Raw genomic sequence first — 55,556 nt, forward strand, 5'->3', positions numbered from 1 at the left:
GGGTTCGAGGAGGGCGAAGTCGGTGTCGAGCACCTCCCCCGCGCGGGTGCTCCGCACGCGCAGCGAATCGCGGCCCCAGGCCTGCACGACGAGCGTCTCGCCGTCGCCGCGCCAGGTGATGGCGTCCTTCGCCGTCTCGAACAGCTGCATAGGGGGTCTCTTTCCTTAGGGAGTAGGCGACTCGCGCCGCGAACCGGTTCGCGGGGAATCATGCCAAGAGTTCCGGCCGACGTCAAGCAGGGGTTCAGTCGGCGGGAGCGACGCTCGACCGCCCGGAGCCGATCGGGGCTCCGGGCGGTCGCGGGGGTCAGGTCAGGCGGAACGTGGCGTCCGTCCGGTCCTGCGCCGTGGCGGTCGTTTGGAGGTTGGCCAATCCTCCCGAGGCGCGGATGTACCGGCCCGGGAAGTTGAACGATTCGAAGGAGACGGCACCCGCATCGGCAAGCCCGCCCCGCTGGAAGAAGCTCGCGTCCGAGTCGAACACCGAAGAGCCGTCGTCGGCCTCGATCCACAGCTCATAGTTCTTGTGCCGCACATAGCGGCCCGGGAAGTTCGCCGACTCGAGCGAGACCGTCCCCGAACCGGCCAGGCCCGGCACGATCCGGAACTGCGAATCGGCCAGCATGGCGACGGCGGTGCCCGCCCGGACCCGGTAGTCGTAGTGGTTCAGGTAGGCGCCGGCCTGCCCGTACAGGGCGAACCGGTACGGCGTGGCGCCTGCGGCGACCGGGATGCCGAAGTCCGGCGTGCCGTCCGCGCGCCAGTAGACCTTCTGAATCCTGGTGTGCCGGTTGGGGTCGTAGAGCGGATCGCCGCTGATGGCCTTGTAGGGCCGGGCGTGGTAGACGAGGATGTCGCTCTGCCCGTCCTCGGAGACCGTCCAGGAGTTGTGGCCCGGACCGTACTGGCCCGTCGCGTCGCTGCTGCGCAGCACCGGCTGCGCGCTCTTCGTCCACGAAGCGGCGTTGAGGAGGTTCGCGCCCGACGAGGCGGTCAGGAGTCCGACCGCGTAGTTCGCGTCGGTGGCGCTGGCGGAGAAGGTCATGAAGATCCGGCCGTTTCGCGTCACGACCGACGGGCCCTCGTTCACCTTGACTCCGACGGTCTCCCACGCGTGGGTCGGCTTGCTGATGCGCACCGGCGTGCCGGTGATGGTCCACGGGCTCGTCATCGCGGCCAGGTAGAGGCTGGTGCCCGAGCCGAGTTCGGGGTCGCTCTGGGCCCAGCAGAGGTAGCGGGTCGAGCCCTGGGTGAACGTGGTCGCGTCGAGCGAGAACGAGTCGCGCGGCGTGACGATGCGGCCCTTCTCGGTCCAGGTGCCGCTCATCGGGTTCGCGCTGGCGTTCTCGAGCACGTACATGCGGATGGCCCACTTGTCCTCGGCGCGCCCGGCCGCGAAGTAGATGTACCACTTGCCGTTCACGTGGTGGATCTCCGGCGCCCAGATGTGCGCGCCCATCTCTCCGGTAGCGTGCTTGGTCCAGATCGTGGCCTCGGCGGCGGTCGCGAGCCCTTGCAGGGTGGTCGCGCGCCGCAGGATGATGCGGTCGTAGGCGGGGACGCTCGCGGTGAAGTAGTAGTACCCGTCGGTGTGCCGCCAGATGTGCGGGTCGGCGCGCTGCTGGATGAGCGGGTTGACGTACCGGACGGCGGGGGTGTCGGCGGCCTGGGCGGCGCCGGGCGCGAAGGCGATGCCGGCGGTGGAGGCGGCGGCCACTCCGGCGGCCTGGAAGAGCCGGCGGCGACTGAGCGGCGGGTGCTGCATGAGGGACTCCAGAGGGATCTCGAATTGTGATCGGTAACAATATTGCGGTCAGATTAACCGGGCACCCCTCAAAAGTCAACGATATCGATCCGTCGATATCAACGGCCGCGGAGGCCTGGCGCCTCCGGGGAGGCGCCAGGGGCGGCTACCAGCGGTGGTGGACCTGGGCGCGGATCTTCGCGTCGTACAGGTCGCGCACGGCTTCGAGCGTCGATTCGGGCAGCGGCGCGAGGTCGGCCGCGGCGGCGTTCGCCAGCGCCTGCTCGGGGTTGCGGGCGCCGGGGATCACCGTGGAGACGCCGGGCTGCTGGATGAGCCAGCGCAGCGCGGTCTGCGCCGGGGTCGCGCCTTCCGGTGCGAGCGAGGCGAACTCGACGGCGGCTTCCACGCCGGTGGCGTAGTCGACGCCGGAGAAGGTCTCGCCTTGGTCGAAGGCCTCGCCGTGGCGGTTGTAGGTGCGGTGGTCGTTGGCGGCGAACTCGGTGTCCTTGGTGTACTTGCCCGAGAGCAGGCCCGAGGCGAGCGGCACGCGCGCGATGATCCCGACGCCGGCCGCCTCGGCGGCGGGCAGGACGGCCTCGAGCGGCTTGAGCCGGAACGGGTTGAGGATGATCTGGACACTGGCGGTCCCGGACCGCGCGATCGCGGTCAGGGCCTCGTCGCAGGTCTCGACGCTGACGCCGTATGCGGCGATGCGGCCCTCGTCCACGAGGGTGTCGAGCGCGTCGAAGACGGCGTCGGAGCTGTAGACCGGCGTGGGCGGGCAGTGGAGCTGGACCAGGTCGAGGCGGTCGACGCCGAGGTTGGCGCGGGACCGGTCGGTCCAGGCCCGGAAGTTGTCGAGCGTGTAGAGGGCCGGGTCGAGGGCGACGCGGCGGCCCATCTTGGTGGCGACCAGGACCTCGGCGTCGGGGCGCTCCTTGAGGAAGCGGCCGATCAGCTGCTCGGAGCGGCCGTCGCCGTAGACGTCGGCGGTGTCGAAGAAGGTGACGCCGGCCGCGACGGCCGCCTCCAGGACGGCGAGCGCGTCCGCTTCCCGCACCTCGCCCCAGTCGGCGCCGAGCTGCCAGGTGCCGAGGCCGACCACTGACACCGTCTGGCCGCTCCGGCCGAATGCGCGCTGCTCCATTGTTCCCCCAAGTCGTCGTGCGTGCGGGGGCCAGTCTAGGGCTCGGTGCGCGGGGCCGGTGAGGGTCCGGGCGACGTCGTCGTGAGCGCCGGTTCGCGGGCGCGGCGGCGTATAGTCGCCGTCGTGCGCTACTACGTTCAGTTTCCTGCGGGAACAGGCGAATTGGTCGCGGCGTCGATCGGCTCGCACGTGGACCGGCCGGAGATCGTCTACGCCGACGACAGCTCGCTGATCTTCGAGTCGGACAGCGGCTACGGGCAGGTGGTGCGGATCCCGTTCGTGAAGAACTCGTTCTCGGTGATCGCGGACGTGGAGCGGCGCGACGTCGACCGGGGCGTCATGGAGCTGGCGGAGAGCCTGCGCTACGACGGGCTCGACGCCCGGGCCGACACGTTCCGGGTGATGTTCCATGTGGACGGCGAGCTGATCGCCGTGGGCTCCAGGGCGAAGCGCGCGCTCGAGACCGAGATCGCGTACGCCTCGGGGCAGCGCATGGTCGGGCGCGGCTCGGGCGAGGAGTACTGGGTGGTGGGCCGGACGGACTTCGACCACCTGATGCTGTGCCGCCGCCACATCCGGCCGAAGCGCTCGGCGAAGGCGGCGGGGGCGATCTCGCACGAGCTGTCGTCGCTGCTCGTGGCCGCGTCGAAGCCGCGGGCCGACGACGTGTTCCTCGACCCGTTCGCGGGTTCGGGCTCGTTCCCGCTCGCCCGGATGTCGTTCCCTGCGCGGCGGATCGTGTATTCGGACGCGAACCTCGAACGGCTGCAGGGGGATTTCCCGGCGGGTATCCGCGACGGGATCGAGTTCCTGGACGAGGACGCCCTAGCACTGCCGTCCTTTCAGGATGATGAAGTGGACGTGATCGTCACCGATCCGCCGTGGGGCGAGTACGAGGACCTGCCGCTGGCGCTGCCGGAGTTCCTGGGCGCGATGGCGCGCTCCTTCGACCGGGTGCTCGACGCGCGCACCGGGCGGTTCGTGCTGCTGATCGCCCGGATGGCGGCAGAGGAGGCCGAGCGGGCGCTGCGGGCGAACCGCCTCGCGATCGCGTCCGAGCACGAGGTGCTGGTGAACGGCCACCCGGCGACGGTCTTCGTGGGCGGCCGCGGAGCGGCGTGAGGACCGTGGTCCTCACGCCGCCAAGGGTGTCCGCTCAAGCGGCCGAGCCGGTGGGCGGCTCACTCGTGGGCGGGGTGGTGGGCTCGCCGACGCTGCCGTCGCAGACCCTCCCGTTGAGCCGGAACTCGGTCGGGTTGGTGTTGACCCCCGCCCAGTACCCGTTGAACCCGAACGAGGCCGAGGCGCCGGTGGCGATCTCGGCGTTGTAGCCCAGGTCCTCGGCGACCACGGTCTCGCCCGTGGTCGTGTACTCCGCGTTCCACATCTGCGTCACGTGCTGGCCTTCGAGCCAGACCCACTCGAGGTCCCAGCCGTCGATCGGCTCGCCGAGGTTGATCACCTTCACGTCGGCGGTGAAGCCGCCCGGCCACTGGCCGGTGACGTTGTACTCGACCTCGCAGCCTTGGGCCGCTTGGGCACTGGCGGCCACGAGGAGGCCGGCGGTCAGGACGGCGGCGGCCGACGCCGCGATCGCGCCGAGGCGCAGCCGTCGTCGATGCACAGTGGTCGGACTCATGTGGAGTCTCCTTGCCGGAAAAGGGATTTTCGAAGGGCGCAGCGCCGTCGCCGGGGGAATCGGGGTCGAGCGCTGCCACCTCAGACTAGGTTTGCCGTCCAAACCTCGTCAATAGATCGATCTACACTCTTCACTATCGCCAGGAGTCGAGGCGTTCGCGGACGGCGTGCGGCGAGGCCGCGTGGGCGTCCATGCCGGACCAGGGGTCGGACTTGCGGGCGAGTCGGCGGCGGATGGAGGCGATCGTGAACGTGTCCGGGTCGGTGCGGCTCAGCTCGCTCCAGTTGAGGGGCGTGGCGACGGTCGCGCCGGGGCGGGCGCGCAGGGAGTAGGGCGCGATGAAGGTCTGCGAGCGGCCGTTGCGGTTGACGTCGAGGAAGATCCGGTCGCCGCGGCGGTTCTTGCGCTGGGCGGTGGTGAGCCGGTCGGGGTCGTCGGCGGCGAGCCGGTCGGCGAGGTCCCCGGCGAGGTCGCGCACGAACCGGTAGTCGCCGCCGCGGTCGAGCGGTGCGACGACGTGGAAGCCGCGCCCGCCCGTGGCCTGCAAGTACGGGGTGAGGCCGGCGTCGGTGAAGAGGTCGCGGGCGCGTCGGGCGACCGACCGCAGCTCGGCCACCGTGACGCCGTCGGGCGGGTCGAGGTCCATGACGAGCCGGTCGGGTCGGTCGAGGTCGGCGGTGGTCGCGGTCCAGATGTGGTACTCGATCGTGCCCAGGTTCGCCAGGTAGAGCAGGGACGCCGCGTCGTCGCAGACGACGTACTGGATGCTGCCTTCGCTGCGGCGGTGCGGGACGTCGACGGTCTCGATCCACTCCGGGAAGTGGCCGGAGGTGTCCTTCTGGAAGAACCCCTCGGTCGAGATCCCGTGCGGGTAGCGGCGCATCGTCAGCGGCCGCCCGTGCAGGTGCGGGAGCATCGCCTCGGCGACCGCGAGGTAGTGGACGAGCATGTCCCCCTTGGTCACACCGTTGTCCGGATAGAGCACCTTATCGAGAGTGGACACCTTGATGTCCTGCCCGGCCACGTGGATCTGCGCCATCAGACGGTCTCCTTGACGACGTCCTCGGCGGGCTTGTCCGTCCGCTCGCCCTGATAGCGCGGGTGGCGCAGCATGCCGTCGGTCGTCCACTCGGTGAAACCCACCTGCACCACCAGCTCCGGCTCGATCCAGTGCGCCCCCTTCTCGCGCACCCGGTCCTGGAACGGGCTCGAGTCCCGCTCCAGACTGTCCATCCGGGCCCGGAGCGCCCGCAAGGTGCGCTCGTCGTAGCCGGTGCCGACCTTGCCCGCGTAGCGGAGCGGGCCAGGGCCGTCGTGGTAGCCCACGAGCAGCGCCCCGAACCCGGCCCGCGAGCCCTGCGGCTCGGTGAAGCCGCCGACCACGAACTCCTGGTCGCGCACGCACTTGAACTTGAGCCAGTCCTTCGAGCGGCCCCCGCGGTAGCGCGAGGCCGCGCGCTTGGCGATCACGCCCTCCCAGCCGCGCCCGCACGCGTCCTCGAAGTACTCCCGCCCGACCGTGTTGCGGTGCACCGAGTACCGCAGCGGGTCGCGGAAGTCGAACGCGCGCTTGAGGAGCCGTTTGCGGTCCCGCAGCGGGAAGCGCGTCAGGTCCTCGCCGCCGAGGGAGAGCAGGTCGAACACGTAGTAGTAGACGTCGACGCCCGTCGCGGCGATCCGCGCGGCGCCGGTGAGGTGCATGCGCGCCTGGAGGCGGGCGAAACTCGTCTGCCTGCCGTCGAAGGCGACGATCTCGCCGTCCACCGCGAACTCCGGCCCGCCCAGCTCCGCGAGCGCCTCCACCAGCTCGGGGAAGCTCGCGTCGGCCCGCCGCTCGTTGCGCGACCACAGCTGCACCGCGCCGCCGCCCTCGCGCACGGCCAACGCGCGCATCCCGTCGAACTTCCGCTCGAAGATCCAGTCGCCGCTGGAGAAGCGGCGCTCGGTGAGCGTCGCGAGCATGAGCGGTTGGAAGCCGGTCACGCGAGGTCCCGGTTGGTGCGGCCGGTGAGCACCGATTCGAGCTGGGTCTTGGCGGGCTTTCGGCGGCGGTCGACGCCTTCGTCGTCGACCTTGACGAGCAGCCAGTTGTCCTCGTCGTCGCCCATGCGGGACAAGGCGAAACCGCCCATGATCTTCTCGCCGGCGAGCCAGACCTTGATGTGGCCGTGCTCGAGGGCCTCCTCGATCGGGACCTCCTTGCCGCGCTTCTCGGTGATGTTCACGTACCGGCCGGTGTCCCAGACGATCACGGTCCCGGCGCCGTACTCGCCATCGGGGATGCGGCCCTCGTAGTCGGCGTATTCGAGGGGGTGGTCCTCGGTGCGGACGGCGAGGCGCTTGTCGGCGGGGTCGAGGGACGGACCCTTGGGGACGGCCCAGGAGACGAGCACGTCGTCGATCTGGAGGCGGAAGTCGAAGTGCAGGCGGGTGGCGTCATGGCGCTGGATGACGAAGAGCTCGCCCACGTCGCTGGCGGCGCGGCGCGCCGCGCGGCCGCCGGCGGGTTCGCTGGACTTGGCGAAGTCGCGTTTCCGGCGGTAGTCGGCGAGCTTGCCACCTCGTGCCATGAGCGCAAGATACCCGAGAGGCGGGCGCGACAAACGAGGAATCATCACGTATCGCACGCGACCCACCACTCACAGTGGCATGCTGTTCTCATGCCAGGGGCTATCTGGGACGGCGTCATCGCATTCGGGTTGGTCAGCATCCCGATCCGGCTCCGCGCGGCCACGGGCAGCCACGACCTCTCACTGCACCAGTACCACGCGGCCGACGGCGGCCGCATCCGCTACCAGAAGGTCTGCGAGCTCGACGGCGAGGTGGTCGAGCCCGACGACATCGCGAAGGGCACCGAGACCGACGATGGCGACATCGTGCTCCTCGACGACGACGACTTCGCCGACCTGCCCGTCAGCACCTCCAAGACCATCGAGGTCATCGGGTTCATCCCCGCCGAGAAGATCGACCCGATCTTCTACGAGCGGTCCTACTACGCCGAGCCCGGCAAGGCCGCCGCGCGGCCGTACGCGCTCCTGCGCGAGTCGCTCGTCGACTCCGGCCGCATCGCGGTCGTCCGGGTCACCCTGCGGCGGCGCGAGAGCCTGGCCGCGCTCCTCCCCCGCGAGGACGTGCTGGTCCTGCACACGATGGTCTGGCCCGACGAGATCCGCGAGCCCGAGGCCTCCGGCCTCGGCGGCGAGGCCAAGGCCGCCGAGCTGAAGATGGCCGCCATGCTCATCGACTCGATGGCCATGGACGAGTTCCACCCCGAGGACTACACCGACGACTACCAGGAGGCCCTGTACGAACTCATCGAGGCCAAGGCCCACGGCCGCACCCTCAAGGCGAAGGTCAAGGCGGAGCCGAAGGCGAAGGTCATCGACCTGATGGAGGCGCTGGCCAAGAGCGTCGACCAGGCCAAGTCCGGGTCGGGACGGCGGCGGCCGGCCAAGCAGGCGGTGAAGCAGACCGCGAAGAAGGCGGCCAAGAAGGCGACCGCCAAGAAGACGGCCAAGAAGTCCGCCGCGCGCAAGACGACCGCGAAGAAGGCCCCCGCGGCCAAGCGCAAGAGCGCGTGACCGGCGATGGCCCGCGCCGCTTCGCTCGACGCCCGCTACCCGCTGCCGGACTGGACGGTCGACACGGGTTTCAAGCGCGACCTGACGCTCGCGGTCGCCGCGGCCGTCGGCAACGCGGTGGAGGAGTGGCCGGACCTCGAAGGGCCGCAGGCGCAGTCGGACCACGCCGAGCGCGTCACGGCGGCCGCGCGGGCCGCGATCGCGCCGCTGCTGACCTGGCTCGAGGAGTGCCCGGGCGTCGGCTACCCCGGCGACCCGCTCGTCTCCTACATCGGGCAGCTGGCCCTGACCCGGCCCGGCGAGGCTCCCGATCCCCCGCACTACCGCGAACTGCTCCGCGCCTACAGCCGCCACCTGGCCCGGTTGGCAGACAGCTACCGCACTCGCATACAACCCTGATTAATCGGATCTTATTGTCAGTCTTTTGCACCATTTCAGCATTATCACGCGGTTTCGAGGCTAGTTCTCATAGTGGATGAGTAGATACATCTGACCTTAATTTGTTTATCTACTCGATCAAACATTGACTTCCGGACGGTTCGCATCGCAACATGTCTATATGCATATTTCGATCCGAGGGAGGGATTCGATGACCGTCAGCAGCATGTCGGCCCGCTTGGGCCGCTTGGCCCTGATCGTCGCCGTGATCGCCGGGTTCCTGAGCTTCGCGTCTCCGGCGCAGGCGCAGGTGTACTCCACGTGCGACCGGTGGGGCAGCTGGAGCCAGGGCACCTGGACGATCCACAACAACATCTGGGGCGAGAACGGCGGCCGGCAGTGCCAGACCGTCAACAGCATCAAGTCCTGGTACGTCGACGCGAACCACTCCGGCGGCGGGATCAAGTCCTACCCCAACACCTCGGTCCGGCCCCAGACCCCGCTCAACCAGCTGCAGTCGGCGGGCTTCTGGTTCGACACGAGCTCGGCTCCCGTCACCGGCGGCGACAACTGGGGCTGGACCGCCGACCTCTGGTCGACCAACAACCAAGACGAGATCATGGTCTTCACCAGCTGGACCCCCGGACCGCTCGGCGGCTGGGGCAGGCAAGTCGCGACCAACGTGACCGTCGGCGGCATCCTCTACTCCTCGGTCTGGCAGGCCGACCCGGGCTGGAACGTCCTCCAGTTCGTCCCCGCCCAGCAGCGCAACACCGGCACCATCGACGCCGCGGCGATCTGGCGCTGGTCCGCCTCCCAGAACCTCCTGCGCAACACCACCTTCGACACCATGCAGTTCGGCTTCGAGTGCTCCTCGACCGGCGGCGTGTCCAAGCGTTACTCGCTGAACGCCTACAGCGCCTGGTGGAGCAACACCTCCGGCGGCGGCTCGAGCATCTGATCCTGCAGCAGACGCGCAAAGGCCGGCGGCCCCACCCGGGCCGCCGGCCGTTTCCCTTGCGTCAGTTCACTTTGAACCCTTGCGAGTCGCCGTACGAGACCAGCTGCTCCTGCCAGGCCTGCAGGCCCGCGTTGAGGTCGCTCTGATCGGTGTAGGCGACGCCCACGGTGTCCGGGAAGACGCTGTCGGCGTACACCTGGAACGGCAGGTACTGGGAGTCGGGCACCACGTTCTGCGAGGCCGCGACCGAGACCTGGTTGATCCGCTGGCCGCCGAAGTGCTCGGGGGCCTCGGCCAGGAACTCCTCGGAGTTGAGGTAGGGGTGGTGGACGGGAAGCCGCCGCTCTCCAGGAACACGTCGATGCTCTGCTCGGAGCTGTTGAGCCAGCGCAGGAACGCGGCCGCGAGCGCCGGGTCTCGGACTGCTTCAGGACCGCCTGGGAGCTGCCGCCGTTCTCGGCCGTGACGGGCGTGCCGTCGTAGCTGGGGACAGGGGCCACGCGCCAGTCGCCGGCGCCGTCGGGCACGGAGCCCTCGAGGATGCCCGGCATCCAGGCGCCGATGATGAGGCTGGCGACAATGCCGTCGGACAGGGCCTGCCACCAGTCGTCGCTCCAGGTCGGGATGGGCGCGAGGTAGCCGGGTTCGAGCATGATCATCGGCCCGGAGTCCTGCGACAGGCCGTAGATGCCGTCCGCGAGGTTCTCGGCGTCCCAAGTGGACACATACTGGGACTCGAGGTCGGCGAAGCCGTATTGGGTCAGGTCGACCAGGGAGTCAGCGAGCGCGAACTGCCGCACGGCGCGTACTCGATCTGCGCGACGTCGGGCGCGCCGGAGCCGGCGGCCGCGGCGGCGGCCGCCTCAGAGCGGCCAAGCGTCGACCTAACAGAAATGTTATCGAAAACATAGATGCCCGTCGACCCATCTCCCCGCGGCGACCAGGCCGGACGACCACTCCCGGCCGGGCCCGGATTCCCGGCAGAGGTGCTGTACCCTTGCTACGGCCGTCCTCCAGGGACGGCCATCGGGACGTGGCGCAGCTTGGTAGCGCACCCGCTTTGGGAGCGGGGGGTCGCAGGTTCAAATCCTGTCGTCCCGACTCAAGACCAGTGATCAGACGGGGATTCGGGGAATCAGGAGCCCCGTCCGCCGGTCATTCGCCGGTGAACCAGGATCTCTCGGCGCGCCGGCTCGGCAGTGCCGAGGCACCGCCGCATCCTCCCGCCTCAAGCGCGTTAGGCGACCTCGACGACGAACTTCCCCCGATGGTCGCCGGCCGCGAGCTTCGCGAACGCCGCCGGCGCCTCCTCCAGCGGGAACACCCGGTCGATCACCGGCGCGGCCGATCCCTCGACGACCAGTGCCGTCACCGCTTCCAGGTCCTCGCGCGACTGCGGTACTGCGAGCACCCGCACCCGCTTTCGCACCGCCCAGCCGATCGGCGCGCCCGCGACGAGCGTCGCCAGGAGGATCCGGGCGTGCCCGCCGACCATCAAATACGACCCGTGCGGGCGCAGCGCCCGATGCACGCGGTGCGGCGGGCGCTGCGCCACCAGGTCGATCACCAGGTCGTAGGCGTCTCGCCGGTCGGCCCAGTCCTCCGACTCGTACCCGATCACCGCGTCGGCCCCGATACTGAGCAGGTAGCTCCCCTTCGCCGCCGCGTCGACCGCGGTCACCTCCGCGCCGCAGTGCTTCGCCAGCGCGACCACGAACGCGCCCCCGGCCCCGCCCGCGCCATTCACCAGGACCTTGTCTCCCGGGCGCACCCCGCGGGTCGCCCTGTACGCGATGCACCCCGCCTGCGGGATCGCCGCCGCCTCCGCGAACGACAGCCCGGACGGCTTGCGCGACAGCAGCTTCGGCGGCGTCGCCACGTACTCCGCGAGGCCCCCGCGATACCCCGCGAGCTCCCCGAACACCTCATCGCCGGGCCGGAACTCGCTCACCCCGGCCCCGACCGCCGCCACGACTCCGGCTATGTCCGAGCCCGGCACCGGGTGCCGCGGCCGCCGGAGCCCGCCGATCCGCGAGTACGCCGGACTCCCCGCCAGATTCTCCCGGTCCGACCCGTTGAGCGACACCGCCTTGACCCTGACCAGCACCTCGCCATCGGCCGGCACCGGGTCGGGGAGCTCCCCGATGCGCAGATCGGCGGCGCTTCCGTACCGTTCCTGGATCACGGCTCGCATGAGGGCTCCCGGGGCGGAGAAGGAATTTGCTCCAGAGTAGACCGCGATGCGGTGCCGCGCGGACCGCATGGCACGGAAACGATCGCCCCGCACAGACCCGAACGGACAGGATCGGCGCCGCTGGTCGGACTGGGCGGGCGGCGGCTTCTCAGACTATGTATTGACATGTAACAATCTCTTGGGTCATCATGAACGCCTCAAACCGGCTCAGGTTCGTGCAAACGGACCCGAGACCGGTCCCCTCCCCACCGTCTAGAGGAGTCGAGATGTCCTCAAGGATGAGCGTCTCTCTCACGCGCCATCGCCGCGTTCTGCATCGCCCTGGCTTCGACGCTGGTCGCGGCCTCACCTGCGCAGGCCGCCTCGACCTGTACCTCGGGCGGCACCGTCGCCATGGGCAAGTACTAAGTCGCCAACAACCTCTGGGGTGCCGGTTCCGGTTCCGGTTGGCAGTGCGCCTGGGACTCATGGCAGTCCGGCGACACGATCGGTTGGGGCACGAACTGGAACTGGAGCGGGCAGTCGAACGCCGTCAAGGGCTATAGCAGCGTCGTCCTCGGCTGGCACTGGGGATGGCAGCGTCCGGGCACCGAACTGCCCGTGCGGATCTGGGACAACCGAAGCATCCCGACCACCTGGAACTACTCGGTGAGCGGGTCTGGCACGATGAACGTCGCCTACGACCTGTGGCTGCACACGCAGTCGAATCCCGACTCTTCGAGCACTCCGACCGACGAGATCATGATCTGGCCCTATCGGTTCGGCGGGGCGGGCCCGGCGGGCACGTACCAGACGACGGTCAACATCGGCGGCGCCAACTGGGACCTCTACCGCGGCTGGATCAACGCGGGGAACGGGAACGGCTGGAACGTCTTCTCGTTCGTGCGGACCTCGAACACCACTTCGGTGAGCCTCAATCTGCGGGACTTCGTCAACGACCTGGTCTACAACCGGCAGTGGCTGAGCAACGCCAAGTACCTGACGAGCATCCAGGCGGGCACCGAGGTCTTCATCGGCAGCGGCCAGCTCGACACCAACTCGTACTGGGTCGACGTCCAGTAGCAGCGAATCACCGGGGCGGGTCCGCGATCGCGGGCCCGCCCTTTTTCCGTTCATCGACTATGTCTCGACATGAAACGAACCCGGCTGGACGCGCGGAAGGCGGTGCGGGCCGGTTCGCCGGGCTTGACGTGTCGAGGCGGCACTCCCGGGTACTCCTGGACGAAAGCGACTTCGACGACTCGAGGGGAATAGCATGACCAGCGGCGACACCGGCCACATCACCGGTACACCCGACAAGGACTACAACCTCATCTGGTTCGTGGAAGCGTGCTTGAGCAACGCCCTGCGGCTGGAGACCTACATCGCCGACGCCGAGCGCGCGGGCGACAGCGAGTTGGCGGCGTTCTTCCAGCGCGCCCAGGGGGCGAGCCGCAAGGGCGCCGAGGAAGGCAAGGCGCTGCTGGCGAAGCGGCTCAACGGCTGACCGCTCACGGGATGATCGCCGACCCGATGGCGGTCGATGACACCTGTGCGGAACCGTCGGCAATCTTGTATCGGCCGGGTCGGCGGTTCCTCGGGGCTATGCGCACGGACGTGTGAGGGTCAGGACTCTGGTGGTCGTGCCGTCGTCCTCGGCGATGTCGCGGACGTGCTCGAAGCCGATCCGCTTCATGACCGCGAGCGAGGCGGTGTTGGGGTCGGCGACGGTGGCGTGGACTTCGTCGAGGCCGAGCACGTCGAAGCCGTAGTCGATGATCGCCTGCGCGAGTTCGGTGCCGAGGCCGCGGCCCCACGCATGGTGTGCGAGCGCGTAGATGAGCTCATGCCCGCCGGACTCTTCGGTGGGCTTGATCTCGGCGTGGCCGACGAAGACGCCGTTCTCGCGCACGGCCCAGACGTCGAACTTGTGCTCCGCGTACACCTTAGTGAAGATGCGGCCGAACAGCGCACGGTCCTCCTCCTTGGACTGGGGGCCGTTTCCCATCCACTGCGAGACGCGGGTGTCCTGGAACAGGGCGACGAAGTCCGCTTCGTCCGCGGTCGCATACGGCTCGAGGAGCAGGCGTTCGGTCTGCAGGACTGGAGTCATGGCCGGGATGCTGCCATAGGTCGGGTGATAGGGCAACCAGGTTTCGGACGGCGATCGAGGTAACTGCGCGCGTCCGTCGAGGCGGGCGCGGAGGCTTTCGGTCGCCGGGTGGGCTAGGTCTTCGCAGATGGCGAGGGCCGCTTCCCAGGCGCGGCGGGCTTCACGCGGGGCGCCGGCGGCGTGGTGGGTCTCTCCCAAGTGGATGAGGACTTCGGCTTCGCCGGGGCGGAAGCCGAGTTCGCGGAAGCGGGCGAGGGCGTGCTCGTACTCGGCGACGGCTCGCGCATGGTCGCCGAGGTGGTGGTGGACGGTGGCGATGTCGTCCCGGACCGCGTTCTCGCTGACGGGGTCGCCGAGGGCGCGGAAGAGCTCGACGGCCTGCTCGCAGTCGGGGAGCGCGGCGGCGTAATCGCCGGTGACGAGGTGGTGGTAACCGATGGCCTGGAGGGTGCGGGCCTGACCCATCCGGTCGCCGGAGGATTGGAAGAGGGCGAGAGCGCGGCGGGTGGCCTCGAGCGCTTCGGGGAGGCGGCCCTGGCGTCGCAGGAGGCGGCCGCGGAGGTGGTGGGCGTGGGCTTGGCCGCGCCGGTCGCCGTCGTTCTCGCACAAGGCGAGTGCGCGGTCGAGATAGACGTGCGCCTCGGGAAAGCGCCCCAGCCGGGCGCAGGTCTGTCCGAGGTCGCGGAGCGCGCGGGCCTGCGCGGCGGTGTCGCCGAGCCGGGTGGCCGCGGCGAGTGCCCGCTCACTGAGGACCGCGATCTCGGGCCAGCGGCCCTGCCGGTTGAGGTAGTTGAGGAGCGTCCACGCGAGCTGCCAGACGTGGACGTCGAAGCCGAGCGCCGCGGCGTGCTCGACGGCGGCGAGCAGGACTGGGGTCTCGGCGGCGAACCAGCGCATCGCAGCCGTACCGTCTATGATGGAGTGAGGAGCGATCTCCGTGGGGGCCAGGTTGATCGGTTCTCGGGACGGGTCGAGCAGCCGATCGCAGGCGAATGCGGTGTGCAGGTAGTGGTCGAGCAGGCCCCGCGCCGTCGCTTCGCGTTCGTCGGGCGCCTGCGCGGCGAGCTCGATCGCGAAGGCGCGCACCAGGTCGTGGAGGCCGTACCGGTGGTCGGGCGCGTGCAGGAGGAGGCTGGCCTCGACGAGTTCGGCCAGTGCCGCCCGGGTCGAAGGAAGGCTGGTGCGGGCGGCGCTCGCGGCGGCGCGCGCGGAGCAGTCGGGTCCAGGGTGGACGGCCAGGAGCCGGAGCAGCCGCGCTGCGGCGGGACTCAGCTGCCGGTAGGACCAGCGCAGGAGGGTCCTGGGGTCGGTCGCGGGATCGGCCGCACCGAGACCGTCGAGCAGCGTCCCGGCGCTGCCGAGCTCGTCGGCGAGGGCGGCGAGCGGGTCGCCGGGCCGTGAGGCCGCGTTCGCCGCGACGAGCGACAGCGCGAGCGGCAGGCCCTTGCAGGCGTCCGCGATGCGCTGCACCGCAATCGGATCGGAGGCGAGGCGTTCGGTTCCGAGCCGGCCGGCGAGGAGCGTCCGCGCCTGCGGCCCGTCCATGGCCTCGAGCGGCACGACCAGCGCCGCTGTCGAGGCGATCAGGCCGGTGAGGCGGTTGCGGCTGGTGACCACGACCGCGCAGTCGGGCGCGCCGGGCAGCAGCGGCCGCACCTGCACCGGGTCCCTGGCGTTGTCCAGGACGATGAGGATCCGCTTGTCCGCCAGCAGCCTCCGGAAGCGCGCCGCCCGCGCTTCGGTTCCGACCGGGATGCTCGCGGGCGCATCGCCAAGCGCCTCAAGGAACGTCCGCAGCACCTCCCCCGGGTCCGCCGGGGCCTCAGCGGGGCCGAAGCCCCGCAGGTCGGCGTACAGCCGACCGTCGGGGAAGTCGTCGGCGGCCCGATGCGCCCAGTGGACGGCGACCGCGGTCTTGCCCATGCCGGCGCTCCCGGAGACGACCGCGATCCGCGCCGGCGCGGCGGGATCCGCGATCGTGTCGAGGAGCTTGAGCTCCCGGTCCCTGCCGGTGAACACGCGCAACCCGAACGGCAACAGGTCGACCGGCGCGGCAGGCGGCGCGGCCGCCGGGCGCGGCTCGTCGGACCCGATGCGGCCGTTGAGGACCCGGTGGTGGACCTCCTGGAGTTCGCGGTCGGGTTCGGTGCCCAGTGCCTCGACGAGGCGTTCGCGGGTGCCGCGGTAGACCGCGAGGGCCTCGCCGCGCCGCCCGGACCGCGCGAGCGCGAGCATGAGCTGGGCGGCGAGGTGCTCGCGCAGCGGCTGCTGCGCGAGCAGCGTGCGCAGCTCGCCGATGAGCGCGGCGTGCGCTCCGAGGTCCATCTTGAGGTCGATGTGCCGCTCGGCGGCCTGGTCGAGGCGTTCCTGCAGTGCCGCCCTGAGCCCGTCGAAGCGGACGCCTGCGACGACGTCCTGGAACGGCTCGCCGCGCACGAGCGCCAGCGCCCGCTCCAGTGACGCCGCGGCGTCGGCGATACGGTCCGCCCGGCGGGCGAGTTCGACGTGCCGTTCGAAGTCCCACAGGTCGAGTTCGCCGGGCTCGACGCGAATGAGGAAGCCCTGGTCGTACCGGATCCGCGGTCCCCCATCGGCGGTTCCGCCCAGCAGGCTCCGCAGTTTCGAGATGTAGCTGCGCAGATTGGGTTCCGCGGACGGGGTCGGTTCGTCCCAGGCCAGTTCGATCAGGCGGGAGCGGCTGACGGTCCGGTTCGGGCTGGCGAGCAGCGCCGCCAGGACCGCGCGCTGGCGCGGGCCGCCGAGCCGCAGCAGGCGCCCCTCCGACTCCGCCTGAAGCGGTCCCAGCACGCGGAAGCGCATGGCGCACAGGTTAACAGCCGTCGTTTCCGAACAGCACAGAACACTGTGGCCCGCACCCTCGGTGACCAGTGCGTCCGCCTGTGTGGGCGCGGCGCGTATGCGCTTCGTATGCAGGGCTTGTACCGGCCGCTACCTACGCTGGCGGAGGCCGGTTCCCCCCTTTGACCGGCCGGAAGGGAAGGCACCCTATGTCGAGCACTTCTGCGAAGCGGTTGAGCGCCAGGACGATAGTCCTGTCCTCCGTCGCGTTCACGGTCGTCGCGGTCACGGCCGGCGCCGCTTGGGCGGCGATCACCGACAACATGTACCCCACCCCGTACGCGAACCTCGGCTGCTACAGCGAGAGCGGCCCCGACGGGAACCTCTCCTGCCAGACCGACAACGCCCAGCTGACGTACTACATGGACAGTGGAGGGACCAACGAGCTCGAGGCGGAGGACCGCCGGGTCGTCATCGACGTCATGTCGGACATCTACGCCCCCACCGACTTCACGGTCACCCTCGACACGTCGCCCGAGTTCTCGGGCAGCGCCGAGACCGACATCGTCTACGAGGAGAGCGGCATCGGCGTCCCCTCGGGCTCCGACGGCGTCACCTTCTGCAACAACGCCGCCAGCGACCTGCGCTGCGACCAGCAGTACATCCGCATCCTCGGCGGCGGCAACTACGTCCAGGGCCTCACCTGCCACGAGACCGGCCACGCCGTGGGCCTCGTCCACGGCAACCAGGCGTCGCCGCAGCTGAGCAACCGCGACGAGCGGCTCGGGTGCATGGAGACGCCGGTCAGCACCGACGAAGTCCTGCAGGACAACAACGTCGACAACATCAACGCGACCTACTGAGGAGGACCCCCATGCGCACCCGCACCCGTATCGCAGCGGCGGCCGGCATCGTCGCGTCCGCCTCCGTCACCGGCATCGCCGTCGCGGCGCTCGCCGCGCCCGCGGTCGACGGCCAGGCCGCCCCCGAACCCGATGTGCTGCTGGCCCACGGCAGCGACCACCTCCCGAGCGTGACGGCGACCGACTGGGTCACCTACGCCGACCACGTCCTCGTCGTCGAGGCCGTCGCCGAGGAGACCGTCCCGCCGTCCGAGAGCGAACTCGAACGCGGCGAGGGCATCATCGGCCGCGTCGTCTCGCTGGAGGTCCAGGACGTCCTCTGGTCGCGGGAGGGCGCCCCGCAGGCGGCCCCCGAGACCTGGGACTACTCGGCCCTCGGCTGGCACTTCGACGGGGGCGACCCCGACGACGCCGTCGAGATGGCACTGGCCGACTTCCCCCGCGTCGAGGTGGGCCACCAGTACGTGATGGCGATCCGCTGGGAGGAGGCCGTCTGCTCCCCCGGCGACTACCTCCCGGCCCAGTGGCGCAGCCTCGGCGAGGGCTCGGAGATCCCCTTCGACGACGCCACGCTCGGCAACGGCGAGTCCGAGGGGACCGTCCAGGACGCCGAGGCCTTCGCGGCCGCCACCGACTTCCACGCCGACGAAGGCGTCGAGGAGCTCCTGGCCGGGGAGGGCGCCGACGCGCTCGTCTCCGCCCTGGAGTCCGCGAGCCCGGACGCCGCCGCGCAGTCCGAGCTGCAGACCTTCGCCGCCGCCGCATCCTGCGAATGACCTGAAAGGACGATCTCTTGCAACGCTTCTCCGACCGGCTGGGGCGCAAGCTGAACCGCACCGCCTACCGCCTCGCGATGCTCCTCGCGGCCGCCGCGATCGCGGTGTTCGCCCTGCCCTCGGCGGCCATGGCCGAGGCCAACTACTACGCCGACTGCGAGCTCGAACGCGTGATCTGCGCGTACGGCGAGCGGGTCGGCCTCCCGCAGGGCGAGTGCATGACCACGAGCAGCACCTACCACAGCACCCAGGTCTGCGTCGACTACAGCGGCGACCACGTCTACGTCAGGGACGGCCAGGCCGACGGCTACGGCGCGGCGGCCATCATCTACTCCGACAACGGCGTCGCCCACCGCTGGTGCGCCAACGCCGAGGGCGCCGGAACCTGGGTCCACTGCAACTTCAACTGGGTGGAAGAGGGCGACCACGCGGTCGCGGGCGGCTACATCATCCAGTACTACGAAGAGCGCATGACCCAGCTCTGGTGGTGGAACGGCAAATAGCCCCCATACCCCTCGATGAGAGCCCCGGTCTGGGCGGCCGGGGCTCTCCTGTCTCCGATGCACTCCCCCGGGCCGACGAGAATACTTAGTTCCATCAATTGACAAACGGACCGATGGCTGCGTACCGTAACTCGCGGCAGCTCAAGAATCGACATCACTCAATGTCAAGACGGGGCGATGGCAGTGCCCTCGACATCGTCCATGTCGACCTCGCTGACCGAACGTCGCCGGCGCCGCCTCGCGGTGCCGACCACACGCGGCCCTCCCTTCAAGGAAGGAACACACTCTTGTCCACGCCCATCCCATGGCGCCGCAGCGCTGCGGCGGCCTTCGCGATCGCGCTCGCGCTGGCCTCCGCCCTGGCGGTCTTCACGGCCCCCAAGGCGGCGCAGGCCGCCCAACTCCAGCAGATCACGAACTTCGGGAACAACCCCGGCGGCCTCGCGATGTACCTGTACGTGCCCGACAATGTCGCGCCGAACCCGGCAATCGTCGTCGGCAACCACTGGTGCACCGGGTCCGGGCCGGACTTCTACAACGGCACCCGGTACGACGAGCTCGCCGAGCAGTACGGCTACATCGTCGTCTACCCGTCCGTCACCCGCAGCAGCAAGTGCTTCGACGTCGCGTCGCAGGCCTCGCTCTCGGGCACCGGCGGCGACTCGGTCAGCATCAAGTCCATGGTCGACTACGTGCTCGCGAACTACGGCGCCGACCGCAACCGCATCTTCGCGACCGGCGTCTCCTCGGGCGCGATGATGACCAACGTCCTGCTCGGCGTCCACCCCGAGATCTTCAAGGCCGGTTCGACCTACGCCGGCGTCCCCTTCACCTGCTTCGCGACCACCAACGGCTCGGAGTGGAACTCCGAGTGCTCCGAGGGCCGGATCGACCGCACCCCGCAGCAGTGGGGCGACGCGGTCCGAGGCGCCAACCCCGGCTACAACGGCCCCTGGCCGCGCATGCAGGTCTGGTTCGGCACCGAGGACGACGTGCTCCGCTACCCGAACTTCCAAGAGCAGATCGACCAGTGGACGAACGTCAACGGCACCGACCAGACCGCCGACTACACCGACACTCCGGAGCCGAACTGGACCCGCACCCGCTACGGCGGCACCGGCGGCCAGGCCCCGGTCGAGGCGATCAGCATGGCCGGCGTCGACCACGGCCTGCCCGTGCGCGAGAGCGAGACGCTGCGCTTCTTCGGCCTGGCCGGGTCTTCGACCAGCAGCGGCTCGATCGTGGGCGCCGCCTCCAACCGCTGCCTGGACAACCCGGGCGGCTCGACGACGAACGGGACGCAAGCGGTGCTGTGGGACTGCAACGGCGGCGCCAACCAGTCCCTCACCCGCACCTCGGCCGGTGAGCTGAAGGTCGACGGCAAGTGCCTCGAAGCGTACGGCTGGGGTACGGCCAACGGCACCAAGGCGGTCATCTGGGACTGCACGGGCGGCGCGAACCAGCGCTGGAACGTCACCTCGAACGGCACCATTACCAACGTCCATAACGGACTCTGCCTCGACGCGATGGGCGGGGCCACCGCCAACGGCACCCAGATCATCCTCTGGGCCTGCAGCGGGACCTCCAACCAGCGCTGGACCCTCGGCTGACGATCCGCGAACCCAGGGGGCGCCGGTCTTCGGACCGCCGCCCCCTTTCGCGACTCCGCGACTGCGAGCGCCCCGCAGTTGATTTATCAACGCAACAAAGATGCTTGTCCAGCCCGGCCCTGGTGCCCGCTCAGGTCGCTTCCATCTCGGCGATATTGAGGCGGTTTGCCCGAGATCCCGCGCGCCACACCCCTGGCCACTTAATTCCGTTAGTTGACAAACTCGGCGGCGACTGCGTACTGTGCTGCCAGTAGTTCAGAGATATGCATCCCTCGATGCGACCGTCAGAATCCCCTCTGGACCCAGCACAAAGGAGAACCCGTGCGACGACGCACTTTCGCAGCTTCCCTCGGCGCAGCCGCGGTCGCGGCCGGCGCCCTGCCCGGCACGGCCTTCGCCAAGCCCGGCCGGCAGTGCCCCGATGCCTACACCTGGAATCACGTCCGCGTCAACTGCGGCGGCTTCGTCCCGGGCATCATCTTCAACGAGACCGAGCCGAACCTCATCTACGCCCGCACCGACGTCGGCGGCGCCTACCGCTGGCAGGAGGAGACGCGGACCTGGAAGGCGCTGACCGACTGGGCCCCCCGCGCCAAGTGGGGTTACCAGTACGTGGTCTCCATGGCCTCCGACCCGGTCGAGACCAACCGCGTCTACGCCGCCGTCGGCGCCTACACCATCTCCTGGGACGGGAACAACGGCGCGATCCTCTACTCCGACGACAAGGGCGACACCTGGGGCATCGCGGAACTGCCGTTCAAGCAGGGCGGCAACATGCCCGGCCGCGGCATGGGCGAACGCCTCGTCGTGAACCCGGCCGACAACAGCGAGCTGTACCTCGGCACCCCCAGCGGCAACGGACTGTGGCGATCCAAGGACTACGGCCGCACCTGGGGCAAGGTCGAGGAGTTCCCCAACCCCGGCAACTTCGTCATCGACCCGAACAACGAGTACCTCTCCGACAACGTGGGCATCCCCTGGATCGACTTCGACCAGATCGGCGGCAAGATCTACGTCGGCGTGGCCGACCCGGCCGACCCGCTCTACGTCTCCGAGGACGGCGGTGCGACCTGGCAATCGGTTCCCGGAGCCGCCGCCGCACTCGGCGACGCCGACGGCAACCGCACCATCCCCAAGCAGTCCGCTGTGGACAACACCAACGGGTACCTGTACGTCATCACCAGCCACGACCCCGGCCCCTACAACGGCGGTCCCGCCTCCGGCCGCGGCGGCAAGCTCATGCGCCTGTCGACCCAGACCGGCGAGTGGACCGACGTCACCCCGCCCTACAACCCCGGTCGCCCGATCCCCGGCTTCGGCGGGCTCACGATCGACCTCCAGAACCCCGGCACCATCATGGCCTCCACCTGCAACAACTGGGGCCCTGACGAGATCCTGTTCCGTTCCAAGGACTCCGGCGCCACCTGGTCCCTCAGCTGGGACCTCGTCAGCGAGAACGAGCGCACCGACCGGTTCGTCATGGACAGCACCGGTTCCCCGTGGCTCTCCTGGCTCGGCACCGACAACGGGGCCTCGTACGCGGTCAAGCACGGCTGGATGATCGAGGGCTTCGCCATCGACCCGCACAACTCCGACCGCATCATGTGGGGCACCGGCGCCACCGTCTGGGGCACCGAGAACCTGACGCAGTGGGACGCCCAAGGCGAGCTCATCGGCGAGAACGAGGCGGGCGAGCGCGTCGCGCTCCCGATCGAGCAGTTCACCGTCGGCGTCCGCGCCGAAGGCATCGAGATGACCGCGGTCCGCGACCTCGCCGCCCTCGGCGGCACGCTCGTCTCGGCCAAGGGCGACGTCAACGGGTTCGTCCACACCGACCTCGACCGGGCCGAGCCGATGTTCCGCAAGGACTGGAGCGGCTTCAGCCTCGACTACGCCGCCTCCGACCGGGACATCGTCGTTGCCACCGGCGATGTGCACAGCGAGACCGCCGGCCATGTCACCTTCTCCACCGACCGGGGGCAGACCTGGCAGGACACGACCCGCCTCGAAGGCTCCCCGAACGGCTCCGGCGGCGTCGTCGCGATCACCGCCGACGCCTCGGCGATCGTCTGGTCCCCCAACAGCGCCACCATCACCCCGGTCTACAGCACCGACCTCGGCAAGACCTGGAACCAGGTCCAGGGCCTCCCTGCCCGAGCGAGGGTCAGGTCCGACCGCGTCGACGGCTCGGTCGTGTACGCCTACTCCGGCGGGAAGTTCTTCCGCAGCACCGACGCCGGCAAGACCTTCACGGACACCGGCGCGACCGGCCTGCCCGCCGAAGACGTCCTCGACTTCCGGGTCGCGCCCGGCAAGCAGGGCCACGTCTGGCTCTGCGGCCGCAGCAGCAAGGCCGAGGTCCCGAAGGGCCTGTTCCGCTCCACGGACGGAGGCACCACCTGGTCACGCGTCAGCGGCGTCGACGTGGCGGTCGGCGTCGGCTTCGGCAAGGCCGCCAGCAGGAAGGGCTACCCCGCGATCTACGCCACGGCCACCGTCGCCGGCCAGGACGGCTTCTTCCGCTCGATCGACGGCGGCACCTCGTGGTACCGCATCAACGACGACGCCCACCAGTGGGGCTCCGCAGGGGAGGTCATCACCGGCGACCCCGAGATCTACGGCCGCGTCTACCTCTCGGCCCGCGGCATCGTCTACGGCGACATCGCCTGAGCGGGCGGGCCGCCCCTCCGCACCGAGGGGCGGCCCGCCATCTCCAGTCCGGCGCGGCCCCCGTGCCGGCACCCCCTCGACCCTGTCCAGGAAGGAAATCCCTTGTCCGCAGTACTCCGATGGCGCCGCGGCGCGGCGGCGGTCTTCGCGCTCGCGATCGCGCTGGCGTCCGCGCTGGCGGTCTTCACGGCGCCCAAGGCGGCCCACGCCGCGCAGCTGACGCAGATCACCGAGTTCGGGGAGAACCCCGGCAACCTCGAGTTCTACCTGTACGTCCCCGACGACATCGGCCCGAACCCGCCGATCGTCGTCTCCAACCACTGGTGCACCGGCTCGGCGCAGAACCTCTACGACTGGATGCAGTTCGACGAGATGGCGGACCAGCACGGGTACATCGTGGTGTACCCGTCGGTCACCCGCGCCAGCAAGTGCTTCGACGTCGCCTCGCAGGCCTCCCTCTCGGGCACCGGCGGCGACTCGGTCAGCATCAAGTCCATGGTGGACTATGCGATCGATGAACTCGGGGGCGACCCCGACCGGGTCTACGCCACCGGCATCTCCTCGGGCGCGATGATGACCAACGTCCTGCTCGGGGTCTACCCCGAGGTGTTCAAAGCCGGGTCGGTCTACGCAGGTGTGCCGTTCACCTGCTTCGCCACCACGAACGGCTCGGAGTGGAACTCGGACTGCGCGACCGGCCAGATCGACCGCACGCCGCAGGAGTGGGGCGACGCCGTCCGCGACGCCAACCCGGGCTACGAAGGGCCGTGGCCGCGCATGCAGATCTTCCACGGCACCGAGGACCAGGCGCTCTTCTACCCGAACTTCGGGGAGCAGATCGAGCAGTGGACCGACGTCCACGGCACCGACCAGGTCGCCGAGTTCACCGACCATCCGGAGCCGAACGCGACCCGCACCCGCTACGGCACCACCGACGGCCAGGCCCTGGTCGAGGCGACGAGCTTCGACGGCGTCGACCACGGTGTGCCGCACCGGCTCCTGGAGACGCTCCGCTTCTTCGACATCGTCTCGACCGATCAGGCCGCCGGCGAGATCGCGGGCGAGGGCTCGGGCCGCTGCGTGCACCTCCCCCGGTCGGGGATGGCGAACGGGACGCAGGCGGTGCTGTGGAAGTGCAACGGCAGCACCAAGCAGGCGTTCACCCACACCGCCGAGGGCGAGCTGCGCGTGAACGGCAAGTGCCTCGAACCGGCGGATTCCGTTACGGCCGAGGGCGCCGGGGCGGTGATCGGCGACTGCACGGGCGGCGACGACCAGCGCTGGACCGTCGACGCCGACGGCGCCATCATCAACATCCACAACGGACTGTGCCTGGACGCCTTCGGCGGCGGCGTCCTCAACGGCACCCCGCTCATCCTCTGGACCTGCAGCGGCGGCGCCAACCAGACCTGGAGCATCCGCTAGCGCTTCGATGAACCAGCAGGGGCGCCGAACCGTCGGTTCGGCGCCCCTGCTCGTCACGAGCCGCCTTGCGAAGCGGGCGAAATGCAGGCCCTCCTGACCGGTCAGCCGGCATCCGGAACGGCGATCTCCAAGGCCGCCAAGCGGTCCGGGGCGCCGACCGCGTGGATGCCCGTGATGCGGTCGCCGTCGAAGGCGAGGGTCATCACCATCAGGAGCCTGCTGCCGCGCGGGGTCACGACCGCGATGCCGACCTCGCCGTCGAGGAGGACCGCGTGGGCGAGCATCGCGCTGCCGCTGAAGGTCGCCGCCACGGCCTCGGCGCCGAAGGCCTCGGGGTTCGGGCTCAGTTCCAGGGCCCGCGCGTCGAGGCGGAGCGTGACGCTCGGGTCGAGCAGTGACAGGAGGGTCGCGAACTCGCCCTCGCGGGCGGCGCGGAGGAAGGCGTCGACGGCGCGGTAGCGGCGCATCCGGTCAGAGTCGTCTACATCGGACTTCCCTCGTACGCGCCGCCTTGCCCGGCTGGCGAGCCGCTGCGTGGTCTCAGGGGTGCGCTCCACGATGGGGGCGATGTCGGCGAACGGGACGCCGAACATGTCGTGCAGCACGAACGCCAGCCGCTCGACCGGCGAGAGGGCGTCCAGGACCACGAGCATCGCCTGGCCCACCGCGTCCGCGAGCAGCGCCTCCGCTTCCGGATCGACGCGGCGGAAGACGCGGACGCCGGGCTCGTCCTCCTGGCCGTCGAGGGCGTCCTCGCGGCGGGACTTGCGCGAGCGGAGCTGGTCGAGGCAGACGCGGGCGACCACGGTGGTGAGCCATCCGGCGATGTTCTCCACGCCGTCGGCACCGGCGCGGTCGGCCTTGAGCCAGGCCTCCTGCACGGCGTCCTCGGCCTCGCTGAGCGACCCGAGCATCCGGAAGGCCACGGCCCGCAGATGGCCGCGGTGCCGCTCGAACACATCGGCCGAAAAATTCTTTCCGCTCACCTGTCCGGTTTCCTCGCCGCCGTCCGTCAAATCGATTGCAAGCCCCAATCTCCACTGCGAACGAGAAGGAAGTCAACGATGGCTGCGAACAAGACTGAAGCGTCACAGACCACCGCGCTCATCACCGGCGCGAACAAGGGCCTCGGCCTCGAAGCGGCCCGGCGCCTCGGTGCGATGGGCTGGACGGTGTTCCTCGGCTCGCGCGATGTCGGGCGCGGACAGGCCGCCGTGGACGAGCTCGAGGCCGAGGGCGCGAACGCGGTCCTCGTGCCCCTCGACGTCGACTCGGACGAGTCCGTGGCGGCTGCGGAAAAGCTCGTGCGCGAGCACACCGACCACCTCGACGTGCTCATCAACAACGCGGGCAATCCGGGGCACTTCGTCGACCCGGCGGAGGCGACCGCCGAAGAGCTGCACGGCGTCTACAACACGAACGTGTACGGGCCGGTCCGGACCACGCATGCGTTCCTGCCGCTGCTGCGGGCGGCCGAGAACCCGCGGGTCGTGATGGTCTCGAGCGGCGGCGGCGCGTTCAGCGTCGTCACCGACCCCGCGCAGGCGGTCTCGAAGATGCACGAACTCGCCTACAGCTCTTCGAAAGCGGCCCTGAACATGGTCACCGTCCGGTACGCGCAGGCGATCCCGGAGGTCAAGTTCAACCTCGTCACGCCCGGCGAGATCGCCAACGGCAAGTTCGCCGCGACCGACATGAACGGGCACCGCGGCCAGCTCACCGTCACCGAAGGCACCGACCCGTTCATCAAGCTCGCGACCCTCGGCGCGGACGGCCCGAGCGGCATCTTCATCGACCGCCTCGGACCCGTCGCGTGGTAGCCGCCCGCCTGGCCGCTCCACGATGGAGCGGCCAGGCGAAGCGACAGCGGTGCCACCCGGGCCGGCGAAGCCGCTGGCCGCGGCGCGGGCTTACGTTGTACGGTACGTTCGCCGGGAAGGGGTGGGCGATGGCGCGGGCGGGGCAGCAGGCCGGGTTGAGCCGGGAGCGGGTGCTGCGCGCGGCGGCCGCCATCGCGGACGAGCGCGGGCTGGCGGCGCTGACGATGCGGAGCCTGGCGGAGTCGCTCGGGGTCGAGGCGATGTCGCTGTACCACCATGTGGCGAACAAGGAGGCGGTGCTCGACGGGCTGGTCGAGGTCGTCATGGCCGAGGTCGAGCAGGCCGTGGCGGCGCTCGATGCGCCTGCGCCCGAGGACGACTGGCAGTCGGCGCTGCGGATGCGGGTGCTGGCGTCCCGGGAGGTGCTGGTGCGGCATCCGTGGGCGCCGGGGGTGTTCGAGACGCGGACCGGGGCGAGTCTGGCGGTCGCGCGGTACTTCGACGGGGTGCTCGGGCTGATGCGCCGCGCCGGGTTCAGCTACGAGCTGGGGCACCGGGCGTTGCACGCCTTGGGAAGCCGGGCGTTGGGCTTCTCGCAGGAGCTGTTCGCGCCGGACGGGATGGAGGCACCCGAGGAGGTCATGGCGGCGATGGCCGAGGAGGTGCCGCACTTGGTGGCGATGGTCGCGGACGCGTCGCACGGCGGCGCGGTGCTGGGCTGGTGCGACTACCAGTCCGAGTTCGAGTTCGGGCTGGATCTGATCCTGGACGGCCTGGAGCGGTTGCGCGAGGGCGCGTAAGCCCGGTATTCCCGTGTTCGCACTGGTGGGAGAGGTGTGCGCTTGACAGACTTACAACGTAAGGCTTATCGTGGCTTACAACGTAAGCCAGTGGAGGACCACATGAGAGCCATCGTCCAAGAACGCTACGGGCCGCCCCGGGAAGTGCTCGGGCTCAAGGAGATCGACCGGCCAGAGGCCGGTCCCGGCGACGTCCTCGTCCGCGTGCGGGCCGGCAGCGTCAACACTCCCGACTGGATCGCGGTCACCGGCGTCCCGTACGTGCTGCGCCTCCAAGGCGGCCTCCGGAAGTCGCCGAACGTGGTGCGCGGCAGCGACCTCGCGGGGATCGTCGAGGCGGTCGGCGCGAACGTCACGGATCTCGCGCCCGGCGACGCGGTGTTCGGTTCGGTGTGGACGAGCCAGTTCGCGACGGCGGGGGCCTTCGCCGAATACACGGTCGCGCCCGCCGCCCAACTCGCGCCGATGCCGGAGGGCGTGGGATTCGAGGAGGCGGCCGCAGCGGTCATGTCGGGAGTGACCGCGCTGTGCGCCATGCGGGACACCGTGGAAGTCCGCAAGGGAATGAAGGTCCTCGTGAACGGCGCCTCCGGCGGCGTGGGGACGTTCGCGGTCCAGATCGCCGCGCACTACGGCGCCGAGGTCACCGGCGTCTGCAGCGGCGCCAATGCCGAACTGGTGCGCGAGCTCGGGGCGCGCCATGTCGTCGACTACAACGAGGACGATTTCACGCGGAGCGGCGAACGCTACGACGTCATCCTCGACAACGTCCTCAACCACCCGCCCAGGCGCACCGCCCGCGCCCTCGCGCCCGGCGGCGTGCTCATCCCCAACAGCATCGGCAACTCCGGCGGCCTGCTCGCCGGACTCGGCCGCATGGCGGGCGCGAAGCTCCTGGGGATGACGGGCCGCGCCGACGTCCGCTTCTCCCCCTCGGTGACGAACCGCGAGAATCTCACGGCCATAGGCGAACTGCTCGCCTCGGGCGCTGTCCGGTCGGTCGTCGACCGGGCCTACCCGCTCGAGGAGACCCCCGCCGCCGTCGCGCACATGTTCACGCACCGCGCCCGCGGCAACATCGTCATCACCGTCGCCGCCTGAGCGTTCGACCCCCGGACACCATGAAAGCCGCTGTCCTTCTGCGAAGGGCAGCGGCTTCCCGTTGAGAGCTGTGGAGGCTAGAGAGCGCGCAGGTTAGCGGCCTGCGGACCCTTCTGACCCTGCTCGATGTCGAACTCCACCCGCTGGTTCTCCTCGAGCGACTTGTAGCCGGTGCCAGTGATCGCGGAGAAGTGAACGAAGATGTCCGGGCCGTCGCCCTCCGGAGCGATGAAGCCGAAGCCCTTCTCCGAGTTGAACCACTTAACGGTGCCTTGCGCCATTACTGAATATCCTTGGTGTTGAGCTCAGACCGACGGTTTCGCACTCGGGACTCGCGTCCGTTCGCACTCCGCCGCCACGCGGTCTGATATTGCCGCCATTGCTGGCGCTTCACCACCCTGGTTCGCATTGCCGCGATCCGAGGTGGCCCCTGGACCCTACAGCACTCCCGCCCCATTGCACCCGGCCCGCGCGGAAATTATTCTCGCATTTGACCGTTTGTCCGATAATGTCCCGAGATTTTGGGGAGATTGGTGCCGAAGGTCATGCGGACAGGGGGTCGGCGTCGGCCCGCCGGAAAGGGCCGGGCCGGTCGATGACGCGACCGGCCCGGCCCGTTCCGTGCTACGGGCGGTTGTCGTCAGGGCGGGCGCGGTCGCTCTCGCGCGGTGCCTTGAGCGGCAAGGGTTCCGAGGTGCCGAGGCGCTGGCGCAGCTCGGAGAGGCCCTTGAGGGTGATGCGCAGCTGCGGGGCGTCCAGCAGGAGCTCACCGGTGCGCGGGTGGTGGTGGGACTGCGGGATCTCGGTGAGCCAGCCGGCGTCGACGGCGGACTGACGGGCCCGCCAGGCGCGGTCGCGGCGCTGCCGGTACGCCCAGCGGAGGTCTTCGAGCGCCTTGAACAGGCGGTTCTGGCCGAGGACGATGGCCGGGTCGCGGGAGAGGATCTTCGCCGCGTCGGCGGCGGAGAACGTGCCGCGCGCGGACGCGAGGCGGTGCCAGGACTCGGCGGCGGGCGCGAGCGCCTCGACGTGCGATTCGGCGGTGTCGGCCCGGTCCGCCTCCTCCAGCACCATCAGGGCGAGGTCGCGGTTCGTGAGACCGCGGGGGTAGCGGCGGTCGGTGCGCGGGTTTGGGGTGACGGTCATGCATCCACTCCGTTCGTCGTGCTCTGGTCACGACTCTACCGGTGGGGTACGACATTTCCGCCCGCGCGAGATCCGGCGGAGGCACAGGTCAACCGCCGGATCTCGCGCGTTCTCAGAGAGCGGCCAGATAGGACTCGAGGGTCGCGGCGTAGGCGGCCGGGTCCTCGTTCCAGGAAGCGCAGTGGCCCGAGGCGGTCTCCATGACGGTGGTCTGCGCGGGGTCGAGCATCGACGCGAAGTCGAGGGTCGCCGTGTGGTCCACGGTCTTGTCGGCGGTGTCGACGAACAGGAGGACCGGCAGGTCGAAGTCGGCGGCGAAGTTGCGCTGGTCGAGGTCGTCGAAGTCGATGTCGGCGCGGAACTCGACGATGCGCTTGGCGGCCCAGGTGATCGGGTCGATGACGTCACGGTCGGCGGCCTGCATGTCGAGCGTGGAGTTCCAGTCCATGACGGGCGAGTCGAAGACGAGGCCCTTGACGACGGACGGGTCGTCCAGGTGGCGGTAGGCGGTGGCGACGACCGCGCCGCCCATGGACCAGCCGTGGAGGATCACCGACTGCGCGCCGTTGGCGAGCGCGTAGTCGACCGCGGCGATGAGGTCCTCGCTCTCGTGCGCGCCGAGGCTGTGCATCCCGTTGGGGGCCTTGGGGGCGCCTTCGTCGTTGCGGTAGGTGACGGCCAGCACGGGGTGGCCGGAGGCGGCGTAGAGGCCCATGCCGCGCAGGGTCTCGGCGGGGGCGGCGTTGCGGCCGTGGACGGTGATGACCCACGTGTCCGACGCGCCCGGCACGAACCAGGCGGGCATGTCGCCGAGGTCGGCGGGGACCTGCACGTCCTCGTAGTCGAGGCCGAGACCGGTCTTGGGGTCCTCGCCGAAGGTCCACTTGTCGATGCGGGCCTTCGTGCCCGCGGCCAGGTCGCCGACGAGGACCGTCTCGATAGCGCGCGTCACGGTCGCGTCGTCGCTGGCGAGGACGTCGCCGAGGACCGCTTGGCCGCCTTCCCATTGCAGACCCCACGTGCCGGGCCGCTCGGTGTCGTCGGTGAGCGGGAGGGTCACGGTGGCGCCGTCGGCGGCCGCGACGGTGAGCCCGTACGGGTCGTCCTCGTGTGTGACGTTGATGACCTCGCCGGAGAAGTACCAGCCCGCGGCGCCGAGCCCGCCGAGGGCGAGCACGAGGAGCACGCTGAGCGCGATGACGACCGGGCGCAGCCAGCGCCGTCTGCGGGCGGGGGCCTCAGTGTCCAAGGGAGTCTTCAAAACGCGTCCTACGAGGTCGGGAGGAGGGGGTGACCGCTCGATCTTAGATCGCGGCTGCGAGGCGGCCTCCCTCGTAGGAGCTAGTCCCCGAGCGTGAGGAGCCGCTCGTGGGCCTCGCCGGCGGAGGCGGCGTGGTCGTCCATGCCGGTCCACGGGTCGGTCTTGCGGGCGAGGCGGCGGCGCATGGACGCGGGGTCCTGGCCGTCGGGTGCCGCGCGGCCCAGCTCGGCCCAGTCGAGCGGGGCGGCGACGGCCGCGCCGGGGCGGGCGCGCAGCGAGTACGGGCAGACGAACGTCTGGGCGTAGCGGTTGCGGCCGCAGTCGAGGAAGACGCGGTCGCCGCGCTTGGCCTTGCGCTGCGCGGTGGTGAGGTGGTCGGGGTCGGCGGCGGCGAGGCGTTCGGCGAGGCCGACCGCGAGGTCGTGCACGGCGTCGTAGTCGGCGGTGCGGTCGAGCGGGGCGGTGATGTGGAAGCCGCGGCCGCCGGTGGCCTGCACGAACGGCGCGAGGCCGACCTCGACGTAGAGGTCGCGGAAGCGGCGGGCGACGTCCCGCAGGAGCGCCACCGGGGTGCCGTCGGCGGGGTCGAGGTCGATCACGAGCCGGTCCGGATGGTCCGGCTTGTCCACTGTAGAGAGCCAGACGTGGAACTCGATGGCGGCCTGGTTCGCGAGGTAGACGAGGGTCGCTTCGTCGTCGCACACCACGTAGTCGACGGTGCCCTCCTTGGCCTTCATCGTCTCGGTGCGCACCCAGTCGGGGAAGTAGTCGGCGGCGTGCTTCTGGAAGAACCCGGAACCGGCGATGCCGTCGGGGAAGCGGCGCAGGGTCAGCGGCCGGCCGGCCAGGTGCGGAAGCATCGCCTCGGCGACGGCCCGGTAGTGGCCGACGAGGTCGCCCTTGCTCACGTGGTCGGCGGGGAACAGCTCCTTCTCGACCTTGGAGAGCTTGAGGTCGTGCCCGTTGATGTGCATGGTCTGCGTCGACATGCGCGGGAGGTACCCGGGCCTGGACGCGCGGAAACCGTCACACCGGGAGCGTGAGCGTGTTCCGCCAGCCGCCGCCGGGGGTCGCGCCCCAGGTCAGGGTGCCGCCCAGGAGCGCGGCGCGCTGCTGGAGGCCGAGGAGTCCGTGCCGCGAGCTCGGCAGGGGGACCGTGGGCCGCGTGGGCGCGGTGGAGGTGATCGTGACCGTGACTCGGCCGTCCTCGTGCCGGAGCGCGACTTCGGCGCTGGCGCCGGGGGCGTGCTTGCGGACGTTCGTCAGCGACTCCTGGACCGTGCGGTAGACGGCGCGTTCGGCGGGCGCGCCGAGCTCGGGATGCGGGCCGATCTGGAGGGTCGCCTCGATGCCGCTGCCCGCCACGAGGTCCGCGAGCTGCGCGAGGGTCGGCTGCGGGGCGAGATCGGTGGGGCCGGAGCCGCCCGCGCGCAGCACGTTCACCATGTGCCGCAGCTCGTCGAGGGTGCGCACGCTCAGCCGGCGGATCGTCCCGGCCGCCTCCTTCGCCTCCGCGTCCGCGGTGCTCACCTGGAGCGCCCCGGCCCGGACCGCGATCAGGCTGACCTGGTGCGACACCACGTCGTGCATCTCTCGGGCGAGCTGCGCGCGCTCCTCGGCGAGGATCTTCTGCGTCGCCATCAGCTGCTCGTGCTCGCGCGCCTCGGTGATCTCCTCCAGGCGCGCGGAGAGCTCCCGGCGGGCCTGCACGAACTGGCCCAGGAACGCGGCCGCGGCGGCGGGCGCCAGCGCGTACGCGATGTACGCGAGCCACCAGGAGTCGATCTCGATGTCGCCCAGCTGGGTGTCGACCGGCCAGATCATGCAGGTCGCGAGCACGAGCGCGCAGGTCGCGACGAGCCATTTGCGGTGCGAGACGGCCGCGAAGGTGAACAGCGCGATGAGCGCGGCCGCCGAGTTGCCGATCAGCCACGCGCTCGGCAGCGTCAGCGCGAACACGGCGAGCGGCCAGCGCCGCCGGGCGAACAGCGCGAGGACGCCGAGCGCGGTGAGGACCATCTGCCAGGTCAGGACCGGCCACCAGTACGAGTACCAGAGGTCAGCGGCGGCGACCGCGACCACCACCGTGTCCGTCATCCACGGACGCCACCAGCGGCGCAGCCGGTTCACCGGCGGTCCCGCAGGAGCCCGGCGCGCTCGGCGGCCAGCGCGGCCTGGACGCGGCCGGAGACCTCGAGCTTCGTGAGGATCGCGCTCACATGGTCCTTGACCGTGCCCACGCCCAGGTACAGCCGTGCGGCGATCTCCCCGTTCGAGAGGCCGTCCGCGAGCAGGACCAGGATCTCGCGCTCCCGGGCGCTCAGGCGCTTGATGAGGCCGCCCTCGGGGGTGCGCCCGGCGAGGTAGCCGTCGACGACCGTGGACGTGACCTTCGGGGAGAGGACCACGCCGTCCGCGGCGAGCGTGCGCACCTGGAGCGCCAGATGCTCGGGGTCGGTGTCCTTGAGGAGGAACCCGGCCGCGCCCATGCGCAGCGCGGCGGCCACGTACTCGTCCGTGTCGAACGTGGTCAGCATGGCGACGATCGGCGGACTGGGGAGGGCGCGGAGGCGTTCGAGCACGGTCAGGCCGTCCACGTCCGGCATGCGGATGTCGAGCAGCACCACATCGGGGTGGAGCCGCCCGACCTCGGCGAGCGCCTGGCGGCCCGAGACCGCGGCGACCACCTCGATGTCCCCCGCGGCGTTCAGGATGTGCTGGAAGCCGGTGCGGATCAGGGCCTCGTCGTCGACGACCAGTACGCGGATCACCGGGCCTCCTCTCTGTTCGAGCCTGAGACGATTGGTAGCACGTCCGCGCCACGTTCCGCCCCCTTCGGGCCGCGAAGTCCGGCGAAGACCCGCCGATCGGCGGGTGCGATCCGGCCGGGCGGCGGATCGGTTGCGCCCTGGCAGCGGGTCGGGTCCCGCGCATCGCCGGATGGGAACCGCCTCGATCCCGCCGCACGCTGGGTCGATGGCTAACAACATCATCGAGTTCAGGCCTCGTGAACTCGCCCCCGCACCCGAGGAGCCGCCCGCCCGCGACGCTTCACTCGGCCGCATCATCGGCCTCGACGCCGCCCGCGCCCTCGCCGTCTTCGGCATGTACTACTCGCACGTGGGCCCGTGGGCGAACGAGTCGGGCACGTGGAAGAGCTTCCTCATGGAGATCCCCCACGGCCGCTCCTCGGCGCTGTTCGCGACCCTCGCCGGGCTCTCCCTCGTCCTCATCGCGGGCGGCTCGCGCCCCAAGACCGGCCGGCCCATGCGGCAGGCGGTCGTGCGCATCGCCATCCGCTCCGTGCTGCTGCTGGCGCTCGGCTCGTGGCTGGTCGCCATGGGCACCTCGATCGTGGTCATCCTGGCGTACTACGGCCTGTTCTTCCTGCTGGCGCTGCCGTTCATCAAACTGCGGGCGCGGACCCTCGCGATCCTCGCCGTCGTCGTGGGCATCGGCGGCCCGATGATCATCCAGTGGGCGTGGTCCTCCGACACCTCCTGGATGGAGGCGATCGACGCGAAGGACCCGCTCGCGATGTGGAGCGGCGAAGGCGTCACCTCGCTGCTCGTCAACGGCACCTACCCGGGCATCGCGTGGATGGCGTACATGTTCGCGGGCATGGCCATCGGCAAGCTCGACCTGACGAAGCTCGCGATCCAGGTGCGGCTCCTCATCATCGGCCCGGCGCTGGCCCTCCTCGGCTACGGCGGCGCATGGCTCATCGGCAAGTTCCTGCCCTCCGCCGACACCTCGGCGATGGACGCCAGCTGGAAGGCCTTCGACGAGGCCATGTCGAAGGCCCTGGAGGGCAAGGACACCGAGAACTGGACCAAGGAGCAGTGGAAGGACTTCGACGCCGAGCACGCCTCGATCTACGACCTCATGCCCAAGGACGACGCCATGACCGGCACCGGCTTCGACTGGACCAGCCTGGTCGCCGCGAGCCCGCACTCCAACATGCCCTTCGAGCTCGCCGGCAACATCGGCGTCGCCTTCACGGTCATCGCCGGCCTCGTGCTCCTCCTGGGCCGCTTCGCGAAGCTCCGCTTCTGGCTCGCCCCGCTCATCGCGGTCGGCTCGATGTCCCTCACCGCCTACGTCGCCCACATCGCGGCCGTCTGGTACCTCATCGACCATCCCGCCAACGGCGTCGGCTACGAGACCGGCTGGCGCATGTGGGCGGTCTTCGTCGTGGCCATGCTCGCCTTCGCCCTCCTCTGGAGGCGATTCCTGAAGCGCGGCCCCCTCGAATACCTCATGCACTGGGCGACGCTCCCCGCGAAGCTCGTCAAATAACCTCACTCCCGCACACGGCGGACCGGCGCGCATGGGGTAAGCGCCGGTCCGCCATTTCGCTTGCCGTCGTGATGAAGTCCGCCAGGGCCGGAGTCGGCTGGGTCGCTTTCGGCCAGGCCAGGGCCACGGTGCTCGGGGCGATGCCGTCGAGGTCGCGGTAGACGATGTCGGGCCGGGCGTAATAGCGGGCGGCCGAGGCCGGGGCGAGGGCGATGCCGTCGCCGTTGGCGATCGCGGTGAGCCAGTCGTCCGGGTGCTCGGTCACCGCGCCGACCTTGACCGGGTGGCCCCCGCGGGACTCCGCGCCGATCCAGTGGTCGCGGAAGGCCCCCGTCGCGGCAGGAGCCGCGATGAACGGCTCGTCCAGGAGGTCGGCGAAGACGAGCGCATCGCGTCGCGCCAGGGGATGGTTCGCGGCCATCGCCACGCAGCGCGGCTCGGTGAGCAGTTCGAGCAGATGGAACGCGTCCTGGTCCGGGAACGGCAGCCGCATGAACGCCGCCGCGACCTCGCCGGAGGCCAACGCCGCGATCGGCGCGCCCCAGCTCGCCTGGCGCAGCTCGACCCGCCAGTCGGGCCGGCGCTCACGGAAGGCGGCCGTGATCGCCTGCGTCTTCTCGTTGGCAGCGCTGGCGAGGAAGCCGACACGGAGCACTTTGGACGATGCCGCTTCGGCGGCGCGCACGGCGCGTTCGGCGCGGCCCCAGGCGTCCAGGACCGGGCCGATCGATTCGGCCAGCGCCGCACCGGGTCCCGTGAGGGCCATGCCGGCCTTGGAGCGTTCGAAGAGCCCCGCCCCGAGCTGGTACTCGAGCCGGCGGATCTGCTTCGTCAACGCCGGCTGCGAAATGTAGAGCCGCGCCGCGGCCTTCGTGAGGTTGCCTTCCTCGGCGACGGCCTGGAAGTAGCGCAGGAGCCTGGTGTCCACATCCATAACCGGAGGTTATCGAAACAGGTATTGGACACGGTTCACGGGACGCCTGAGACTGGAGGCGATCCGGCGGAACGGCCGCCGGGCGCTCGCCGGGAAGTCGCACACCATGTTCATCGCGCTCGTCGCCGTCACCGCCGTCACCATCGCCGCCAACGCGATCGAGGCCGTCGGGAACTTCATGCAGGCCGAATGGGTCAAGCAGAACTCGCACGCGGTCGGGGTCCCGGACTCGTGGCTGCCGTTCCTAGGATTCGTGAAGGCGGCCGCGGCGGTCGGGCTCGCGGCCGGGTTCTGGTGGCGGCCCTTGGGGATCGCCGCAGGGATCGGGCTCGTCGTGTTCTTCGTGCTCGCGCTGGCGCTCCATGTGCGGGAGCGGGTGTTCCACAACATCGCCGGGCCGATCGGGTTCCTGGCGTTGAGCATCGCGGCGCTGTGGCTCATGGCCGTCGCATGAGCATGGCCGGCGGGGCCGTTGAGGCCCCGCCGACCGGTCGCGGGCCAGCAGTCGCGGTTAGTCGAGACCGTTGGCGATGGCGCTGACGAGAGCGCCGTTGCTCGTGTCGCCGGACAGCTCCCAGGCGAACGCGCCGCCGAGACCCTGGCTGTTGGCCCAGGCCGTCTTGGTCGCGATCGTGGCCGGGGTGTCGTAGCTCCACCATTCGCCGTTGCAGTAGGCGTAAGCGGTGCCGCCGACGGTTCCCGTTGCGGGGCATTTGCTCACGAGGACCTTGTAGTCCTCGATGCCGGCCTCGTACGTACCTGGCGCCGGGCCGGTCGCGGAGCCACCGGGTGCCGACTGGGTGACGCCGGTCCAACCGCGGCCGTAGTAGCCGATGCCGAGCAGGAGCTTGGAGGACGGGATGCCGAGCGACTTGAGCTTGGCGATCGCGGTGGCGCTGTCGAAGCCCGCGATCGGCTGGCCGCTGAAGGAACTCAGTGCGGAGTGGGGGGCGGTCGGTCCGTCCTTGTCCCAGGCGCCGAAGTAGTCGTAGGTCATCACCTGGTAGTAGTCGACGTACTGGGCCGCGGTGCCGTAGCCGCCGAGGTCGATCTTGCCTCCGGAGGTGCCGTCGGCGGTGATCGCAGCCGTGACGAGCTCGCTGCCGAACTTGGCGCGCAGGGCCTTCATGAGATTGGTGAAGGCCTGAGTGCCGGAGGTGTCGCAGGTGAGGCCGCAGGCGTTCGGATACTCCCAGTCGATGTCGATGCCGTCGAACAGGCCGTTCCAGCGGGCGTCGTGCAACAGGTTGTAGCAGGACTCGGCGAACGCGGCCGGATTCTGCGCCGCTTGGCCGAAGCCGCCGGAGTAGGTCCAACCGCCGAAAGACCAGACGACCTTGATGTGCGGGTACATCTCCTTGAGCTTGATGAGCTGGTTGAAGTTGCCGCGCAGGGGCTGGTCCCAGGTGTCGGCCTTGCCGTCGACCGACTGGTCGGCGGTGTAGGCCTTGTCGATCGCCGCGTACGAGTCGTCCAGTGTGCACTGACCGTTCTTGACGTTGCCGAACGCGTAGTTGATGGTCGTGAGGTCCTCGGCCGAGCCGGAGGAGACGATGTTCTTGACGTGGTAGTTGCGCCCGTACACACCCCACTCGGTGAAGTAGGCCGCGTTGATCTTGTCGCCGCCGCCGGGGTTGCCGGTGGGCTCCTCGGTGGGCTGCTGCGTGGGACTCTGGGACTGGGTGGGGTTCGTGTCGCCGCCACAGGCGCCCTTGGACTCCCAGACACCCCATTCGCCGGTCGTGCCGGGGGTCTCACCCTGGGTCCACCACTTGGCGCGGTACTCGGTGCCGTTGTGGCTGGCGGTGTCGCCGCCGACGTAGACCTTCGACGCGGACCAGGCGGGCGAGCAGGCGATCGCGGCGGAGGCGGTGAAGGGGTTGGCGACGGTGTAGATCGCGCCGGCGGTCATCACGGCCAGGGCCGCTCCGATCGCCGCGATCATCCGTCTCGTTTTCAGTCGTCTCAATGTTCCTCCCAAAAGTAAAGAGACTTAACTGATAGGTATCTTTATTTTTACGGGAACACGGAACGAAGTCAAGGATTTGCATTGAAAAATTTCAATGGTTCGGTTCGTCTGAAATGGGAGCGTTCTATTGCGACGCAGCGCGACGACCGCCTCCACACTTTCGTTTGGCGCGGCCCCGCTACAGTGGTCTGCGAAGGCAGGCAGGGCCAGAGGGGCGGCGCCTCCACACCCGCGCTCGCGAGTCGAGAGCGGACGCGGCGGCACCGCCCCTCACTCGTCCCCTCTGGAGGACGGGGCTAGAGCCAGCCGTTGCGCTTGAAACCGCGGTACAGCAGGACGCACACGAGCGCCATCAGCCCCAGCGACATCGGATACCCGACCGCCCAGTGCAACTCGGGCATGTCGTCGAAGTTCATCCCGTAGATCCCCGCGATGATGGTGGGCGCGATGGCGATCGCCGCCCACGCCGAGATCTTCTTCGTGTCCTCGTTCTGCCAGGTGCCGATCTGGCCCTGGTGCGCGGTGAGCACGGTCGCCAGCAGGCTCATGCAGGTCTCGATCGCCGCGTCGACGCGGATCAGATGCCCGGCGACCGCGCCGAAGCCCTTGTGGTGCAAGACGTCGGTGTCGCCGTGCCGCTGCTTGAGCGAGCGGGCGAAGGGCACGAGGGGCCGCACGGCGTTCTGGAACTCCAGGGTCTCGCGGATGAGGAAGTAGATCTCCTGGTTGCGGTCGACGCGCTCGCCGGAGAAGATCGCGCGCTCCAGGTCGTTCACGTCGTCGGTGAGGTCCTCGACCGCGCCGTCGTACTGCTCGACGATCGCGTCGAACAGCGCGTGGACGACCCCGGGCAGGCCCTCGGCGCGGAAGCGGGCGTCCTCGGCGAGGCGGCGGCGAACGGCGGGAACGGGATCGATGACGCCGCGGCGGACCGTGACGAGCGAGCGGCCGTCGGTATAGAAGGTGAGGTCGCCGGTCTCGACCTGCTGGGTCGCCTCGAGGTACCAGACGGTCTTGACGAGGACGAGCACCGCGCCCTCGACGGTCTCGACCTTGGGGCGGCGGTGGGTCGTGTGCGCGGCGTCGACACTGAAACGGTCGAGGCCGAGCGCTTCGAGCGCGGCGGCGAGCAGTTCGGGTTCGGGGGCGTCGAGCTCGACCCACACGAAGGAGTCCTCGGGAGCGGCGTCCCCGCGCAGCTGAGCGGAACCGCCGCGACGGTCCTCGGCCCCGCCGGGCCCGACCACGGTGTAGTCGATCATCCCGCGCCTCCGTTCCCTTCCCGCGCCGCCACGCCACCGCTTCGACGCCTCGTGTTGACGCCGCGGCGCGTTCTCGCCCGCCGCCGACAGACCGTCCCTAGCCCCCACCCACCACTAGAGGGGAAGATACTGTCCCGGCGATCATTGCCCGCCCCACCGACAAGAACCGCCGCCAAACGAACCCTAGCGCCCGGAGTTCACCGGATCGGGTGAACGGTCAGGTCTCATGACGGCAGCACGGTTCTGGAGGAGCGGGCCCTCGCGGGAGCCGACCGCGCAGTGCGCGCGGAGCCTGATCGCCACCGGTGGACGGTGGCCCCCGCGTTCCCCGGTGGTGTTTACGGGAGCCGACCGCTTGGTGCCCGCGGAGCCTGATCGCCACCGGCGAACGGTGCGCCCCCCGCGTTCCCCGGTCAGCGGTCAGCGATCAGCGATCAGCGATCAGGACTCGTAGACGATGCGCTGGGCCGCGTCGTGGGCCCGGCGGGTGAGTCGGCGGTAGTGGTTGAGGAACTGCTCGGTGTCCTCGCCGAAGCCGAGCGTCTGTGCCAGCGCCGCGAGCTCAGGCCCCGAACGCGGCAGGTCGTCGCGCGGCACGCCGCGCGCGAGCGTCATGTCGTTGCGCACCCGCGACACGAACTCCCACGCCTCGCGCAGCGCAGCCAGGTCCTCAGCGCTCAGATACCCGGCCGCCGCGGCGGCCTCCAGGGCCGGCACGGTCCGGGTCGTGTGCAGCGTCGCGTCCTCGCCGTGCTCGAGCTGGAGGAGCTGCGCGGTCCACTCGATGTCCACCAGTCCCCCGCGCCCGAGTTTGGTGTGGCCGTTGGGGTCCGCGCCGCGCGGGAGCCGCTCTGAGTCGACGCGGGCCTTCACCCGCCGGAACTCGATCCGCTCATGCTCGCTGAGCCCGCCGGGCCGGTACCGCACCTTGTCGGCGAACGCCGTCCACGCCTCGCACAGCTCCGGGTCCCCCGCGACCGGCCGCGCCCGCAGCAGCGCCTGGCGCTCCCACAGCCGCGCCCGATCGGCGTAATACCGCTGGTACGCAGGGAAACTCGGCGTGATCGGGCCGCCCTTGCCCTCGGGCCGCAGATCGAGGTCGACCTGGAGCGGCGGGTCGGCGGTCGGCGCCGCCAAAAGGGAGCGCACCGCTTCGACGATGCGGGTGGCGGCCTTGCGCCCGGCGTCGCTCGTTCCAGTGTGGATGAACACGACGTCGGCGTCAGAGCCGAATCCGGTCTCGCGACCCCCCAAGCGGCCCATGCCGATCACGGCGATCGGCGGCGCGTCGGGCACGTCCCGTGAGGCGATGTGGAGGGCCGAGTCGAGCACCGCGTCGGTGAGGTCCGAGAGAGCCAGGCCCACGGCCTGGTCGTCGAGGAGGCCGAGGAGGTCGGCGGCGGCCACACGGATGAGTTCGCGGCGGCGGATCGCGCGCACCGCGCCGATCGCGGCCGTCGGCTCGGCGTGCCGCGCGGCGGCCTGGCTCATGCCCATCGCGAGCTCGGCGCGCGAGCGCGGCGTCAGGTCGGCGTTGTCGGAGAGGTACCGGAGTGATTGCGGCACATGCAGAAGCAGGCTCGTGAAGTAGCGGGACGTGCCGAGGAGCCGGGCGAGGCGCACCGCCGCCGGGCCGCCGTCGCGCAGCAGCCGCAGGTACCAGGGCGTGGATCCGAGCTTGTCGGAGACCTGCCGGTACGCGAGGAGCCCGCGGTCGGGTTCGGGCGAGTCGGCGAGCTCGTGGAGGACGACCGGCAGGAGCGCGCGTTGCACTGTGGCCGTGCGGGAGACGCCGGCGGTGAGCTGCTTGATGTGGGTGAGCGCGCTCGCGGGGTCGGCGAAGCCGAGCACGGCGAGGCGCGAGGCGGCCTCGGACTCGGTCATGCGCAGCTCGTGCGTGGGCACGCGCGTCACGGCGTCGAGCAGGGGTTTGTAGAGGAGCTTCTCGTGCAGGCGGCGCGCGGTGGCCGCGTGCGCGCGCCACGCCGCGAGGAACGCCTCGTCGGTCTGGTACCCGAGGGTCCGGGCGAGGTGGTGGAGCGGTTCGCCGCCTTCGGGGACGCGGTGGGTGCGCAGGAGCCGCTGCAGTTGGAGGCGGTGCTCGACGGTGCGCAGGAAGGTATACGTGTCGGCGAGTTCGTCGCCGTCGCGGCGGGACAGGAATCCCGCGGCCACAAGGACTTCGAGGGCTTCCAATGTGGATCGGACGCGGAGCGTGGCGTCGCCGCGGCCGTGCACGAGCTGGAGCAGCTGCACCGCGAACTCGATGTCGCGCAGGCCTCCCGGGCCGAGTTTGATCTCGAAGCGCCGTTCGGCGCGCGGCACCGACTCGGCGACCTTGCGGCGCATGTCGCGGATGTCGGCGACCACGCCGGGCCGGTCGGCCGCGCCCCAGATGAACGGCTGCACCGCCGCGAGCCAGTCGAGGCCGAGCTGCAGGTCCCCCGCGGCGGGCCGGGCCTTCAAGAGCGCCTGGAACTCCCAGGTCCGCGCCCAGTCCTTGAGGTAGGCGAGGTACGAGTCGACCGAGCGCACGAGCGCGCCGTGGCGGCCCTCGGGGCGCAGGCCCGCGTCGACGGGCCACGTTGCGGGACCGACGATCTGGATCATGCGGGCGGCCTGGCGGGTGGCGAGGTCGAGGTCGCCTTCCGCGACGAACACTACGTCCACATCGGAGACATAGTTGAGCTCCTCGGCGCCGGTCTTGCCCATGGCGACGACCGCCAGGCGGGTGTCGCCGGCGCTGTTCGCAGGGTCCAGCTCCGCACGCGCGAGCGCGAGGCCGCGGGCGAGCACCGCGTCCGCGAGGCGCGACAGCGCGCCCGAGGTGGCGCGCAGGTCCGCGCCTCCGGTGAGGTCGCGCGCGGCGATGCGCAGCAGGTTGGCCTTCCACGCGCCGTTCAGCCCGGTCGCGGCCGCGTCCCGGATGCGGGCGAGGCCGGCGTCCTCGTCCTCGGTGAGCGCGGGCTCGACCTCGGGGTGGGCGCGCAGGAAGTCGGCCAGCGCGTTGCTCGCCTCGACGACGGCTTGGCGGGCCTCGTCGGCGCCGACGCTCTTCTCGGACTCAGGCATCGAGGACCGGCAGCGCCTTCCGCTCGCCGGCGGCGACGCGCGCGAACCGCTGGAGGATCGGCTTCCAGGTGTTGACGATGTGCTCGTCGACCTCGGCGGCCTTGGCGAGGGCGGATTCGTCGAAGTCGCCGAATCCGGCCAGCTGCTCGGGGGTGAACTCGAAGTGGGACTGGACGCCCCAGGCGGTGTCGCGGATGCGGAAGACCTCGAGCGCGCCCTGCGGGGAGGCGGCCAGGAGGGTGGCCTCCGGGGGGAGTTCGACGAGTTCCTGGCGGCGCCAGCGGATCACGTCGATCGTCATGGGCGCGGGGCCGAAGATGAGGTCGCGTCCGGCGGCGTCGCGCTTGGCGAGCATGCGGGGACCGAAGGGCTCGTCGCGGTCTTCGACGACGCCGCCGAACGCGGCGGCGAGCATGCGCGCGGAGGAGCAGATGGCGAAGACGGGGGTGGTGTCGGCGACGGCGGTCTCCATGAGCCCGCCGAGTTCGTCGCTCCAGTCCTTGCCGCGTCCGCCTCCGAGGGCGATGAGGGCGTCGTGCCCTCCGGCGGAGTTCGGTACGGCCTCACCGAGGTGGGGCCGTACCGTGTCGAGTTCCATGCCGGCCTCGGCGAGCCATGCGGCGGCTCGGCCGAGGCCCTGGGCGGGGTCGTTCTCGATGACGAGTGCGGTGCTCACCCGTCCATGCTAATCGGTTACAGATTGATGTACCGCTTGCGTTCGAAGGCCGTCACTTGGGTGCGGTAGTCCTCCCACTCCTGGCGCTTGTTCTTCAGGAAGTAGTCGAAGACGTGCTCGCCGAGGATCTCGGGGACGAGCTCGGAGGACTCCATGGCGTCGAGGGCCTCGGAGAGGTTCGACGGGAGCGGCTGGTAGCCGGCGGCGGTGCGCTCCTTGTTGGTGAGCGCGGAGACGTCGTCCTCGGTGCCCGGGGGCAGCTCGTAGCCTTCCTCGATGCCCTTGAGGCCGGCGCCGAGGAGCACGGCGTAGGCGAGGTACGGGTTGGTCGCGGAGTCGAGCGAGCGGATCTCGACGCGGGCCGAGTTTGGCTTGCCGTAGGCCGGGACGCGCACGAGCGCGGAGCGGTTGGCCTTGCCCCAGGAGACGTACGAGGGCGCCTCGGAGATCTGGCCGGGCTGCGGGCTGGTGAAGAGCCGCTTGTAGGAGTTGACCCACTGGTTGGTGATCGCGGTGAACTCGGGCGCGTGGCGCAGGAGTCCGGCGATGAAGGCCTTCGCGGTCTTGGAGAGCCGCTGCTCGTCGCCCGGGTCGTGGAAGGCGTTGTCCTCGCCTTCGAAGAGCGAGAGGTGGCTGTGCATGCCGGAGCCGGGCTGCGTGTTGTACGGCTTGGGCATGAAGGAGGCGGTGACGCCGGAGGTGAGCGCGACCTCCTTGATGGTGTGCCGGAACGTCATGATGTTGTCGGCGGTGGTGAGCGCGTCGGCGTAGCGGAGGTCGATCTCCTGCTGGCCGGGGGCGACCTCGTGGTGGGAGAACTCGACGGAGATGCCGATGCGCTCGAGCGCGAGGATCGCCTGGCGGCGGAAGTCGCGGGCCACGGAGTGCGTGGTGTGGTCGAAGTAGCCGCCGTCGTCGACGGGCTCGGGCTTGTCGCCGGTCTCCGGGAAGATGTCCTTGAACAGGAAGAACTCGATCTCGGGGTGCACGTAGAAGGTGAACCCGCGGTCGGCGGCCTTGGAGAGGGCGCGGCGGAGCACGTGGCGCGGGTCGGCCCAGGACGGTGCGCCTTCGGGGGTGAGGATGTCGCAGAACATGCGGGCGGACTCGCCGATGCCGCGGCCTTCGAACGGGAACACCTGGAACGTGGTGGGGTCGGGCATGGCGACCATGTCCGACTCGTAGACGCGCGCGAAGCCTTCGATGGCGGAGCCGTCGAAGCCGATGCCCTCGTCGAACGCGGACTCGAGCTCGGCGGGGGCGACGCTCACGGACTTGAGCGTTCCGAGGACGTCCGTGAACCACAGCCGCACGAAGCGGATGTCGCGTTCTTCGAGCGTGCGAAGCACGAACTCCTTCTGGCGTTCCATGGTGTCCTCCTAGATCCTGGGGCCGCAATTGTCTCACCTGTTTATGTCACCGACGTTAACGCAGGCAGATGGCCGCTAAAACGTGAGCCTAGGTACATTGGTGAGCATGTTCGCAGGCGATGTCAAAGAGTTGTGGCGGTATCCGGTGAAGGGGCTGCGGGGCGAGTCCCTGCGGTCGGCGGTGGTCGATTTCGACGGGCTGGCGGGCGACCGCCTGTTCGGCCTGTTCGAGCCGGGCTCGGATAATGCCGTGTGGGGTGGGAGCCATCCCAAGATGATGGGCTGGGAGGCGGCGTGGCCCGCGCAGTGCGGCTGCGCCGACGCCGTGTCGGGCGACCCGGTGCTGTACGAGCCGGGCGGGGCGGCGTGGGGCGCGAGCGAGGCGGGGCTGCCCGAGCGGCTGGCCGAGACGATCGACGCCAAGAAGGGCGTCGAGATCCGCAAGGTCAAGCGCGACTACGGGCGCATCCTGGTGGTGTTCGAGGCGAGCCTGCGGAAGCTGAGCGAGCAGATGGGCCGCGAGATCGAGGCGGCGCGGTTCCGCCCGAACGTGGTCGTGGCCGCCGACTTGGAGCCCTTTGCGGAGTATCAGCTCGAGCGCGGCCTCCCGATCCGGTTGGGCGACAACGAGTTCACGCTGCAGAAGCCGTGCGAGCGGTGCGTGCTGCCGAGCTGGGAGCCCCACGGCGCCAACGTGCGCGACATGGACCTGCACAGGCACATCATCAAGGAGCTGGACAACCACTTCGGGATCTACCTGCGGGTGAGCGACCCGGTGACGATCAAGGTGGGCGACGCGGTCAGCGCCTGACCGCTCCTGGACGACAGGACGCCCTGAGCCGGGGATCGGTCGGCTCAGGGCGCATCCCCAGCATAAGGCGTGGGTGCGACAAGCTGGGTTCACGCGGGGCGTTCCGCGACCCACCGGTGGATGAACGGGTACAGCTCCTCAAGGGACGTCGCCGCGGCGGTGGCACGCGGCCAGGGCCGCCCGTAGTGGTCGATGTACGCGGTCGCGCAGCCGCGGTCGGCGGCGGGGGCGAGGTCGTTGCGGGGGATGTCGCCGATGCTGAGCAGGGCCTCGGCCGGGCGCTCCTCGAGCAGCTCGTCGAGGATCGCGTCCATGCTCTCGGGCTTGCCCGCGTCGCCGATCACGTGGTCGAAGAGGCCGTCCAGCCCGAGGCGTTCGAGCGAGGGCTCGAGGCTCGACGCGGGAGCGTTGGTCACCAGCGCCACCTCGACGCCGCGCGGCAGGCCCCACACGAACTCCTGGAATCCCTTCGGGGCCCAGATCGCGAACTCGCCGGCGGCCATGCGCTTGCGGGTCTCGGCGTACGCCTCGGCGCGGATCAGGTCGTCGACGCCGAACTCGCCCGCGAGGCGGCGCACGGCGTTGTCGGCGTCGTAGGCGTCGAAAGTGGAGGCGGTGGTGGGCTTGCCGGCGACGAAGGCGGCGTGCGCGGCCAGGAAGGCGCGCTCGTCCTCGCGGTCGAGGTGGGAGGCCACGAGGCGGGCGTAATGGGTGGCGTGCTCGGTGCCGAGCCGCACGGTGCCGTCGTAGTCGAACAGCAGGATGGCGTCGTTCACGTACTGAGACGCTACGCGAAAGGTCGCCCCGCCCAAAGGGCAAGGCGACCAGACTCACGACTTATTCGAAGCCGCGGGGCTCCGTCTATTCGAAGCTGTGGGCTTTGGTGGGGAACTCCCCGGCCCGCACCTCGTCGGCGAAGTCCTTCGCGGCGTTCTGCAGGACGTCGGCGACCTCCGCGTAGCGCTTGACGAACCGCTGCGGGCGGCCGCGGCGGAGCCCGGCCATGTCCTGCCAGACGAGGACCTGCGCGTCCGTGTCCGGCCCGGCGCCGATGCCGATCGTGGGGATCGGGAGCTGCTTGGTGATCTCGGCGGCGACCGAGGCGGTGACCATCTCGAGGACCACGGCGAACGCCCCGGCGTCGGCCACGGCGTGCGCGTCGGCCTCGACCTCGGCGGCCTGGGCGTCGCGGCCCTGCACCCGGTAGCCGCCGACCGCGTGCTCGCTCTGCGGCGTGAACCCGATGTGGGCCATGACGGGGATGCCCGCGTTGGTGAGGGCCCGGATCTGCTCGGCCATGCGGCGGCCGCCTTCGAGCTTGACGGCGTGGGCGCCGGCCTTCATGAACCGCACCGCGGTCTCGAGGGCCTGCGCCGGTCCGGCCTCATAGGAGCCGAACGGCATGTCGGCGACGACGAGGGTCCGCTCGGTCGAGCGGGCGACGGCCGCCACCAGCGGCACGAGCTCGTCGAGCGAGACCTGGAGGGTCGTCTCGTAGCCGTAGACGTTGTTGGCGGCCGAGTCGCCGACGAGCAGCGCCGGGATGCCGGCCTCGTCGAAGAGCGCGGCCGTGTACATGTCGTAGGAGGTCAACATCGCCCACTTCTCACCGCGCTCTTTGGCTTCGATGAGGTGGCGGGTGCGGACGCGTTTGACGTTCTTGCCCGGCCCGTACAGGCTCGGGATCTCGTCGGGGGAAGTGTTCGTCGATGCGGACGTCATCGTCGTGCTCCTGAATCTCCTCGTGGCCGGCCTCGCCGGTCCCCGGGCATTACCCGATCCAAACTAACGCTCGTCGATGTCCTTGTCATCCGTCGAAGCGCTTGCTGTGACAAATCACCCGGGGCCGGAGCCCCGGGTGAGGTGACTACTTGCCGCGGAAGTGGTTGGTGATCGGGAGTCTGCGGTCGCGGCCGAAGGACTTCACGGTGATCTTCGTGCCCGGCGCCGACTGGCGGCGCTTGTATTCGGCGCGGTCCACGAGCCCGGCGATGCGCTCGACCACGTCGGCCGGGTAGCCCTGCTCGACCAGGTCCTCGCGGCCCGCGTCGCCGTCGACGTAGCCGACGAGGATGCCGTCGAGCACCGCGTAGTCGGGCAGCGAGTCCGAGTCGAGCTGGTCGGGGCGCAGCTCCGCGCTCGGCGGCTTCAGGATGATGTTCTCCGGGATCGGCTCGGTCTCGCCCAGGCCTCGGGCCTTCTCGTTGCGCCAGTTCGCCAGCTCGTAGACAAGGGTCTTGAGCACGTCCTTGATCGGCGCGAAGCCGCCGCACGAGTCGCCGTACAGCGTCGAGTAGCCCACGGCGTACTCGCTCTTGTTGCCCGCCGCGAGCACCAGGTGCCCGTGCTGGTTCGACAGGGACATCCAGATGACGCCGCGCACGCGGGCCTGCAGGTTCTCCAGCGCGAGACCCGAGACGGCGATCTCGGAGAGGTAGGCGTCGACGATCGGCTGGATCGGCTCCACGACGTGGTGGAGGCCGCAGCGCTGGGCGAGGTCGGCCGCGTCGTCGAGCGAGTGCTGCGACGAGAACTGGCTCGGGTTCGCGACGGTGTAGACGCGGTCGCCGCCGATCGCGTCGCGGGCGAGGACCGCGGTGACGGCCGAGTCGATGCCGCCGGAGAGGCCGAGCAGGACCGACGGGAAGCCGTTCTTGTTCACGTAGTCGGCCAGGCCGAGGCGCAGGGCCTCCCAGACCTCCTCGAGGCGGTCGAGGTCGGGCGCGAACGACGGCTCGATGCGCGTCTCGACCACCGCGGGCTCCTCGGAGAGGACGTGCAGCGACGTGCTCATCAGCGAGGACGAGTGGTTCGCGATGGAGCGGCCGCCCGCGGCGGCGCATTCGACGTCCGTGACGAGCAGTTCGGAGGCGAAGCGGCGGGCGCTCGAAATGATCGAGCCGTCGGCGCCGACGATCATCGAACCGCCGTCGAACACCAGGTCGTCCTGGCCGCCGACCGTGTTCAGGTACGCGACCGGGGCGCGCACCTGAGCGGCGCGCTCGGTGACGACGGCGAGGCGACGCTCGTGCTTGCCCTGCTCGTACGGCGAGGCGTTGATATTGATCACGAGGCCGGCGCCGGCCTCCTCGGCGACGGTGAACGGCACGCCGCCCCACACGTCCTCGCAGACGGTGAAGGCCACGTCGACCCCGCCGATGCGGGCGAGGTGCAGCTCATGGCCTGCGACGAACCAGCGGTCCTCGTCGAAGACCCCGTAGTTCGGAAGATGGTGCTTGTAGTAGCGGAACAGGACCTTGCCGTCCTGAAGCAGCGCCAAGGCGTTGCGGATGCCGTGACCTGTGGTGGAGCCGACGGGGCCGTCCGCGTCCAGATATCCGACGGCGACGGGCAGCGATCCGTTCCCGTCCTCGGCGAGTTCTTCGGCGAGGCGGACGAGGCGGTCGCGGCTGGCCTCCACGAAGGAGTGGCGCAGCGCGAGGTCCTCGACCGGGTAGCCGGTGAGGGACTGCTCGCCGGTCGCGAGCAGGTGCGCCCCGGCGGCCGCGGCCGCGGAGGCGGCCCGGCGAATGAGGTCGGCGTTGTGGTCGAGGTCGCCCACGATGGGGTTGTCCTGGGCGAGTGCGATTCGGAGCGTCGGCATAGGCCTATTCTTCCGCGCCCGCACCGGCCCCGTCACCGGAGTTCCGGGAAGTGGTCTGGATCAGAGCGAGCGGACCAGCAGGACCCCGGAGAGCACGAGGCCGTAGACGACGATCGCGATCCGAAGCGGCCGTTCCGGAATGCGCTGGAAGACCCGCGCCCCCACGTACCCGCCGATGAACGTCGCGGGCACGAGCACGCCGATCGCCCACCACGCCACGTCGGCCCAGAAGCCGTACATGACCGTGGTCACGACGCCCACGAGCATCGTGCAGAAGTTCTTGAGCGCGCCCACACGGCCGAGCGTCTCGGAGACGCCCATGGCGATCACGGCGATGAGGATGAGCCCCAGCGCGGCGTTGAAGTACGAGCCGTAGAGGCACCCGGCGAACACGCCGATGTGGAGGACCACGGGGTGGAGCTCGTGGCCGCCGTTGAGCTTGGTGACCTTCCGGTTCACCCACGGGCCGATCGCCATGAGCACGGTCGCGGCGAGCACCAGGAACGGCACGATCGCCTCGAACACCGAGTGCGGGGTGTTGAGCAGCAGCAGCGCCCCGCACGCCGACGCGACCAGCGCGGTGGGGATGAGCAGCAGCGCCCGGCGCTTCTGGCCCCTGAGGTTCTCGCGGGACCCGACCGCGGCGGCCGCGTAGGCGGGGGCGACGGCGATGCCGTTCGTGGCGTTCGCCTGGAGCGGCGGGACGCCGACCGCCATCAGGGTCGGGTACGTGATGAGCGAGCCGCCTCCGGCCACGGCGTTGAGGCCGCCGCCGACGAGGCCGGCGAGCAGCAGTGCGGAGACCTGGAGCAGATTCATGGCTCAGGCAGCGTACGCTTGATCGCTGGAACGAGTCGGCCAGGCGGTCGCGGCGGATGCGGGAGACCACATCCGGCGAGGAACGTCCGGGCTCCACAGGGCAGGGTGGTTGCTAACGGCAACCCGGGGCGACCCGCGGGAAAGTGCCACAGAAAGCAGACCGCCAGTCTCGACTGGTAAGGGTGAAACGGTGGTGTAAGAGACCACCAGCGCCGCCGGTGACGGCGACGGCTCGGTAAACCCCACCCGGAGCAAGGTCAAGAGGAGCCGCGAGGCTCTGCGTGAAGGTCCGAGGGCGGCCCGCCCGAACCCCGCCAGGGGTGCCTTCACGGGTAGACCGCTCGAGCGCGCCGGCGACGGCGCGCCTAGATGGATGACCGCTCAACGACAGAACCCGGCGTATCGGTCGGCTCGTTCCACTGCTTGTACCCCTGGTGTGAGGGCGGTTGATGTTCGAGGTCGTGGGTGCCAGCAGGGCCGGTGGGGCGGCGGCCAATGAGGATTCGTTCAGGCATGGGGATTCGTGGGCGCTGGTCCTGGACGGGATCACGCGGTATCCCGATGACGGTTGCGTTCATGATGTGCCGTGGTACGTGGAGGGGCTGGGGGCGGCGGTCGCTGCTCGGGTCGGGGATTCGCGGATCGGTTTGAAGGCGGTGCTGGCGGAGGCCATTGCGGTGGTGAGCGACCGGCATGCGGGGACGTGCGATCTGGGGAATCCGGTGACGCCCGGGGCGACGGTGGGGATCGTCCGGGTGGTGGGGGAACGCGTCGAGTGGCTGGTGCTCGGGGACTGCGAGGTCGCCAGGCGCGGGCGGGACCCGTACATCGAGAGGAAGTCCGACGGCAGGTTGCTGCGGGTGCCGGATCGGCCTGCGTCGGTGGACGTGGGCGGGATCTGGCGGTGGCCGGTCGAGTACGTCGCGCGGGTGCGCAATCGGGAGGGCGGGTACTGGGTGGCGGCCGCCGATCCGGGGGCGGCGGCGATGGCGTTCACCGGGTCGTGGCCGATGGAGTCGGCCGACGAGCTGCTGCTCTGTACGGACGGGTTGACCAGGTTGCACGCGCATCCGGAGTACACGTCGCACCTCATGTTCGAGGTGGCGGCGGCGGAGGGTGTGGAGGCGCTGATCGATCTCGTGCGGGAGTTCGAGGAGCACCATCCCGCGGCCGGCGGGTGGTCGAAGCGCCATGATGACGCGACCGGGGTGCTGGTGCGGCTCCGCTAGTCGGCCAGGGGGCCGAGGCCGTAGTGGGCGAGGAGTTTCGCGGTCGCGCGGGTCATGTCGGGGAGGTCGTCGACAGGGTGCCAGCCGGCGTCCCAGACTTCGTGGCCGTCGACGAGGATCTGGGTGGTCTCGGGGTCGCGTTCGAGGTGGAAGACGTTGTCGACCCAGCGGCCGGAGGTGTGGACGACCGCGCACGGGTTGGCGGGGACGAGCTCGGCGAGGTCGGCTTCGATGCCGGTCTCCTCGGCGAGTTCGCGGCGGGCGCCCTCGATGGGCTGCTCGCGGCGGTTGAGGAGGCCCGCGGGGAGGGTCCAGCGCTTGCCGGGGGGCTGACGGAGCATGAGCAGCCGTTCGCGCCCGGCGTCCATGACGAGGACGACCGATCCGAGCGTGTAGGTCGGCGTGGCGATCCGCACGATCCGGCGCCGCATCGGGTGCGGCAGGTTGTAGAACACGACTCCGGCGAGGCGCCGCAGCAGCGGCGCCTTCCGGCGCTGCACAGAGGGAGTCACCGCCACACCCTACCCAGGGGGTCCGAGACGGTGCGCAGGCGGCGTGGCGGACCCGTTGGGGCGTCGGAAGAGCGGGACACGACGACGGCCCGGCGCATCAGCGCCGGGCCGTGGTCGAAAGCGTCTTACTGCGGGCCGAGCTTGCGGGTGCCCGTGTAGTACTCGAAGGTCAGGCCGCCGACGGCGAAGAGGATCGCGACGCCGCCCGCGAACATCATCCACGGGAGCCAGAACACGACGCCCAGACCGGCGAACACGGCGGTGAACGCCAGGCCCAGCGGCCAGTACGAGCCGGGGCTGAAGAAGCCGACCTCGCCCGAGACGTCGGAGATCTCCCCGTCGGGGCGGTCCTCCGGGCGCGGGTCGATGCGGCGGGAGATCACCCAGAACACCAGCCACACCATGCCGGTGAGCAGGCCCGAGAAGATCAGGGCGACGGTGCCGACCCATTCGACCTCGCCCGGCACGCCGTAAGCGGGGTTCTCGTTGTACCAGGTGACGTACCCGTAGATGGCCGCGAAGATGAACATCGAGACCATCACGATGAAAAAGAGGCGGTTCTCAGTCTTCATTGGTGCTCCCCTAGCTCGCTTCGCCAGTGGCCTGGTCGGTGTCGAACGGGTGGGTCGTGACGGCGTAGGGCTCCTGGCCGATGGACTCCAGCGCCTCCGGCGTGGTCATGCCCTCGACGCGGGCGTTCACGAACGCCTCGTAGTCCTCGGGCGAGACGACGCGCATCTCGAAGTTCATGAAGGCGTGGTAGGCGCCGCAGAGCTCGGCGCAGCGGCCCACGAAGGTGCCCTCGGAGTTGAAGTCGACCTCCCAGCGGGTGGTCTGCGCGTCCGAGCCCGGGATGAGGTCGCGCTTGAAGAGCAGGTCGGGGACCCAGAAGGAGTGGATGACGTCCTCGGCGGTGCCGACGAAGCGGACGTCGTCCTCGTTGGGGACCACGATGACGGGGATGTAGCCCGAGTCCCCGGTCTCGGTGACGGGCTGGCCGTCGGCGCCGACGAGCGGTTCGCACTCGCTGTCGGAGTAGGTGAACTGCCAGTTCCACTTGAACGCGGTCACGTTGGTGCAGGACTTGGGGTCCTCGCTCATCTCGGTGACGTTGTCCTGCACGACCACGGTGTAGTAGAAGAGGACGCCGATGAGCACGAACGGGAGTGCCGTGAAGGTGAGCTCGGCGGGCAGGTTGTACTTGGTCTGGCGGGGCAGCTCGGTGTCGCTGTCCTTCTTCTTGTAGGCGGCGATGCACCAGAAGGTCAGGCCCCAGACGATGACGCCGACCGCGAGCGCGGCGACCGTGGAGCCGATCCACAGGTCGAACATCTGCTCGGACTGGGTCGTGGGGCGCGTGCGCGGCCAGCCCAGGTAGAACGCGTCGTCAAGGCTGCACCCCGCGAGCACGATCGGGAGCAGCGCGGCGATCCCGGTGAGACCTATCGCGCGGCGGGCTCGGCCGCGACGTTCTCGGGACGGTTTTCCGACCACCTGTCTCATGCCTTTCTCAGCGCTCGGCTCCGCGTCCGCCGCCGGGCGGGCGGCAAGGCGCAGATCTTGACGGCAAGAGCCTACTGCTTGGCCCGGGCCCGGGAGTGCAAGGGGTTGGGTTCGCGGCGGGAAGTCTTCTACATTTGACAGGTGACCGACACCTACTTCGACGGCGCGACCGCGCAGCCGCCCCATCCGGCGGCCCGCGATGCTTATGCTGCGGCTTTGTCGGAGGGCTGGGCGGGCCCCGGCAGACTGTACACATTGGGCCGGCGGTCGCGGATGCTGCTGGAGGCGGCCCGCCAGTCGGCGGCCGCGTCACTGGGCGTGAGCCCTGATGAGGTCACTTTCACATCGAGCGGGACACAGGCCGTGCACGCGGGCGCACTCGGCGTCATCGCCGCCCGGAGCGAGCCGGGGCCGCTGGTGCACAGCGCGGTGGAGCACTCGTCGGTGCTGCACGCGGCGGAGTGGCACGAGCGTTCGGGCGGGACTGTCGTCTCGGTGCCGGTGGACCGGCGGGGGCGCGTGGACGCCGACCCGCTCGCGGGGATCGACGATGCGTCGATGCTGGTCGTGCAGAGCGCGAACCACGAGGTGGGCACCCGGCAGCCGATCGCCGAGATCGCGGCGAACGCGGACGGCGTGCCGCTGATGGTGGACGCGGCGGCGAGCCTGCCGTGGGAGCCGGTGCCCGAGGGGTGGTCGGTGCTGGCCGCCAGCGCCCGGAAGTGGGGCGGGCTGGCGGGGGCCGGGATCCTCGTGGTGAGGAAGGGGACGCGCTGGCGCAATCCGTTCCCTGGGGAGGACTCTTCTATCCGGGAGGCGATCGGCGAGGTCGACGTGCCGGCGGCGGTGGCCGCGGCGGCATCGCTGCGGGCGGTGGCGGCCGAGCGTGAGGAGCTTTCGAAGCGGGTGCGGGCGATGACCGAGCGGATCCGCGAGCACATCGCCGAGACGGTGCCGGAGGTCGAGCTGCCGGGCGATCCGGTGGACCGGCTGCCGCACATCGTCACGTTCTCGTGCCTCGGGGTGGACGGCGAGGTGCTGCTGACCGAGTTGAACCGGGCGGGGTTCGCGGTGTCGTCGGGTTCGGCATGCGCTTCCACGCGGTTGCGGCCTTCGCATGTGCTGCAGGCGATGGGGGTGCTCAGCCACGGGAACGTGCGGGTGTCGCTGCACCGGGAGACCACTGAGGACGAGGTGGACCGGTTCCTGGAGGTGCTGCCGGGGATCGTGGAGGGCATCCGGCGGCTGTCGCGCTGAGCCCTGGTTGGGGTTGTGCGCCTTGGGTTTTCGAGGGTCGTTCGGACTCTGGTCTTAAGACGATGGGGATCACGGGGCGACCCGTGCCCGGTTCTATTGCACATGACTTGCAACTGTGAAAGTGTGGCGACAACATTCGTACTGCCGAAGAGTGAGAGAGGCGACGATGACCGTCTACACGCTGCCCGACCTGCCCTACGACTACGGTTCGCTGGAGCCGCACATCAACGGGCACATCCTAGAGCTGCACCACGACAAGCACCACGCCGCTTACGTCAAGGGCGCCAACGACATGCTCGAGCGCATCGACGAGGCGCGCGAGAAGGGCGACTTCAGCGGGATCGTGGGGCTGGAGAAGACCCTCGCGTTCAACGTCTCGGGGCACGTGCTGCACTCCCTCTATTGGGAGAACATGAGCCCGGACGGCGGCGGGCGCCCTGAGGGCGAGCTGGCCGAGGCGATCGACGAGTACTTCGGGTCGTTCGAGGGCTTCCACGGGCAGCTCTCAGCGGCGACGACGCTCGTGCAGGGGTCGGGCTGGGGCGTGCTGTCGTACGAGCCGACCTCGAAGCGGCTCATCGTGGAGCAGGTCTACGACCACCACGGGAACGTCGCGCAGACCTCGGTGCCGCTGCTGGCGTTCGACGCGTGGGAGCACGCGTACTACCTGCAGTACAAGAACGTCCGCCCGGACTTCGTGAAGGCGATGTGGGAGGTCGTGAACTGGCAGGACGTGGCGGCGCGGTACGCGGCGGCGACCGCGAAGGCCGCTTAGCAGGCCGTGTGGCGGGCCGCTTAACCGGCCGCGTAAAGGGCCGCTTTACCGGCCGCTTGGGGACGGCCGTCCCCAACCCCCACCCTCCCGAGAGGGGCAAAGAAGGTAGGCCCAGCCTGGCAGCCGGGTCCGACAAGAATCCGCGCTGCCGGGCCGCCCCGGCCGGAACTTCACCCGGAGGCGGGAAGCGAAGCGAGGGCTCCGCGCTTTCCGAGAGCGTCAGGCCGGACCGAGCCCCAGGGCTTCGAGCATCTGGTCGAGCGCCGCCTCCTGGGCCGCCGGGCCGTACGTCTCCGGGTCGAAGCAGGCGAGTTGCGCGGCGCCTTCGGCGACGCTCATCAGGGCGAAGACCGCGGTGGCGACCCGTTCGCTCCCCCAACCCGGAGCCGAGGCCGCCACGAGGCGGGAGACGCGGTCGCGCCAGGCCCGGTTGTTCCTGCGATGCAAGGCGATGAGGTCCTCGTCGCCGACAGAGGCCGCGAGGAAGCCCGTCCAGACCAGGGCTTCCTGCGCGGAGTCCTCGTCGAGCGCCATTCCCTGGGCGAGGATCGCGCGGAGGGCCGCTCGCGGGGTCGCGGCCTCGGCTTCGAGGCGTTCGACGCGGTCCCGGGTGCGCTCGTGCAGCAGGTCCCGGGCGTGGGCCAGGAGTGCCTTGCGGCCGGGGAAGCGGTGCATCACGAGACCCGTGGTGCATCCGGCGACGGCGGCGACGGCGCGGATCGTCAGGTGCTCGATCCCCTTGCCGGCCAGGGTGCTCCAGACCGCCTCCGAGATCCGCTCCTGCTGCGCCTCGTGATCGGCTCGGCGTGCGATGGCCCGCTCCCCTCGTAGCATCTTGTCGTAACAAGTGTTACCGTAACATCTGTTACGACCACTGCGACGGCGAGGACCCCATCATGCAGACCACCGCCTCCTGGACCATCGACGTCCGCGACTGGGAAGACCCGCAAG

Annotated in this window: 51 protein-coding genes, 1 tRNA gene, 1 other RNA gene and 1 pseudogene (1 of these 54 running past the window's edge); 24 read left to right on the plus strand and 30 right to left on the minus strand. The window is 70.2% G+C overall.

Annotated elements, in window-relative coordinates; genetic code table 11:
• Positions 1–307: 307 nt before the first annotated feature.
• Both J5V16_RS05755 and J5V16_RS05760 read right to left on the minus strand, forming a co-directional pair.
• Complete coding sequence (locus J5V16_RS05755) at positions 308–1,765, minus strand: family 43 glycosylhydrolase (RefSeq protein WP_208495142.1); 1,458 nt, start codon at positions 1,763–1,765, stop codon at positions 308–310.
• Positions 1,766–1,910: 145 nt separating this feature from the next.
• Positions 1,911–2,894, minus strand: a complete 984-nt coding sequence (locus J5V16_RS05760; protein WP_208495144.1) for an aldo/keto reductase — start codon at positions 2,892–2,894, stop codon at positions 1,911–1,913.
• Between the two features lie 123 nt (positions 2,895–3,017).
• Here J5V16_RS05760 and J5V16_RS25415 point away from each other — a divergent pair, with 123 nt between their 5' ends.
• Positions 3,018–4,016, plus strand: a complete 999-nt coding sequence (locus J5V16_RS25415) for a class I SAM-dependent methyltransferase (protein ID WP_208495146.1) — start codon at positions 3,018–3,020, stop codon at positions 4,014–4,016.
• Between the two features lie 34 nt (positions 4,017–4,050).
• On the opposite strand, the gene J5V16_RS05770 is transcribed toward J5V16_RS25415, so the two are convergent.
• From J5V16_RS05770 to J5V16_RS05785, 4 genes are all read right to left on the minus strand, one after another.
• Positions 4,051–4,533: a cellulose-binding domain-containing protein gene (locus tag J5V16_RS05770; RefSeq protein ID WP_208495148.1), complete on the minus strand. Its 483-nt coding sequence runs from the start codon at positions 4,531–4,533 to the stop codon at positions 4,051–4,053.
• A gap of 133 nt (positions 4,534–4,666) precedes the next feature.
• Positions 4,667–5,572: a non-homologous end-joining DNA ligase gene (gene ligD, locus J5V16_RS05775; protein ID WP_243900855.1), complete on the minus strand. Its 906-nt coding sequence runs from the start codon at positions 5,570–5,572 to the stop codon at positions 4,667–4,669.
• Entirely contained in the window at positions 5,572–6,495 is a 924-nt protein-coding gene (gene ligD, locus J5V16_RS05780) for a non-homologous end-joining DNA ligase (RefSeq protein ID WP_208495627.1), read from the minus strand. The genes ligD (J5V16_RS05775) and ligD (J5V16_RS05780) overlap by 1 nt, the downstream gene beginning before the upstream one ends.
• Positions 6,496–6,512: 17 nt before the next feature.
• On the minus strand, positions 6,513–7,103 hold the full coding sequence (locus tag J5V16_RS05785) for a DNA polymerase ligase N-terminal domain-containing protein (protein WP_208495150.1): 591 nt from the start codon (positions 7,101–7,103) through the stop codon (positions 6,513–6,515).
• A gap of 90 nt (positions 7,104–7,193) precedes the next feature.
• Here J5V16_RS05785 and ku point away from each other — a divergent pair, with 90 nt between their 5' ends.
• The 3 genes from ku to J5V16_RS05800 all read left to right on the plus strand — a co-directional run bounded on the left by ku (position 7,194) and on the right by J5V16_RS05800 (position 9,453).
• Positions 7,194–8,114 (plus strand): non-homologous end joining protein Ku, encoded by a 921-nt coding sequence (gene ku, locus J5V16_RS05790; protein ID WP_208495153.1) that lies wholly within the window; start codon positions 7,194–7,196, stop codon positions 8,112–8,114.
• 6 nt (positions 8,115–8,120) lie between these two features.
• The gene (locus J5V16_RS05795) at positions 8,121–8,513 is read left to right on the plus strand and encodes a hypothetical protein (protein ID WP_208495154.1); all 393 of its coding nucleotides are present in this window, start codon (positions 8,121–8,123) and stop codon (positions 8,511–8,513) included.
• Positions 8,514–8,703: 190 nt separating this feature from the next.
• Positions 8,704–9,453, plus strand: coding sequence for a glycoside hydrolase family 12 protein (locus tag J5V16_RS05800; protein ID WP_208495155.1), 750 nt, complete (start codon positions 8,704–8,706; stop codon positions 9,451–9,453).
• 61 nt (positions 9,454–9,514) lie between these two features.
• Here the strand turns inward: J5V16_RS05800 and J5V16_RS05805 are convergent, their stop codons facing one another.
• On the minus strand, positions 9,515–9,679 hold the full coding sequence (locus J5V16_RS05805; protein WP_208495156.1) for a hypothetical protein: 165 nt from the start codon (positions 9,677–9,679) through the stop codon (positions 9,515–9,517).
• Positions 9,680–10,480: 801 nt separating this feature from the next.
• Here J5V16_RS05805 and J5V16_RS05810 point away from each other — a divergent pair.
• Positions 10,481–10,554, plus strand: a tRNA-Pro gene (locus tag J5V16_RS05810).
• 136 nt (positions 10,555–10,690) lie between these two features.
• On the opposite strand, the gene J5V16_RS05815 is transcribed toward J5V16_RS05810, so the two are convergent.
• Complete coding sequence (locus J5V16_RS05815; protein WP_208495157.1) at positions 10,691–11,647, minus strand: NAD(P)-dependent alcohol dehydrogenase; 957 nt, start codon at positions 11,645–11,647, stop codon at positions 10,691–10,693.
• A 420-nt stretch (positions 11,648–12,067) separates the two neighbouring features.
• On the opposite strand from J5V16_RS05815, the pseudogene J5V16_RS05820 reads away from it, so the two are divergent.
• Both J5V16_RS05820 and J5V16_RS05825 read left to right on the plus strand, forming a co-directional pair.
• Positions 12,068–12,709: pseudogene (locus tag J5V16_RS05820) on the plus strand (GH12 family glycosyl hydrolase domain-containing protein); the annotation flags it as partial.
• A gap of 193 nt (positions 12,710–12,902) precedes the next feature.
• Complete coding sequence (locus J5V16_RS05825; protein ID WP_208495158.1) at positions 12,903–13,133, plus strand: hypothetical protein; 231 nt, start codon at positions 12,903–12,905, stop codon at positions 13,131–13,133.
• A gap of 96 nt (positions 13,134–13,229) precedes the next feature.
• On the opposite strand, the gene J5V16_RS05830 is transcribed toward J5V16_RS05825, so the two are convergent.
• Positions 13,230–16,559, minus strand: coding sequence for a GNAT family N-acetyltransferase (locus J5V16_RS05830; protein ID WP_208495159.1), 3,330 nt, complete (start codon positions 16,557–16,559; stop codon positions 13,230–13,232).
• Positions 16,560–16,747: 188 nt separating this feature from the next.
• Between J5V16_RS05830 and J5V16_RS05835 the strand changes: the two genes are divergently transcribed.
• The 6 genes from J5V16_RS05835 (at position 16,748) to J5V16_RS05860 (ending at position 24,385) form a co-directional block, all read left to right on the plus strand.
• Complete coding sequence (locus J5V16_RS05835) at positions 16,748–17,401, plus strand: hypothetical protein (RefSeq protein ID WP_208495160.1); 654 nt, start codon at positions 16,748–16,750, stop codon at positions 17,399–17,401.
• A gap of 11 nt (positions 17,402–17,412) precedes the next feature.
• On the plus strand, positions 17,413–18,177 hold the full coding sequence (locus J5V16_RS05840) for a hypothetical protein (RefSeq protein ID WP_208495161.1): 765 nt from the start codon (positions 17,413–17,415) through the stop codon (positions 18,175–18,177).
• 17 nt (positions 18,178–18,194) lie between these two features.
• Positions 18,195–18,680 carry a hypothetical protein gene (locus J5V16_RS05845; protein ID WP_208495162.1) on the plus strand — a complete coding sequence of 162 codons (486 nt, stop codon included), beginning with the start codon at positions 18,195–18,197 and terminating at the stop codon, positions 18,678–18,680.
• A 287-nt stretch (positions 18,681–18,967) separates the two neighbouring features.
• Positions 18,968–20,290, plus strand: coding sequence for an extracellular catalytic domain type 1 short-chain-length polyhydroxyalkanoate depolymerase (locus J5V16_RS05850; RefSeq protein ID WP_208495163.1), 1,323 nt, complete (start codon positions 18,968–18,970; stop codon positions 20,288–20,290).
• Between the two features lie 321 nt (positions 20,291–20,611).
• Positions 20,612–22,960, plus strand: coding sequence for a sialidase family protein (locus J5V16_RS05855; RefSeq protein WP_208495164.1), 2,349 nt, complete (start codon positions 20,612–20,614; stop codon positions 22,958–22,960).
• A 102-nt stretch (positions 22,961–23,062) separates the two neighbouring features.
• A complete protein-coding gene (locus tag J5V16_RS05860) occupies positions 23,063–24,385 on the plus strand; it encodes an extracellular catalytic domain type 1 short-chain-length polyhydroxyalkanoate depolymerase (RefSeq protein WP_208495165.1) in 1,323 nt (440 codons plus the stop codon).
• Between the two features lie 101 nt (positions 24,386–24,486).
• Here the strand turns inward: J5V16_RS05860 and J5V16_RS05865 are convergent, their stop codons facing one another.
• On the minus strand, positions 24,487–25,371 hold the full coding sequence (locus J5V16_RS05865; protein ID WP_208495166.1) for a sigma-70 family RNA polymerase sigma factor: 885 nt from the start codon (positions 25,369–25,371) through the stop codon (positions 24,487–24,489).
• A 78-nt stretch (positions 25,372–25,449) separates the two neighbouring features.
• Here J5V16_RS05865 and J5V16_RS05870 point away from each other — a divergent pair, with 78 nt between their 5' ends.
• From J5V16_RS05870 to J5V16_RS05880, 3 genes are all read left to right on the plus strand, one after another.
• Positions 25,450–26,205: an SDR family NAD(P)-dependent oxidoreductase gene (locus J5V16_RS05870; RefSeq protein ID WP_208495167.1), complete on the plus strand. Its 756-nt coding sequence runs from the start codon at positions 25,450–25,452 to the stop codon at positions 26,203–26,205.
• A 128-nt stretch (positions 26,206–26,333) separates the two neighbouring features.
• Complete coding sequence (locus tag J5V16_RS05875) at positions 26,334–27,005, plus strand: TetR/AcrR family transcriptional regulator C-terminal domain-containing protein (protein ID WP_208495168.1); 672 nt, start codon at positions 26,334–26,336, stop codon at positions 27,003–27,005.
• A gap of 102 nt (positions 27,006–27,107) precedes the next feature.
• Positions 27,108–28,106, plus strand: a complete 999-nt coding sequence (locus tag J5V16_RS05880; protein WP_208495169.1) for an NAD(P)-dependent alcohol dehydrogenase — start codon at positions 27,108–27,110, stop codon at positions 28,104–28,106.
• Positions 28,107–28,183: 77 nt separating this feature from the next.
• Here the strand turns inward: J5V16_RS05880 and J5V16_RS05885 are convergent, their stop codons facing one another.
• The 6 genes from J5V16_RS05885 to J5V16_RS05910 all read right to left on the minus strand — a co-directional run bounded on the left by J5V16_RS05885 (position 28,184) and on the right by J5V16_RS05910 (position 33,284).
• A complete protein-coding gene (locus tag J5V16_RS05885; RefSeq protein ID WP_208495170.1) occupies positions 28,184–28,387 on the minus strand; it encodes a cold-shock protein in 204 nt (67 codons plus the stop codon).
• 343 nt (positions 28,388–28,730) lie between these two features.
• Positions 28,731–29,252: a phage antirepressor KilAC domain-containing protein gene (locus tag J5V16_RS05890; RefSeq protein WP_208495171.1), complete on the minus strand. Its 522-nt coding sequence runs from the start codon at positions 29,250–29,252 to the stop codon at positions 28,731–28,733.
• 112 nt (positions 29,253–29,364) lie between these two features.
• Complete coding sequence (locus J5V16_RS05895) at positions 29,365–30,513, minus strand: alpha/beta hydrolase family protein (protein WP_208495172.1); 1,149 nt, start codon at positions 30,511–30,513, stop codon at positions 29,365–29,367.
• 80 nt (positions 30,514–30,593) lie between these two features.
• Complete coding sequence (ligD, locus tag J5V16_RS05900; RefSeq protein WP_243900856.1) at positions 30,594–31,502, minus strand: non-homologous end-joining DNA ligase; 909 nt, start codon at positions 31,500–31,502, stop codon at positions 30,594–30,596.
• Positions 31,503–31,539: 37 nt separating this feature from the next.
• Positions 31,540–32,610, minus strand: coding sequence for a sensor histidine kinase (locus J5V16_RS05905; RefSeq protein ID WP_208495173.1), 1,071 nt, complete (start codon positions 32,608–32,610; stop codon positions 31,540–31,542).
• A gap of 29 nt (positions 32,611–32,639) precedes the next feature.
• The gene (locus tag J5V16_RS05910) at positions 32,640–33,284 is read right to left on the minus strand and encodes a response regulator (RefSeq protein ID WP_208495174.1); all 645 of its coding nucleotides are present in this window, start codon (positions 33,282–33,284) and stop codon (positions 32,640–32,642) included.
• Positions 33,285–33,489: 205 nt separating this feature from the next.
• On the opposite strand from J5V16_RS05910, the gene J5V16_RS05915 reads away from it, so the two are divergent.
• Positions 33,490–34,812 carry a DUF418 domain-containing protein gene (locus tag J5V16_RS05915; protein WP_208495175.1) on the plus strand — a complete coding sequence of 441 codons (1,323 nt, stop codon included), beginning with the start codon at positions 33,490–33,492 and terminating at the stop codon, positions 34,810–34,812.
• Here the strand turns inward: J5V16_RS05915 and J5V16_RS05920 are convergent.
• Positions 34,805–35,746, minus strand: a complete 942-nt coding sequence (locus J5V16_RS05920; RefSeq protein ID WP_208495176.1) for a LysR family transcriptional regulator — start codon at positions 35,744–35,746, stop codon at positions 34,805–34,807. The genes J5V16_RS05915 and J5V16_RS05920 overlap by 8 nt on opposite strands.
• Before the next feature lie 106 nt (positions 35,747–35,852).
• On the opposite strand from J5V16_RS05920, the gene J5V16_RS05925 reads away from it, so the two are divergent.
• Positions 35,853–36,200, plus strand: a complete 348-nt coding sequence (locus J5V16_RS05925; protein ID WP_208495177.1) for a DoxX family protein — start codon at positions 35,853–35,855, stop codon at positions 36,198–36,200.
• 57 nt (positions 36,201–36,257) lie between these two features.
• Here J5V16_RS05925 and J5V16_RS05930 read toward each other — a convergent pair whose 3' ends face one another.
• The 5 genes from J5V16_RS05930 to glnA form a co-directional block, all read right to left on the minus strand.
• Positions 36,258–37,691 carry a glycosyl hydrolase family 18 protein gene (locus J5V16_RS05930; protein ID WP_408612385.1) on the minus strand — a complete coding sequence of 478 codons (1,434 nt, stop codon included), beginning with the start codon at positions 37,689–37,691 and terminating at the stop codon, positions 36,258–36,260.
• A 320-nt stretch (positions 37,692–38,011) separates the two neighbouring features.
• The gene (locus tag J5V16_RS05940; protein WP_208495178.1) at positions 38,012–38,977 is read right to left on the minus strand and encodes a CorA family divalent cation transporter; all 966 of its coding nucleotides are present in this window, start codon (positions 38,975–38,977) and stop codon (positions 38,012–38,014) included.
• A gap of 441 nt (positions 38,978–39,418) precedes the next feature.
• The gene (locus tag J5V16_RS05945) at positions 39,419–42,049 is read right to left on the minus strand and encodes a bifunctional [glutamine synthetase] adenylyltransferase/[glutamine synthetase]-adenylyl-L-tyrosine phosphorylase (RefSeq protein WP_208495179.1); all 2,631 of its coding nucleotides are present in this window, start codon (positions 42,047–42,049) and stop codon (positions 39,419–39,421) included.
• Positions 42,042–42,725: a type 1 glutamine amidotransferase gene (locus tag J5V16_RS05950; protein ID WP_208495180.1), complete on the minus strand. Its 684-nt coding sequence runs from the start codon at positions 42,723–42,725 to the stop codon at positions 42,042–42,044. Before J5V16_RS05950 ends, J5V16_RS05945 begins: the two co-directional genes overlap by 8 nt.
• A gap of 17 nt (positions 42,726–42,742) precedes the next feature.
• Positions 42,743–44,095 (minus strand): type I glutamate--ammonia ligase, encoded by a 1,353-nt coding sequence (gene glnA / locus J5V16_RS05955; RefSeq protein ID WP_208495181.1) that lies wholly within the window; start codon positions 44,093–44,095, stop codon positions 42,743–42,745.
• Positions 44,096–44,201: 106 nt separating this feature from the next.
• Between glnA and J5V16_RS05960 the strand changes: the two genes are divergently transcribed.
• On the plus strand, positions 44,202–44,906 hold the full coding sequence (locus J5V16_RS05960) for an MOSC domain-containing protein (RefSeq protein WP_208495182.1): 705 nt from the start codon (positions 44,202–44,204) through the stop codon (positions 44,904–44,906).
• An 89-nt stretch (positions 44,907–44,995) separates the two neighbouring features.
• On the opposite strand, the gene J5V16_RS05965 is transcribed toward J5V16_RS05960, so the two are convergent.
• The 4 genes from J5V16_RS05965 to J5V16_RS05980 form a co-directional block, all read right to left on the minus strand.
• Positions 44,996–45,682, minus strand: coding sequence for an HAD family hydrolase (locus tag J5V16_RS05965; protein ID WP_208495183.1), 687 nt, complete (start codon positions 45,680–45,682; stop codon positions 44,996–44,998).
• 85 nt (positions 45,683–45,767) lie between these two features.
• Positions 45,768–46,628, minus strand: coding sequence for a 3-methyl-2-oxobutanoate hydroxymethyltransferase (gene panB / locus J5V16_RS05970; protein ID WP_208495184.1), 861 nt, complete (start codon positions 46,626–46,628; stop codon positions 45,768–45,770).
• A 145-nt stretch (positions 46,629–46,773) separates the two neighbouring features.
• Positions 46,774–48,510 carry an NAD+ synthase gene (locus J5V16_RS05975; RefSeq protein WP_208495185.1) on the minus strand — a complete coding sequence of 579 codons (1,737 nt, stop codon included), beginning with the start codon at positions 48,508–48,510 and terminating at the stop codon, positions 46,774–46,776.
• A gap of 60 nt (positions 48,511–48,570) precedes the next feature.
• Complete coding sequence (locus tag J5V16_RS05980) at positions 48,571–49,329, minus strand: sulfite exporter TauE/SafE family protein (RefSeq protein ID WP_208495186.1); 759 nt, start codon at positions 49,327–49,329, stop codon at positions 48,571–48,573.
• Between the two features lie 31 nt (positions 49,330–49,360).
• Between J5V16_RS05980 and rnpB the strand changes: the two genes are divergently transcribed.
• Together rnpB and J5V16_RS05990 are read left to right on the plus strand one after the other, a co-directional pair.
• Positions 49,361–49,747, plus strand: an RNA gene (gene rnpB / locus J5V16_RS05985) — RNase P RNA component class A.
• Between the two features lie 31 nt (positions 49,748–49,778).
• Positions 49,779–50,558, plus strand: coding sequence for a hypothetical protein (locus tag J5V16_RS05990; RefSeq protein WP_208495187.1), 780 nt, complete (start codon positions 49,779–49,781; stop codon positions 50,556–50,558).
• Here J5V16_RS05990 and J5V16_RS05995 read toward each other — a convergent pair.
• The 3 genes from J5V16_RS05995 to ctaC all read right to left on the minus strand — a co-directional run bounded on the left by J5V16_RS05995 (position 50,555) and on the right by ctaC (position 52,573).
• The gene (locus tag J5V16_RS05995; protein ID WP_255537279.1) at positions 50,555–50,989 is read right to left on the minus strand and encodes an NUDIX hydrolase; all 435 of its coding nucleotides are present in this window, start codon (positions 50,987–50,989) and stop codon (positions 50,555–50,557) included. The genes J5V16_RS05990 and J5V16_RS05995 overlap by 4 nt on opposite strands.
• Before the next feature lie 206 nt (positions 50,990–51,195).
• Positions 51,196–51,642 (minus strand): cytochrome c oxidase subunit 4, encoded by a 447-nt coding sequence (locus J5V16_RS06000; RefSeq protein ID WP_208495189.1) that lies wholly within the window; start codon positions 51,640–51,642, stop codon positions 51,196–51,198.
• Between the two features lie 10 nt (positions 51,643–51,652).
• Positions 51,653–52,573 carry an aa3-type cytochrome oxidase subunit II gene (gene ctaC, locus J5V16_RS25420; RefSeq protein ID WP_363524890.1) on the minus strand — a complete coding sequence of 307 codons (921 nt, stop codon included), beginning with the start codon at positions 52,571–52,573 and terminating at the stop codon, positions 51,653–51,655.
• A 141-nt stretch (positions 52,574–52,714) separates the two neighbouring features.
• Between ctaC and J5V16_RS06010 the strand changes: the two genes are divergently transcribed.
• Entirely contained in the window at positions 52,715–53,830 is a 1,116-nt protein-coding gene (locus J5V16_RS06010) for a cysteine desulfurase family protein (RefSeq protein WP_208495191.1), read from the plus strand.
• 166 nt (positions 53,831–53,996) lie between these two features.
• Positions 53,997–54,605, plus strand: coding sequence for a superoxide dismutase (locus tag J5V16_RS06015; protein WP_208495192.1), 609 nt, complete (start codon positions 53,997–53,999; stop codon positions 54,603–54,605).
• 219 nt (positions 54,606–54,824) lie between these two features.
• Here J5V16_RS06015 and J5V16_RS06020 read toward each other — a convergent pair whose 3' ends face one another.
• Positions 54,825–55,439, minus strand: a complete 615-nt coding sequence (locus tag J5V16_RS06020; RefSeq protein ID WP_208495193.1) for a TetR/AcrR family transcriptional regulator — start codon at positions 55,437–55,439, stop codon at positions 54,825–54,827.
• A gap of 62 nt (positions 55,440–55,501) precedes the next feature.
• Here J5V16_RS06020 and J5V16_RS06025 point away from each other — a divergent pair, with 62 nt between their 5' ends.
• Positions 55,502–55,556, plus strand: partial view of a GNAT family N-acetyltransferase gene (locus J5V16_RS06025; protein ID WP_208495194.1) — the 5' end (the start) only. 416 nt of this gene lie beyond the right edge of the window; only the first 55 of its 471 coding nucleotides appear in the window; it begins with the start codon at positions 55,502–55,504; the stop codon falls past the right edge of the window.

The organism is Glycomyces niveus (assembly GCF_017592475.1).
GTDB classification, from domain to species: Bacteria; Actinomycetota; Actinomycetes; order Mycobacteriales; family Micromonosporaceae; genus Glycomyces; species Glycomyces niveus.

Bases quoted from the DNA above. Each gene is read 5' to 3' on its own strand.
- J5V16_RS05755 (WP_208495142.1), bottom strand. From the start codon at position 1,765: ATGCAGCACCCGCCGCTCAGTCGCCGCCGGCTCTTCCAGGCCGCCGGA.
- J5V16_RS05760 (WP_208495144.1), bottom strand. From the start codon at position 2,894: ATGGAGCAGCGCGCATTCGGCCGGAGCGGCCAGACGGTGTCAGTGGTC.
- J5V16_RS05770 (WP_208495148.1), bottom strand. From the start codon at position 4,533: ATGAGTCCGACCACTGTGCATCGACGACGGCTGCGCCTCGGCGCGATC.
- ligD (WP_243900855.1), bottom strand. From the start codon at position 5,572: ATGGCGCAGATCCACGTGGCCGGGCAGGACATCAAGGTGTCCACTCTC.
- ligD (WP_208495627.1), bottom strand. From the start codon at position 6,495: ATGCTCGCGACGCTCACCGAGCGCCGCTTCTCCAGCGGCGACTGGATC.
- J5V16_RS05785 (WP_208495150.1), bottom strand. From the start codon at position 7,103: ATGGCACGAGGTGGCAAGCTCGCCGACTACCGCCGGAAACGCGACTTC.
- ku (WP_208495153.1), top strand. From the start codon at position 7,194: ATGCCAGGGGCTATCTGGGACGGCGTCATCGCATTCGGGTTGGTCAGC.
- J5V16_RS05795 (WP_208495154.1), top strand. From the start codon at position 8,121: ATGGCCCGCGCCGCTTCGCTCGACGCCCGCTACCCGCTGCCGGACTGG.
- J5V16_RS05800 (WP_208495155.1), top strand. From the start codon at position 8,704: ATGACCGTCAGCAGCATGTCGGCCCGCTTGGGCCGCTTGGCCCTGATC.
- J5V16_RS05815 (WP_208495157.1), bottom strand. From the start codon at position 11,647: ATGCGAGCCGTGATCCAGGAACGGTACGGAAGCGCCGCCGATCTGCGC.
- J5V16_RS05825 (WP_208495158.1), top strand. From the start codon at position 12,903: ATGACCAGCGGCGACACCGGCCACATCACCGGTACACCCGACAAGGAC.
- J5V16_RS05830 (WP_208495159.1), bottom strand. From the start codon at position 16,559: ATGCGCTTCCGCGTGCTGGGACCGCTTCAGGCGGAGTCGGAGGGGCGC.
- J5V16_RS05835 (WP_208495160.1), top strand. From the start codon at position 16,748: ATGTCGAGCACTTCTGCGAAGCGGTTGAGCGCCAGGACGATAGTCCTG.
- J5V16_RS05840 (WP_208495161.1), top strand. From the start codon at position 17,413: ATGCGCACCCGCACCCGTATCGCAGCGGCGGCCGGCATCGTCGCGTCC.
- J5V16_RS05870 (WP_208495167.1), top strand. From the start codon at position 25,450: ATGGCTGCGAACAAGACTGAAGCGTCACAGACCACCGCGCTCATCACC.
- J5V16_RS05875 (WP_208495168.1), top strand. From the start codon at position 26,334: ATGGCGCGGGCGGGGCAGCAGGCCGGGTTGAGCCGGGAGCGGGTGCTG.
- J5V16_RS05880 (WP_208495169.1), top strand. From the start codon at position 27,108: ATGAGAGCCATCGTCCAAGAACGCTACGGGCCGCCCCGGGAAGTGCTC.
- J5V16_RS05885 (WP_208495170.1), bottom strand. From the start codon at position 28,387: ATGGCGCAAGGCACCGTTAAGTGGTTCAACTCGGAGAAGGGCTTCGGC.
- J5V16_RS05890 (WP_208495171.1), bottom strand. From the start codon at position 29,252: ATGACCGTCACCCCAAACCCGCGCACCGACCGCCGCTACCCCCGCGGT.
- ligD (WP_243900856.1), bottom strand. From the start codon at position 31,502: ATGTCGACGCAGACCATGCACATCAACGGGCACGACCTCAAGCTCTCC.
- J5V16_RS05905 (WP_208495173.1), bottom strand. From the start codon at position 32,610: ATGACGGACACGGTGGTGGTCGCGGTCGCCGCCGCTGACCTCTGGTAC.
- J5V16_RS05915 (WP_208495175.1), top strand. From the start codon at position 33,490: ATGGCTAACAACATCATCGAGTTCAGGCCTCGTGAACTCGCCCCCGCA.
- J5V16_RS05920 (WP_208495176.1), bottom strand. From the start codon at position 35,746: ATGGATGTGGACACCAGGCTCCTGCGCTACTTCCAGGCCGTCGCCGAG.
- J5V16_RS05925 (WP_208495177.1), top strand. From the start codon at position 35,853: ATGTTCATCGCGCTCGTCGCCGTCACCGCCGTCACCATCGCCGCCAAC.
- J5V16_RS05930 (WP_408612385.1), bottom strand. From the start codon at position 37,691: ATGATCGCGGCGATCGGAGCGGCCCTGGCCGTGATGACCGCCGGCGCG.
- J5V16_RS05940 (WP_208495178.1), bottom strand. From the start codon at position 38,977: ATGATCGACTACACCGTGGTCGGGCCCGGCGGGGCCGAGGACCGTCGC.
- J5V16_RS05945 (WP_208495179.1), bottom strand. From the start codon at position 42,049: ATGCCTGAGTCCGAGAAGAGCGTCGGCGCCGACGAGGCCCGCCAAGCC.
- glnA (WP_208495181.1), bottom strand. From the start codon at position 44,095: ATGGAACGCCAGAAGGAGTTCGTGCTTCGCACGCTCGAAGAACGCGAC.
- J5V16_RS05960 (WP_208495182.1), top strand. From the start codon at position 44,202: ATGTTCGCAGGCGATGTCAAAGAGTTGTGGCGGTATCCGGTGAAGGGG.
- panB (WP_208495184.1), bottom strand. From the start codon at position 46,628: ATGACGTCCGCATCGACGAACACTTCCCCCGACGAGATCCCGAGCCTG.
- J5V16_RS05975 (WP_208495185.1), bottom strand. From the start codon at position 48,510: ATGCCGACGCTCCGAATCGCACTCGCCCAGGACAACCCCATCGTGGGC.
- J5V16_RS05980 (WP_208495186.1), bottom strand. From the start codon at position 49,329: ATGAATCTGCTCCAGGTCTCCGCACTGCTGCTCGCCGGCCTCGTCGGC.
- J5V16_RS05990 (WP_208495187.1), top strand. From the start codon at position 49,779: ATGTTCGAGGTCGTGGGTGCCAGCAGGGCCGGTGGGGCGGCGGCCAAT.
- J5V16_RS05995 (WP_255537279.1), bottom strand. From the start codon at position 50,989: ATGCGGCGCCGGATCGTGCGGATCGCCACGCCGACCTACACGCTCGGA.
- J5V16_RS06000 (WP_208495189.1), bottom strand. From the start codon at position 51,642: ATGAAGACTGAGAACCGCCTCTTTTTCATCGTGATGGTCTCGATGTTC.
- ctaC (WP_363524890.1), bottom strand. From the start codon at position 52,573: ATGAGACAGGTGGTCGGAAAACCGTCCCGAGAACGTCGCGGCCGAGCC.
- J5V16_RS06015 (WP_208495192.1), top strand. From the start codon at position 53,997: ATGACCGTCTACACGCTGCCCGACCTGCCCTACGACTACGGTTCGCTG.
- J5V16_RS06020 (WP_208495193.1), bottom strand. From the start codon at position 55,439: ATGCTACGAGGGGAGCGGGCCATCGCACGCCGAGCCGATCACGAGGCG.